General features: G+C 36.8%; 63 protein-coding genes, 1 pseudogene and 1 riboswitch (1 of these 65 running past the window's edge). Of the genes and pseudogenes, 17 read left to right on the top strand and 47 right to left on the bottom strand.

Annotation, left to right across the window (positions count from 1 at the left end):
• The 13 genes and pseudogenes from BMW36_RS14440 to BMW36_RS14380 all read right to left on the bottom strand — a co-directional run.
• Positions 1 to 190: the 5' portion of a metal-sensing transcriptional repressor gene (locus BMW36_RS14440; protein ID WP_089742342.1), read on the bottom strand. It extends 113 nt beyond the left edge of the window; the window shows 190 of its 303 coding nt (coding positions 1-190); its start codon is at positions 188 to 190; the stop codon falls past the left edge of the window.
• Between the two features lie 106 nt (positions 191 to 296).
• A complete protein-coding gene (locus BMW36_RS14435; protein ID WP_089742341.1) occupies positions 297 to 1,724 on the bottom strand; it encodes an MFS transporter in 1,428 nt (475 codons plus the stop codon).
• An 18-nt stretch (positions 1,725 to 1,742) separates the two neighbouring features.
• Positions 1,743 to 2,372 carry a nitrite reductase gene (locus BMW36_RS14430; protein WP_089742339.1) on the bottom strand — a complete coding sequence of 210 codons (630 nt, stop codon included), beginning with the start codon at positions 2,370 to 2,372 and terminating at the stop codon, positions 1,743 to 1,745.
• 92 nt (positions 2,373 to 2,464) lie between these two features.
• Positions 2,465 to 2,743, bottom strand: a complete 279-nt coding sequence (locus tag BMW36_RS14425) for a glutaredoxin family protein (RefSeq protein ID WP_089742336.1) — start codon at positions 2,741 to 2,743, stop codon at positions 2,465 to 2,467.
• Positions 2,744 to 2,763: 20 nt separating this feature from the next.
• Complete coding sequence (locus BMW36_RS14420; protein WP_089742334.1) at positions 2,764 to 3,438, bottom strand: hypothetical protein; 675 nt, start codon at positions 3,436 to 3,438, stop codon at positions 2,764 to 2,766.
• A gap of 138 nt (positions 3,439 to 3,576) precedes the next feature.
• Positions 3,577 to 3,783, bottom strand: a complete 207-nt coding sequence (copZ, locus tag BMW36_RS14415; RefSeq protein ID WP_089742331.1) for a copper chaperone CopZ — start codon at positions 3,781 to 3,783, stop codon at positions 3,577 to 3,579.
• A gap of 187 nt (positions 3,784 to 3,970) precedes the next feature.
• A complete protein-coding gene (locus tag BMW36_RS14410; protein ID WP_089742329.1) occupies positions 3,971 to 4,171 on the bottom strand; it encodes a hypothetical protein in 201 nt (66 codons plus the stop codon).
• Positions 4,172 to 4,260: 89 nt separating this feature from the next.
• Positions 4,261 to 5,112, bottom strand: a complete 852-nt coding sequence (locus tag BMW36_RS14405) for a PRD domain-containing protein (protein ID WP_089742327.1) — start codon at positions 5,110 to 5,112, stop codon at positions 4,261 to 4,263.
• A 161-nt stretch (positions 5,113 to 5,273) separates the two neighbouring features.
• Complete coding sequence (locus BMW36_RS14400; RefSeq protein WP_089742325.1) at positions 5,274 to 6,680, bottom strand: glycoside hydrolase family 1 protein; 1,407 nt, start codon at positions 6,678 to 6,680, stop codon at positions 5,274 to 5,276.
• Positions 6,681 to 6,740: 60 nt separating this feature from the next.
• On the bottom strand, positions 6,741 to 8,567 hold the full coding sequence (locus tag BMW36_RS14395) for a beta-glucoside-specific PTS transporter subunit IIABC (RefSeq protein WP_089742323.1): 1,827 nt from the start codon (positions 8,565 to 8,567) through the stop codon (positions 6,741 to 6,743).
• Positions 8,568 to 8,905: 338 nt separating this feature from the next.
• Positions 8,906 to 9,040, bottom strand: a pseudogene (locus BMW36_RS20630) (ATP-binding protein); the annotation flags it as partial.
• 378 nt (positions 9,041 to 9,418) lie between these two features.
• Positions 9,419 to 10,165: an SDR family NAD(P)-dependent oxidoreductase gene (locus BMW36_RS14385; protein WP_217640962.1), complete on the bottom strand. Its 747-nt coding sequence runs from the start codon at positions 10,163 to 10,165 to the stop codon at positions 9,419 to 9,421.
• 93 nt (positions 10,166 to 10,258) lie between these two features.
• Positions 10,259 to 10,672, bottom strand: a complete 414-nt coding sequence (locus BMW36_RS14380; protein WP_089742321.1) for an Lrp/AsnC family transcriptional regulator — start codon at positions 10,670 to 10,672, stop codon at positions 10,259 to 10,261.
• Positions 10,673 to 10,803: 131 nt separating this feature from the next.
• Between BMW36_RS14380 and BMW36_RS14375 the strand changes: the two genes are divergently transcribed.
• The 4 genes from BMW36_RS14375 to BMW36_RS14365 all read left to right on the top strand — a co-directional run bounded on the left by BMW36_RS14375 (position 10,804) and on the right by BMW36_RS14365 (position 12,405).
• A complete protein-coding gene (locus BMW36_RS14375) occupies positions 10,804 to 11,583 on the top strand; it encodes an MBL fold metallo-hydrolase (RefSeq protein ID WP_089742319.1) in 780 nt (259 codons plus the stop codon).
• A gap of 14 nt (positions 11,584 to 11,597) precedes the next feature.
• A complete protein-coding gene (locus BMW36_RS20625) occupies positions 11,598 to 11,750 on the top strand; it encodes a nuclear transport factor 2-like protein (RefSeq protein ID WP_245711698.1) in 153 nt (50 codons plus the stop codon).
• 41 nt (positions 11,751 to 11,791) lie between these two features.
• Positions 11,792 to 12,013 (top strand): ester cyclase, encoded by a 222-nt coding sequence (locus BMW36_RS20620; RefSeq protein WP_342707272.1) that lies wholly within the window; start codon positions 11,792 to 11,794, stop codon positions 12,011 to 12,013.
• Between the two features lie 119 nt (positions 12,014 to 12,132).
• Complete coding sequence (locus BMW36_RS14365; RefSeq protein WP_089742317.1) at positions 12,133 to 12,405, top strand: HPr family phosphocarrier protein; 273 nt, start codon at positions 12,133 to 12,135, stop codon at positions 12,403 to 12,405.
• A gap of 190 nt (positions 12,406 to 12,595) precedes the next feature.
• On the opposite strand, the gene BMW36_RS14360 is transcribed toward BMW36_RS14365, so the two are convergent.
• Positions 12,596 to 13,153 (bottom strand): recombinase family protein, encoded by a 558-nt coding sequence (locus tag BMW36_RS14360; RefSeq protein WP_175480477.1) that lies wholly within the window; start codon positions 13,151 to 13,153, stop codon positions 12,596 to 12,598.
• Between the two features lie 78 nt (positions 13,154 to 13,231).
• On the opposite strand from BMW36_RS14360, the gene BMW36_RS14355 reads away from it, so the two are divergent.
• From BMW36_RS14355 to BMW36_RS14345, 3 genes are all read left to right on the top strand, one after another.
• Positions 13,232 to 14,668 (top strand): SulP family inorganic anion transporter, encoded by a 1,437-nt coding sequence (locus BMW36_RS14355; RefSeq protein WP_089742314.1) that lies wholly within the window; start codon positions 13,232 to 13,234, stop codon positions 14,666 to 14,668.
• Positions 14,669 to 14,684: 16 nt separating this feature from the next.
• The gene (locus BMW36_RS14350) at positions 14,685 to 15,104 is read left to right on the top strand and encodes a universal stress protein (protein ID WP_089742312.1); all 420 of its coding nucleotides are present in this window, start codon (positions 14,685 to 14,687) and stop codon (positions 15,102 to 15,104) included.
• Between the two features lie 196 nt (positions 15,105 to 15,300).
• On the top strand, positions 15,301 to 16,047 hold the full coding sequence (locus BMW36_RS14345; protein WP_089742310.1) for a DUF4652 domain-containing protein: 747 nt from the start codon (positions 15,301 to 15,303) through the stop codon (positions 16,045 to 16,047).
• A gap of 68 nt (positions 16,048 to 16,115) precedes the next feature.
• On the opposite strand, the gene BMW36_RS14340 is transcribed toward BMW36_RS14345, so the two are convergent.
• Together BMW36_RS14340 and BMW36_RS14335 are read right to left on the bottom strand one after the other, a co-directional pair.
• Positions 16,116 to 16,856 carry an SDR family oxidoreductase gene (locus BMW36_RS14340; protein ID WP_089742308.1) on the bottom strand — a complete coding sequence of 247 codons (741 nt, stop codon included), beginning with the start codon at positions 16,854 to 16,856 and terminating at the stop codon, positions 16,116 to 16,118.
• A 22-nt stretch (positions 16,857 to 16,878) separates the two neighbouring features.
• Positions 16,879 to 17,148 carry an Atu4866 domain-containing protein gene (locus BMW36_RS14335; RefSeq protein ID WP_281243057.1) on the bottom strand — a complete coding sequence of 90 codons (270 nt, stop codon included), beginning with the start codon at positions 17,146 to 17,148 and terminating at the stop codon, positions 16,879 to 16,881.
• Positions 17,149 to 17,320: 172 nt separating this feature from the next.
• Between BMW36_RS14335 and BMW36_RS14330 the strand changes: the two genes are divergently transcribed.
• Complete coding sequence (locus BMW36_RS14330; RefSeq protein ID WP_089742306.1) at positions 17,321 to 18,241, top strand: AraC family transcriptional regulator; 921 nt, start codon at positions 17,321 to 17,323, stop codon at positions 18,239 to 18,241.
• Positions 18,242 to 18,460: 219 nt separating this feature from the next.
• Here the strand turns inward: BMW36_RS14330 and BMW36_RS14325 are convergent, their stop codons facing one another.
• From BMW36_RS14325 to BMW36_RS14270, 13 genes are all read right to left on the bottom strand, one after another.
• Positions 18,461 to 19,330, bottom strand: a complete 870-nt coding sequence (locus BMW36_RS14325) for an AraC family transcriptional regulator (RefSeq protein WP_089742304.1) — start codon at positions 19,328 to 19,330, stop codon at positions 18,461 to 18,463.
• A 213-nt stretch (positions 19,331 to 19,543) separates the two neighbouring features.
• Entirely contained in the window at positions 19,544 to 20,140 is a 597-nt protein-coding gene (locus BMW36_RS14320) for a hypothetical protein (protein ID WP_089742302.1), read from the bottom strand.
• The gene (locus BMW36_RS14315; RefSeq protein ID WP_089742300.1) at positions 20,137 to 20,607 is read right to left on the bottom strand and encodes a DUF5643 domain-containing protein; all 471 of its coding nucleotides are present in this window, start codon (positions 20,605 to 20,607) and stop codon (positions 20,137 to 20,139) included. The genes BMW36_RS14320 and BMW36_RS14315 overlap by 4 nt, the downstream gene beginning before the upstream one ends.
• Positions 20,608 to 20,674: 67 nt before the next feature.
• Positions 20,675 to 20,908: a hypothetical protein gene (locus tag BMW36_RS14310; RefSeq protein ID WP_089742299.1), complete on the bottom strand. Its 234-nt coding sequence runs from the start codon at positions 20,906 to 20,908 to the stop codon at positions 20,675 to 20,677.
• A 61-nt stretch (positions 20,909 to 20,969) separates the two neighbouring features.
• Positions 20,970 to 21,164: a hypothetical protein gene (locus BMW36_RS14305; RefSeq protein WP_089742297.1), complete on the bottom strand. Its 195-nt coding sequence runs from the start codon at positions 21,162 to 21,164 to the stop codon at positions 20,970 to 20,972.
• Between the two features lie 263 nt (positions 21,165 to 21,427).
• Positions 21,428 to 21,613, bottom strand: coding sequence for a hypothetical protein (locus BMW36_RS20615; RefSeq protein WP_245711697.1), 186 nt, complete (start codon positions 21,611 to 21,613; stop codon positions 21,428 to 21,430).
• A gap of 46 nt (positions 21,614 to 21,659) precedes the next feature.
• The gene (locus tag BMW36_RS20750) at positions 21,660 to 21,791 is read right to left on the bottom strand and encodes a hypothetical protein (protein ID WP_281243056.1); all 132 of its coding nucleotides are present in this window, start codon (positions 21,789 to 21,791) and stop codon (positions 21,660 to 21,662) included.
• 106 nt (positions 21,792 to 21,897) lie between these two features.
• Entirely contained in the window at positions 21,898 to 22,443 is a 546-nt protein-coding gene (locus BMW36_RS14295; protein ID WP_089742296.1) for a GNAT family N-acetyltransferase, read from the bottom strand.
• Positions 22,444 to 22,701: 258 nt separating this feature from the next.
• Entirely contained in the window at positions 22,702 to 24,012 is a 1,311-nt protein-coding gene (locus BMW36_RS14290; RefSeq protein WP_089742294.1) for an LLM class flavin-dependent oxidoreductase, read from the bottom strand.
• Positions 24,013 to 24,085: 73 nt separating this feature from the next.
• Positions 24,086 to 24,838 (bottom strand): 3-oxoacyl-ACP reductase, encoded by a 753-nt coding sequence (locus BMW36_RS14285; protein WP_089742409.1) that lies wholly within the window; start codon positions 24,836 to 24,838, stop codon positions 24,086 to 24,088.
• Positions 24,839 to 24,982: 144 nt separating this feature from the next.
• Positions 24,983 to 25,082, bottom strand: a riboswitch (TPP riboswitch).
• 142 nt (positions 25,083 to 25,224) lie between these two features.
• Positions 25,225 to 26,409, bottom strand: coding sequence for a winged helix-turn-helix domain-containing protein (locus BMW36_RS14280; RefSeq protein ID WP_089742292.1), 1,185 nt, complete (start codon positions 26,407 to 26,409; stop codon positions 25,225 to 25,227).
• Between the two features lie 98 nt (positions 26,410 to 26,507).
• Complete coding sequence (locus tag BMW36_RS14275) at positions 26,508 to 27,518, bottom strand: hypothetical protein (protein ID WP_089742290.1); 1,011 nt, start codon at positions 27,516 to 27,518, stop codon at positions 26,508 to 26,510.
• A 248-nt stretch (positions 27,519 to 27,766) separates the two neighbouring features.
• Complete coding sequence (locus BMW36_RS14270) at positions 27,767 to 28,570, bottom strand: helix-turn-helix transcriptional regulator (RefSeq protein ID WP_245711696.1); 804 nt, start codon at positions 28,568 to 28,570, stop codon at positions 27,767 to 27,769.
• Positions 28,571 to 28,802: 232 nt separating this feature from the next.
• Here BMW36_RS14270 and BMW36_RS14265 point away from each other — a divergent pair, with 232 nt between their 5' ends.
• Both BMW36_RS14265 and BMW36_RS14260 read left to right on the top strand, forming a co-directional pair.
• Positions 28,803 to 30,341 carry an MGH1-like glycoside hydrolase domain-containing protein gene (locus tag BMW36_RS14265; RefSeq protein WP_089742286.1) on the top strand — a complete coding sequence of 513 codons (1,539 nt, stop codon included), beginning with the start codon at positions 28,803 to 28,805 and terminating at the stop codon, positions 30,339 to 30,341.
• Between the two features lie 365 nt (positions 30,342 to 30,706).
• Positions 30,707 to 30,901, top strand: coding sequence for a YwbE family protein (locus tag BMW36_RS14260; protein WP_089742284.1), 195 nt, complete (start codon positions 30,707 to 30,709; stop codon positions 30,899 to 30,901).
• 139 nt (positions 30,902 to 31,040) lie between these two features.
• Here the strand turns inward: BMW36_RS14260 and BMW36_RS14255 are convergent, their stop codons facing one another.
• Complete coding sequence (locus tag BMW36_RS14255; RefSeq protein ID WP_089742282.1) at positions 31,041 to 31,940, bottom strand: LysR family transcriptional regulator; 900 nt, start codon at positions 31,938 to 31,940, stop codon at positions 31,041 to 31,043.
• Positions 31,941 to 32,102: 162 nt separating this feature from the next.
• Here BMW36_RS14255 and BMW36_RS14250 point away from each other — a divergent pair, with 162 nt between their 5' ends.
• From BMW36_RS14250 to BMW36_RS14230, 5 genes are all read left to right on the top strand, one after another.
• Complete coding sequence (locus BMW36_RS14250) at positions 32,103 to 33,035, top strand: carbohydrate ABC transporter permease (protein WP_245711695.1); 933 nt, start codon at positions 32,103 to 32,105, stop codon at positions 33,033 to 33,035.
• A complete protein-coding gene (locus BMW36_RS14245) occupies positions 33,035 to 33,871 on the top strand; it encodes a carbohydrate ABC transporter permease (RefSeq protein ID WP_089742280.1) in 837 nt (278 codons plus the stop codon). The genes BMW36_RS14250 and BMW36_RS14245 overlap by 1 nt, the downstream gene beginning before the upstream one ends.
• A gap of 17 nt (positions 33,872 to 33,888) precedes the next feature.
• Positions 33,889 to 35,202, top strand: a complete 1,314-nt coding sequence (locus tag BMW36_RS14240) for an ABC transporter substrate-binding protein (RefSeq protein ID WP_089742278.1) — start codon at positions 33,889 to 33,891, stop codon at positions 35,200 to 35,202.
• Positions 35,203 to 35,302: 100 nt separating this feature from the next.
• On the top strand, positions 35,303 to 35,995 hold the full coding sequence (locus BMW36_RS14235) for a 2-phosphosulfolactate phosphatase (protein WP_089742277.1): 693 nt from the start codon (positions 35,303 to 35,305) through the stop codon (positions 35,993 to 35,995).
• A 3-nt stretch (positions 35,996 to 35,998) separates the two neighbouring features.
• Complete coding sequence (locus tag BMW36_RS14230; RefSeq protein WP_089742275.1) at positions 35,999 to 37,339, top strand: alkaline phosphatase family protein; 1,341 nt, start codon at positions 35,999 to 36,001, stop codon at positions 37,337 to 37,339.
• A gap of 213 nt (positions 37,340 to 37,552) precedes the next feature.
• On the opposite strand, the gene BMW36_RS14225 is transcribed toward BMW36_RS14230, so the two are convergent.
• The 5 genes from BMW36_RS14225 to BMW36_RS14210 all read right to left on the bottom strand — a co-directional run bounded on the left by BMW36_RS14225 (position 37,553) and on the right by BMW36_RS14210 (position 42,089).
• A complete protein-coding gene (locus BMW36_RS14225) occupies positions 37,553 to 39,820 on the bottom strand; it encodes an ATP-dependent DNA helicase (protein ID WP_089742273.1) in 2,268 nt (755 codons plus the stop codon).
• Positions 39,821 to 39,956: 136 nt separating this feature from the next.
• Positions 39,957 to 40,268 carry a DUF3221 domain-containing protein gene (locus tag BMW36_RS14220; RefSeq protein ID WP_089742271.1) on the bottom strand — a complete coding sequence of 104 codons (312 nt, stop codon included), beginning with the start codon at positions 40,266 to 40,268 and terminating at the stop codon, positions 39,957 to 39,959.
• Between the two features lie 211 nt (positions 40,269 to 40,479).
• Complete coding sequence (locus BMW36_RS14215; protein WP_089742269.1) at positions 40,480 to 40,989, bottom strand: GNAT family N-acetyltransferase; 510 nt, start codon at positions 40,987 to 40,989, stop codon at positions 40,480 to 40,482.
• A 229-nt stretch (positions 40,990 to 41,218) separates the two neighbouring features.
• Positions 41,219 to 41,386, bottom strand: a complete 168-nt coding sequence (locus tag BMW36_RS20415; RefSeq protein ID WP_175480476.1) for a hypothetical protein — start codon at positions 41,384 to 41,386, stop codon at positions 41,219 to 41,221.
• A 280-nt stretch (positions 41,387 to 41,666) separates the two neighbouring features.
• Positions 41,667 to 42,089 (bottom strand): hypothetical protein, encoded by a 423-nt coding sequence (locus tag BMW36_RS14210; protein ID WP_139180325.1) that lies wholly within the window; start codon positions 42,087 to 42,089, stop codon positions 41,667 to 41,669.
• Between the two features lie 606 nt (positions 42,090 to 42,695).
• Here BMW36_RS14210 and BMW36_RS14205 point away from each other — a divergent pair.
• Positions 42,696 to 43,655 (top strand): aldolase catalytic domain-containing protein, encoded by a 960-nt coding sequence (locus BMW36_RS14205; protein ID WP_089742265.1) that lies wholly within the window; start codon positions 42,696 to 42,698, stop codon positions 43,653 to 43,655.
• A gap of 894 nt (positions 43,656 to 44,549) precedes the next feature.
• Here the strand turns inward: BMW36_RS14205 and BMW36_RS14200 are convergent.
• The 8 genes from BMW36_RS14200 to BMW36_RS14155 form a co-directional block, all read right to left on the bottom strand.
• Positions 44,550 to 45,812, bottom strand: coding sequence for an aminopeptidase (locus BMW36_RS14200; RefSeq protein ID WP_245711694.1), 1,263 nt, complete (start codon positions 45,810 to 45,812; stop codon positions 44,550 to 44,552).
• Positions 45,813 to 46,088: 276 nt separating this feature from the next.
• Positions 46,089 to 46,598: a YfiT family bacillithiol transferase gene (locus tag BMW36_RS14195; protein ID WP_089742261.1), complete on the bottom strand. Its 510-nt coding sequence runs from the start codon at positions 46,596 to 46,598 to the stop codon at positions 46,089 to 46,091.
• A gap of 690 nt (positions 46,599 to 47,288) precedes the next feature.
• Positions 47,289 to 49,289: an acyltransferase family protein gene (locus BMW36_RS14190; protein ID WP_089742258.1), complete on the bottom strand. Its 2,001-nt coding sequence runs from the start codon at positions 49,287 to 49,289 to the stop codon at positions 47,289 to 47,291.
• A 1,004-nt stretch (positions 49,290 to 50,293) separates the two neighbouring features.
• Entirely contained in the window at positions 50,294 to 50,953 is a 660-nt protein-coding gene (locus BMW36_RS14185) for an ABC transporter ATP-binding protein (protein ID WP_089742256.1), read from the bottom strand.
• 18 nt (positions 50,954 to 50,971) lie between these two features.
• On the bottom strand, positions 50,972 to 51,697 hold the full coding sequence (locus BMW36_RS14180) for a hypothetical protein (protein WP_089742254.1): 726 nt from the start codon (positions 51,695 to 51,697) through the stop codon (positions 50,972 to 50,974).
• Complete coding sequence (locus BMW36_RS14175) at positions 51,694 to 52,470, bottom strand: hypothetical protein (protein ID WP_089742252.1); 777 nt, start codon at positions 52,468 to 52,470, stop codon at positions 51,694 to 51,696. The genes BMW36_RS14180 and BMW36_RS14175 overlap by 4 nt, the downstream gene beginning before the upstream one ends.
• Entirely contained in the window at positions 52,467 to 53,282 is an 816-nt protein-coding gene (locus BMW36_RS14170; RefSeq protein ID WP_089742250.1) for a hypothetical protein, read from the bottom strand. The genes BMW36_RS14175 and BMW36_RS14170 overlap by 4 nt, the downstream gene beginning before the upstream one ends.
• Before the next feature lie 1,056 nt (positions 53,283 to 54,338).
• The gene (locus tag BMW36_RS14155; RefSeq protein WP_089742245.1) at positions 54,339 to 55,355 is read right to left on the bottom strand and encodes a zinc-binding alcohol dehydrogenase family protein; all 1,017 of its coding nucleotides are present in this window, start codon (positions 55,353 to 55,355) and stop codon (positions 54,339 to 54,341) included.
• Between the two features lie 153 nt (positions 55,356 to 55,508).
• Here BMW36_RS14155 and BMW36_RS14150 point away from each other — a divergent pair, with 153 nt between their 5' ends.
• Positions 55,509 to 55,874, top strand: a complete 366-nt coding sequence (locus BMW36_RS14150; RefSeq protein ID WP_089742243.1) for a winged helix-turn-helix transcriptional regulator — start codon at positions 55,509 to 55,511, stop codon at positions 55,872 to 55,874.
• A 130-nt stretch (positions 55,875 to 56,004) separates the two neighbouring features.
• Here the strand turns inward: BMW36_RS14150 and BMW36_RS14145 are convergent, their stop codons facing one another.
• The 4 genes from BMW36_RS14145 to BMW36_RS14125 all read right to left on the bottom strand — a co-directional run bounded on the left by BMW36_RS14145 (position 56,005) and on the right by BMW36_RS14125 (position 57,564).
• On the bottom strand, positions 56,005 to 56,274 hold the full coding sequence (locus BMW36_RS14145) for a DUF4190 domain-containing protein (RefSeq protein ID WP_089742241.1): 270 nt from the start codon (positions 56,272 to 56,274) through the stop codon (positions 56,005 to 56,007).
• 20 nt (positions 56,275 to 56,294) lie between these two features.
• Positions 56,295 to 56,483 (bottom strand): DUF6366 family protein, encoded by a 189-nt coding sequence (locus tag BMW36_RS14140; RefSeq protein WP_089742238.1) that lies wholly within the window; start codon positions 56,481 to 56,483, stop codon positions 56,295 to 56,297.
• Positions 56,484 to 56,535: 52 nt separating this feature from the next.
• Positions 56,536 to 56,844, bottom strand: a complete 309-nt coding sequence (locus BMW36_RS14135; protein WP_089742236.1) for a hypothetical protein — start codon at positions 56,842 to 56,844, stop codon at positions 56,536 to 56,538.
• 294 nt (positions 56,845 to 57,138) lie between these two features.
• A complete protein-coding gene (locus BMW36_RS14125) occupies positions 57,139 to 57,564 on the bottom strand; it encodes a GNAT family N-acetyltransferase (RefSeq protein WP_089742232.1) in 426 nt (141 codons plus the stop codon).
• Positions 57,565 to 57,671 lie beyond the last annotated feature (107 nt).

Below are 57,671 nucleotides of genomic sequence, written 5' to 3'. Positions count from 1 at the left end.
AACCAACATTTTTTAACGCGGATTGAATTGCACTGATTTGCACTAAAATATCAACACAATACCTGTCTTCTTCCACCATTTTCTGTATTCCGCGGACTTGTCCTTCTATACGTTTTAAACGATTTATTACTTTTTGCTTTTCATCCTGCGTTCTAGGTTTACTTGGGTGGTCATGTAAGAACTTATCCAAATAAATCACTTCCTTTTTTTATTATATTTATACTATACCCCCTTATGGTATTATTGTCAAATAAAAGAGAACTTTCGGCTCCATTCAATAAAAGTTCACAAGGGCATTATTCGTTTTTTCCAGCCTTTGTAGATCGTGTGAACAGAAGTGCAAGCACAAATCCAATCAATGCGATTATTCCTATCCAGAAAAATCCCTGCTGGAAGCCTGCATTCAAGGCACCTGTCTGTGATTCTGCTGTACTTGAAGCAGTAGTTGCACCGGCAATAGCCACTATTACAGCAAGACCTACCGCCGAGCCAATTTGGTAAAAAGTATTATATAAACCAGATGCAATACCTGACCTTCCTGATTCCACTTCTGATACGGATGCTGTTGTAGCAGGTAAATAGGCAAGGGCATTACCTAAAGATGCTATTAAGGAAGCAAGCAAGACATTTGTCCAGTAGTTTCCATCAACGCCGGCTGTTTGGGAAAATAAAATCCCCGCTGCTCCAAGCAAGACAAATCCCGTAACAAGTGTCTTCTTAATTCCGAACTTCTCCATTACTTTTTCCGCAATGGCAACCATGAAGATGGCCATAAAAATTGGCATTGGCAGCATCGCCATCGCTGCAATAAATGGAGAGAGCTGTAAAATCTGCTGCAAGTATAAAACAAGAATATATACGAGCGGGAACCATGAAGCTGCTATTAAGAAAACAGAAATATTTCCTATCGCAAGATTCGGTGTCTTAAAAATATTAAGTGGCATGAGCGGTTCTTTTGTTTTCGACTGTACGATGATAAATACGATGAACAATACAGCCCCTATTGATAATGGCAGAATGGTATTGATGGACTGCCAGCCACTATGCTCTGCTGTTACAATTCCATAAACAATGAGCATGGAAGAAATGGTCACTAATATTGCGCCAATATAATCGACACGGCCGGTTGCTTTACTTCCTGACTTTTGTAAAAGCTTTGGAGACAGGAGAAGCACAATGATACCAAGTGGAACATAGATCAATAATGTCCAGCGCCAGCCGACAAACTCTGTAATGATACCACCCATAACGATACCCAAAGCACCACCCGCTGCCCCGGACAGACCCCAGAATGCAAGGGCTTTGCCCATTTCTTTACTATTGGAAGAAAACAGGATCATAATAAGGGAAAGTGCAGCTGGCGCAATGAATGCAGATCCTAATCCTTGAACTGCCCTTGAGACGTTGAGACTCATTTCGCTCCAGGCTATTCCTGCAAATAAGGAAGAAATGATTAAAATGATAACACCAAAATTAAAGATGCGCCGGTTTCCGAATAAATCTGCTAACCTTCCGCCTAATAATAAGAATCCCCCAAAGAAAATAAGAAATGCACTCATTACCCATTGTAAATTTTCCTGACTGTAACCAAGTGTTTCTTTAATCGATGGCAGGGCAATCTGAATAATTGCCGAATCCATCATTACAAGGAAATTCGCAAAGCATAACAATGCCAGTGCTTTCCAGCGATTTGGATCTGGTTGTGAAATTGTATTTGTTGACATAATGATGTACCCCCAATATTACATTATTTTGTTTTCATTTAATTGATCGATATCAACTCTCTTGCAGAATTTATAAAATGCCTCTCGTTTCTTACCCATTTCGGCATATGCTGCAATAAGTTTATCTACTGTATCGTACAATTCTTCCGGTGTCAGACCTTCCTTCAGTAAATATCCAACTTCGGCATCTTTCCCCTTCGCTTTTCCCCCGATATATAAATTGTAACGGTCTTTGAATTTCATCACACCGATATCACTGAGCATAGGTTCACCGCAGCCTACCGCACAGCCTGTATAGGCCATCTTTAGTGTAAAAGGAACCGGCTTTCCAGCAAATCGCCGGTTTAATTCTTTTGCAATCGGCATCCCCTCTCGTTCTTCCCCTTTGCAAAAATTACATGTTCGCAAACTTTTGACAACATTCCCAACTGGGTAACAGGCCAGCCCAACGCTTTCCAGCTCCTCAATGATTTCGTCTTTTCTATGCTCAGGAATTTCCAGATATAGCTGTTGAAATGTGGTTAATTCCAGCTCATCCTCTTCATTCATGTATTTGGAGATGGTTACAAGCTGTTTGGCGTTCAGCTTTGCTCCAAATCCGATTCCCCCATTTACGGCGATCTTTATTTTTGGTACATCTGTCTCCATATTTGTTTCCCTTCCTTCTCATAACAATTTGATACTATACAGGGGGAGGGTATTATTTTGAATAAAAAAATAATCAGGTTATTCCATGCGACCTACCCAACATTTAGCAGTTTCATTATTTCATCCTTATTCCTCTCGAACCCTATCATACTTTTTGACTTTTTCTTTATACCCAAAAAGGATCGACGGGAAAATACAAGTGCTGGAACAATCCTGTTTCCTGTTAATTTTTTAAGATCTTCTTCTTTTGATGGTTGTTGTGCTAAATCATATTCCTTGTGTGGAATCTGATTCTTTTGCAGAAACTTCTTTAAGTCCTGGCAATCTGAACAGGTTGGTCTTGTGTAAACTTCCAGCTGATAGTTGTTCATCTCTAACCATACCTCCTTGTTTATTCTTTTACTTCAATGATAAATGGATAAACTTCTACGTTTTCACCAAACTTAAATTCGGCCCAGATTTTGTACATGCCCGGGGTTTGAAAATGTGCATTAAACGTTGTAGTTACTTCTGTTTCCGGATGTACATGAATATAATGTTCAACGTTCTCGTCAATAATAACCACATGACCTAGGGCACCGAGATATGGATCTGATTTTTCTCCCTGTGTATCAAAGACCAATGGAACTTCTTCCCCGACCATTGCGTCTACAGGATGTAAGGTCACTGTCTTGCCTCCACGTTCTTTCGTCCAGTTATCCTTTTCTCCGAGGCTTACTTTCCTTGTTTCCCCTGTTCCAACCTGAAGGGTATTTGGTTTTATCTGGTACTCCTTATTTTCTGGTGTAATGTCAACGAATGCCTGGTAGGTACCGTTGCTCAGCACCTGGTTTACTGAATAGAGTCCATGTTTCTCCTTTACTGGATGCAGATGATAATATTCCTCTAAGTCATTAGAAATAATGATAAAATGCATCTCTTTCTCATGTTGTACAGCAAGTTCTGGTGGAGCGCCATTATTATCTTCCAGCTTAATCATAATTTTTCCATTATCATAGGTTACATCTGTCTTAAGCTCTGATTTGGCATGATGATGGTGATGATGATTGTGTTCACCGTGATTCATTGTTTTTTCCTCCCTTTAATTATCTTTATTGATAACACATTGTTATATATAGATTGTGCTATATAGTGAGATTTTAATCAGCGAGGTTTTTATACCCCACTAAACTTACCGGGATGCTTCGTGTAGCTTTAGCACTTTCTAAACAACATCGTAACCTTGTTCTTCAATCGTCTCTTTAATCACTTGCAAATCCACTTTTTCTGAATCAAACGTTACGTCAACTTTCGCCTCATCCAAATGAACCTTTACTGCCTCCACACCGTTAAGTTCTCCAACGCTTCCTTCAACTGAACTTACACAATGTCCACAAGTCATACCTACTACATTAAGTGTTGTATTTGTCATTTTCATTGCCTCCCAATTTTTATTTCGTCTACATCATACCATACCCCCCTACTGTATTGTAAAGTTATAAAATCCTCACCAATTCTATTTTTTTGAATCAAAAAATCAGACAGAAATGAAATTCCGCCTGATTTTCTTGTTTTTCAGATATAAAATAATTCCCCTAAAAGTATCTTTTCTAAACAAATTAGCTCATATTAAGCAGTAACGAAACATCGTTTGTAGAACCGACAGAGATGATTTTCTTCTGTGATACATCAACAAGCTCCTTTAATTTCTCAGCAAGGTCAGAGCGTGTTACAATCACATCTGCATCATGAATGGACTGAATAACAATATCTTTGGAAGACTCCTGTACATCAATTGTATCAATTTCTGCCGTCGCCACCCGTCTTAATTCATCCAGATAGAAGGTACATGAGCTGAGCTTGCATTCAACAAAGAGGTAGTGTCTGTTTTTTTATTAGTATTATTGTTCTAATTAAGTTGGTTATAAGTTATTAATCGATGGATATGCACCGCAAGATAGGCCAATTCCTCATTCGGGATTGTTTTGTCATGAACTTGCTTTATATATTCTTTAATTTTAAATGCCCCATCCATCGCCTGAGGATACAAATTGGCTAATTGTTTAAACAGGACATTATCCTTATCATCTAACATCTCATCTTTATAAAAACGTTCAACAAAAAATTTAACATGGGTGATGTAACGAGTATAGTGAATGCTGTCCGTGTCTATATTGATATTGAAAGAATACCTTGTCAGGTTAACAATACTTCCGATCATCTTTGCATACTTCATACCATCTTTTGACTCTTTCTGTTGTTCACCTTGCGCGTTGATGATATGAAATGCAATATTTGCTGCTTCTTCAATCGGTAATTCAATATCGAATTTTCTATTCATTAGTTTGACAGCATGTACTCCAATATTAAATTCGTCCGGATAGTAATTTTTTATTTCCCAATATACTTTGTTGGTGATGTTAATATTTTTCTTATATCTTTCAACCGCAAAGTTCAAATGATCCATTAACATAAAATAGATACTGGAATTTAGTTTTGCCTGCAGATTTTCTTCAGCATACTTGACAATCTGCTGGGTCAGATCAACAAATTCAGCCGGAATAGAATCCAACAAGCCAATAAATTCTTTCACTTTTATATTATCAATCGGAAGAAACATCTGATCAGCTTGGTTTTCTTTTATGACATTTCCGGCTTTTTGTCCAAAACCGATTCCTTTGCCGAAAAGGATGAATTCTTTTTTTTGATCGTCTTCTGCCAATACAACGCTCGAATTTAAAACTTTTTTTATCCGTATCAACTATTATTCTCCTTTCCTTTGATAATATTTCTATCAGGATTACATGAACGAATGGAATGCTGACACAAAAATTCTGGAAAGAGAAAGTGTAGCTACTGGTATTTATTTCAATTACAAGTAACTACTCTATCTAAAGCTATTTAAGCTATGTTCATATTTCCTTACTCTAATACTTCACCATTTGATTCAATCACCTTTTTGTACCAGTAAAAAGAATCTTTCTTCATACGTTTAAAAGAACCATTACCATTATCATCTACATCAACATAAATAAAGCCATATCGTTTACTCATTTCACCAGTGCTCGCAGAAATAATATCAATTGGCCCCCAAGAAGTATATCCGATTAACGGAATGCCATCAATATCTATTGCCTTTTTCATTTCTCTTATATGTTCTTTTAAATAATCAATGCGATAAGAATCATGAATATCTCCGTTTTCATCAATTGTATCGATTGCCCCAAGTCCATTTTCTACAATCATCAATGGTAACTGATAACGGTCATATAGATAATTTAATGAATACCGAAGGCCTTTTGGATCGATTGCCCAACCCCAGTCACTTTTATCAAGAGAGGGGTTAGTATAACCTGTTTTTACTCCATTAAGCCCCTGGAAATCTAAACTTGTTTCCTTTCCTACCACATGTGTTAAATAGTAGCTGTAGGATAAAAAGTCAACTGTTCCATTCTTCAAATCTTCCAAATCACCAGCGTGTAAAGGCAGTTCAATTCCTTTCCGTTCAAATTCTTTTAATTTGTATGCTGGATAATAGCCGCGACACTGTACATCACAATAAAAGAGCATTTTGTGCATAAAGTCCATTGTCATTTGCATATCTTCCGGGTCAGGACTGTTTGGATAGGCAATATGCCCTGCATACATCATGCCAACTTTGTTTTGCGGATCAATTTCGTGAGCCATCTGGACAGTTTTGGCACTTGCTAATAATTGATGAAAAGCCGCTGTCATCGTATCTTGTTCATCATTCGATTCTATTCCACCAGCCATCCACGGCTTAGTAGACATGACATTAATTTCATTGAATGTAATCCAGTACTTGACCTTGCCTTTATACCGCTTTAACAAAGTTTCTGCATAATTCAAGAAAAAGTCAACTACTCTTCGATTTTGCCATGAATTATATTGTAAAAGACCTAGTGGTGTTTCAAAGTGTGAAATGGTTACTAATGGTTCTATTCCATACTGAAGACATGTATCAATCACATCATCATAGTGTTTCAATCCCAGCTCATTCGGTTCCGCTTCATGACCATTCGGGAATATACGTGTCCAGTTAATAGAAAATCTGTAGCATTTAAAGCCCATCTCGGCAAACAATGCAATATCTTCTTTAAAATGATGATAATGGTCGATTGCTTGATGGCTAGGGTAATATTTACTTTCATCAATTCTTTTTGTTATTTCACGCGGAACACCTTTCTCACCTGCTGTCATTACATCCGCAGTGCTTAATCCTTTTCCATCTTCTTTATAAGCACCTTCACATTGATTTGCCGCTGTCGCTCCACCCCATAAAAATCCCTCTGGAAATCCTTGTTTCATGTATATTTTCCTCCCTAATTCATTTCTTTATTATTTCATATTTTTAAAAATTGATTACGCTTATTTCTGATTTGTAATCACTATCATCGTAGTTGTGTCAAATCCTGCTTCCACAATTTTATCTGTTTCAAATGTTACTAATAAATCACCGGTTTTTACTTCGTCACCTTCTTTGACATGGGATTCGAAGTATTTACCGTCTAGCTGAACCGTATCAATTCCGATATGAAACAGTAATTCCACACCATCTTCTGTTTCCATACCTAATGCATGATTGGTATTGAATACCATTTTGATCGTTCCATCCGCTGGTGCCACTAATTGACCGGCATCTGGAATAACTGCAATTCCTTCCCCCATTGCCTTGCTCGAGAATACATCATCATTAACTTCTGTAATTGGAATAACTGCTCCACTTACAGGTTGGTACAGTTTGATTTTATTGTTGATTGTTATTTCATTATTTTGATCAGTAATTACCGATGTTTCACTCGTTTTATCGGCTTTTTCTGTTTCAACTAAATCTATATTTTCCTCTTTCCTATCTGTTGCTTTCCAAAAGAAGAATGTTAGCACAAATGATGTAATAAATGAAATTACTAACCCTATTAAAGCATAAATAATATTCATCCCATTATCTGGGTCAATGAACATTGAAATACTAGCAATACCAGGTGTTACTAAAGTGAAACCCGCTAAACCGAAGAAACCGACAAATAATCCGCCAATTAAGCTCGAAGTAATAACAGTTCCCAACACCCGTTTATTCTGCAAAGTAATACCATACAAAGCGGGCTCGGTAATCCCGAAAAATGCGGAGATCCCACCTGAAAGGGCTACTGATTTCTGTTGAGTATCTTTCGAACGCAGTGCTACTGCTAGTGAAGCACCACTTTCTGACATGTTATGCGCTAACAATGCCGGTAACATTAATGCTTCTTTACCAAGACTTGATAGTGATGAAACAGCATAAGGTGTAGTTGCTTTATGCATACCAGTTGCCACCATAAATGGTAAAGAAGTAGCAAGTAAACCTACAGCAACCCAGCCTACATTGTTAAATAGGAATAGAATTAGATTAGTAAACCATACACCTAGTGTAAAACCTATTGGCCCTAATACGATTAATGTAAACGGTACAGTTAATAATAGCGACATCATGGGAATAAAGAATACCCGAACAGCTTTTGGTGAGACCTTCGTAAAGAACTTCTCCATATAGGAATAGAAAATAACCCCTAAGATGGATGGAAACAGTTGTGATGAATAATTAACATTTGTTATATCAAACGTTAAGAAAGTAGCACCTTCACCCATTAATGTTGTCATATTTGGGAACAAAAGAATGCTCATTGCAGCAGCTGCTACGATTGGATTTACCTTCAGCTTATTGGCAACTGTAATAGCTACTAGTATCGGTAAAAAATAATAAACAGAATCACTAATATATCGTAAAATTAAATAGACATGATCTTGTTCACTCAATACATTAAGCGCAGTTAGTAAAAATAAGATAGACTTTAATATACCTGCCCCAGCCATAGCTGGAATCAATGGTTGAAATACGCTGACAATGAAGTCCAACACGGTAGCACCAATTTTGCGTTTTCCTTTTGGCTTTTCATTTGAATTGGCTGATCCAAAATTCCCCATTTTCATTAATTGTTCATAAACTTCTACTACATCACTTCCAATAACTACTTGTGTTTGTCCTCCTGATTTTACAATCTTCAGAACACCCTCAATTTTCATTAAGTCTTTTGTCTCTACTTTATTATCGTTATGAAGGGTGAAACGTAACCTTGTCGCACAATGTCCTAAATGAACAACATTGTCTTGTCCACCAACATATTGTAAGATAGCAGATGCTGTTTTTTGATAATCCATATGAATTCCCCTTTTCTGTCTAACTAGCATGTTCGACTGTAACTTACATTTAATATAAAAAAGGCAGAATCCAATAAAGCATTATAGTACTCCCAGTATAATACCAGGTACTATCTTGCTTTATGGATCCTGCCTGCATGACCAGTCACATGTCCAGTTATTATTTAATTAGCTTGTTCATATCATATTATAATATAAAATAAAATGCAAGGGGTTACACAAAATTTCTCATATAATCTTTTTCTGAAGGAAAATCTTCATCCACCCCTCATTCCACAACCATACAATAAAGACTCCTATCCATTTAAATCAGCTTAACTGCAAGGTAACACAAATCACTAGGTATGATTATTCCCTTCTGACTGGACTCCTATTTTTCCATTATGCTGTTCGATAATTCCCTTTGAGATAGCTAGTCCCAGCCCTGATCCGCCCAATTCTCTTGATCTGGAATGTTCCGTACGATAAAAACGTTAAAAATCTTTCTCTATCCGAATTGTTAGGCCAGCTCCTGTTATTTTAAACTTATAGTCCGAAATGAGAATGCTCCCCCTTTATTATAAGCGCCCCTGTACCCTCTTCTTAATAACGAATGGCATTGGCCTAGAGATTACTAAGAACCCGTGAAATACTTATTTGTATTACTACAGCAATCCTCGACTCTGCTCTTACCTGTTTCTTTTAGAATAAATGATAACAATAAGATATTTTATAAATACATAATTAGTTATTGAAAAAAGTAAATTGGAGAGTGATAAAATGTTAAATAACATACTTACCAATTAATATAATGGTGTATATCAAAGATCCTTTGATCAAGCAGCTAATTAAGATAACGAGTCATTTCTCTTTCATGGGAAGCTCAACTTGGTCATCCTACCGCCATCCACTGTATAGACCTGTCCTGTAATAAACCCAGCCTCACCAGCTGCGAGAAAAGCCACGAGCGCTGCCACTTCTTCAGGGGATCCCGTACGACCTACAGGGTGGATACGTGCGATGTCTCGTCGGAACGTCTCTGCATCAGCTATATTTTCGATCATATCGAGATTTAGATCGGTGTCAATCCAGCCGGGCGCCACCGCATTGCATCTTATTCCTTCATCGCCATGGTCCACTGCCACCGAACGAGTCAGCCCATGGAGCCCTGCCTTCGAGGCGCAGTAGGCTGCATGCCCGGGGTTTGCACCCAACCCTTCTACTGAGCCGGTGTTGACGATACTTCCGCACGTCTTGCGCAGGTAAGGCAACGCCGCGCGAATCAGCAGGAATGGGGCCGTCAGGTTAAGATTGAGGTTACGTTGCCAATCCTCGAGACTCATTTCTTCGATCTTAGCTTCCTGCATCATACCCGCATTGTTGATCAGCACATCAAGCTTCCCAGTGCGGCCGATAACTTCTTTAATAATCTGTTCGGGTGTATTCGGATTGGAGAAATCTGCCCCGATGGATTCAAATTCCTCATCTTCCCCGCGCTGCGCGGTGATCACAGTCGCTCCTTCATCGCGTAATCGGCGGGAAATGGCTCGTCCAATCCCAGAACGCCCACCTGTCACTAGCGCCACCTTGTTTTCAAAACGCTTTATTTGATTTGTCATAATAATTTATCTCCTTCATTAATAATCAATACCCTTATATACAGTGTCCCTTCAAAAATTGATACAGTGCACCCTTTAATGTTATTTTGTTCACTATTTATTATTAATAACAATTGATAATTTATAACTCACATATTTACTCAAACCTTCCAAAAATTCATCTAGTTTCTCATTTGAGGGGAATTTGCATTCTAGAAGGTAGCAACTCTCTCCACTAACTTTATAGTTATTTATCACATAGTCTTTTTGTTTCTTTATAAACGTTTGATAAGGTTGATGATTCGTATCCTTCATATAAATTTGTATAATTGCGTGAATTGTATAACCTATTTTTTCTTGATTAATTTTAATGGTGTACCCCTGAATAATCCCATTTCCCTCCAATTTCGCCACTCTAGCTGAAGTAGCTGGTCCAGTTAAATGGACTTTCTCGCCCAATTCTTTCATCTTAATCCGGCTATTTTTGGATAATTCGTCCAAGATAAGAAGATCCGTCCTATCTAACATTTTGTTAACTCCTTTCATAAATAAAGTAAAATGACCAAAAGACTTTATTTAATCTATGTATTCCTGTTCCAGTCTTAGTATAGAATATACATTGTTCAAATCAATTTTTAAAGAAAAGGAGTTTTTAATAGATGAATATTCAACTAATTCGAAACGCAACACTTGTCATTGAATATGCAGGAAAAAAGTTTTTAATCGACCCTATGTTAGCTGAAAAAGGGACTTTGCCTGCTTTTGGTCCAGAGGTAGGCTTACCTGATGCCCCGAGACAAGATCAGAAGAATCCATTGGTAGACTTGCCAATATCCATAGAAAATATCATTGAGGATATCGATGCGGTCATCGTCACTCATCTGCATCCTGACCATTGGGATATGGCAGCTATTGAGGCATTGCCAAAAGACATTAAACTATTTTCGCAGAATGAAGAAGATGCATCAGCAATAAGCGATGCTGGTTTCCAAAATGTAGAGATTTTACAAGAGAATACTGTTTTTGAAGAAATCCAATTGATTAAAACAAAAGGTGAGCACGGGAGAGGTGAAATTCTAAAAGCTGCTGGTCATGTATGTGGCGTTGTCTTTAAACACTCCTCAGAGAGTACATTATATGTTGCTGGAGATACAGTTTGGTATGATGCTGTTCAGGACGTAATTAACACACATAAGCCTGAAATTATTGTCGTAAATGCTGGAGATAATCAATTCAATATAGGTGGTTCTCTAGTAATGGGTAAAGACGATGTCTATGAAGTTTATAAGGCTGCTCCTAACGCAAAAATTATCTCCGCTCATATGGAATCTGTAAACCATTGGACTTTATCAAGAGAAGAATTGAAAAACTTTGCTGACGAAAAAGGAATCTCTTCTAATGTTTTAGTACCGGATGACGGAGAAGCATACACATTTTAGTTTAAGGGGGATTCATGGTGTCAGTTGAAGCTAACAAAGATTTAGTTCGCCATTTTTATGAAGCGATTGAACAAGAGAACTATGAGGCACTTAAAGATTTCTGCCATAAAGACTTTGTGTTTTACCCACAACTAGACACTCCTTTTCCTGGTGTGGAAGGTATTTAGAATCCGATAGGAAAAACTTTGATTCTTTTCCAGACTTCAAAATGCCAATCCACTCGATAATGGCTGATAGTGATCAAGTAGCTGTATATTTAATACTTGAAGGTACACATACTGGGATTCCGTTCCTTGGTGTTCCTGCAACAGGGAAGACTGTTAAATTCTCACTAATGATACTATTACGTATTGTTAACGGGAAGATCATAGAGAAAAGTTCTCATGTCGATGTAAATGACATTTTTCGACAGCTTACCTTCAATGCCTAAGTTAAAAGCTTTTCTTATTGTAAGACCCGCTATGTGTGTGGGTCTTGTAATAGGACATATTTTGGCTCCCTTTTTATATCAAGTAAATGAATTCCAAAGAAAAGTATAGGAGTAGAAAAATGATTACAAAACAGTATAAGGTAACTACAAGTTCCGGCTTTGCTCGTATAGCCACTTTATTAGTAACAGATGCTAGTAAGTTTACCTCTACCATTACTCTCAAATATAACGAAAAATCAGTTGAATTAACTAAGTCTCCTGATTCAATTATGGAAATTATGTCATTAGGAATTGATAAAGGCTCTGAAATTTGTCTTAAGGCTGAAGGAACTGATCAAATTCTAGCGTTAAAGACTATTAAAAACTGTTTAACGCAGCATATTCAAGAATAAAACACGGACAAATCATATCTATTTCTCTCATTTCACCTGTTCCCATTTGAATAATGTATTCTAAGTGAACTTATATTTTTAAACCTTCCCACTAAGCTGCCTCATTCTTTTTCCATCATTAACATTGCAACGGGGTGTTTTAAGGAATGAATTCAGTTTAAGGATAGAAAATAACCACAACAGGACAGGTTCACTGTCCTGTTTCAGATTCTAAATAACGATAAAGGGTAGACTTGCTTATTCCTGTTTGATTTTTAATATCTATCAGTTTACACCCATCATGGTACATAGAAATCGCCTTTTTCACATTATCATCTGACTTTTTAGGTCGACCTATTTGTTTCCCTTGTTTTTTCGCCTGATGCATACCATTGGTTGTTGATTGCTTTATTATTTCTGATTGAAAATCCAATATGAATACCATGATATCCTTCAGCTGAATGTTCAGTAACTGATCACTTCGAATTCCCTCCCGTAAAAAGTGTATTCTTACATTGTCCTTTTCACATACTTTTAATAATTCCATTAAATTATGAAAAGAATCAGCCAGAACAATCATTCTTTCCACTGTAATCGAATCACCAGGCTGCATTTTCATGAGTAATGATTCTAGTTGATGTCGCTTTTTAGGTGAGCCATGTTTTTCTTTAAAGATCATTTCACATCTATTATTAAGTAGTTTTAACTGAATTTCTGACTTGGTATCATTATATAATGGCCTCGTATAGCCAAAATTCATTGAATTCATTCCTTTCATTTTCCCAAAAAGGTTCCTTTTTGGTACGTTCGATGATACAATGTTTAAAGATATTAAGAGAAGGAGATTATTATGCAAAAAATAAAACAACAATGGTTTGGTAACATACGTAGCGACATCTTAGCAGGTATGGTAGTTGCTCTTGCTCTGATACCAGAAGCAATTGCTTTTTCTATTATAGCTGGTGTTGATCCAATGGTTGGATTATATGCCTCTTTTATTATTGCTGTTGTCATTGCTTTTGCAGGCGGGCGACCTGGAATGATTTCAGCGGCAACTGGTGCAATGGCTTTACTGATGGTTCCATTAGTCCGCGAACATGGACTTGATTATTTATTAGCAGCAACCATTTTAACTGGTATCATTCAGATTTTATTTGGGGTGTGCAAGGTTGCTAAAGTTATGAAGTTTATTCCAAATGCTGTAATGATTGGGTTTGTCAATGCATTAGCCATACTTATTTTCATGGCCCAATTGGAACATTTTATTGGTATTTCCACAATGACTTATGTGTTTGTTGCAGTAACTTTAGTTTTATTATACACTTTACCACGTTTCATTAAAGTAGTGCCAGCACCATTAATAGCAATTGTTGCATTAACAACAGTAGCTATATTTGGCGGGTTCGAATTAAAGACGGTAGGAAATCTTGGTACGATTACTCAATCGCTACCTTCATTTCTAATTCCGAATGTTCCATTTAATTTGGAAACATTACAGATAATCTTCCCTTACTCCTTATCTTTAGCAATTGTCGGGTTGCTGGAATCATTGCTCACCTCACAAATTGTAGATGATATGACAGGAACAGAAAGCAATAAAAACCGTGAAGCTAAAGGACAAGGGATTGCTAACTTCATTACAGGTTTTTTCGGAGGAATGGCGGGCTGTGCGATGATTGGACAGTCTGTGATTAATGTGAAATCTGGCGGTCGTGGACGATTATCTACTCTAGTTGCAGGGGTCTTCTTAATGTTCCTGATTATTGTACTGGGAGAATTAGTTGTTCAGATACCAATGCCGGTTTTAGTAGGTATTATGATTATGGTAAGTATCGGAACATTTGACTGGAGCTCATTTAAATATTTGTTAAAGGCTCCCCGTACAGACGCAGTTGTTATGTTAGCAACTGTTGGAATTGTCGTGTACACCCATGACCTATCAAAAGGCGTACTTATTGGGGTATTATTGAGTGCCATTTTCTTTGTTGTCAAAATATCCACAGTTAAAGTACATCAAGATGGCAATCGCTTTAAGGTTCATGGTCAACTTTTCTTTGCATCGACGGATGGATTTGTAGATTATTTTAAAAAAGCAGAGATTCAACAGAAAAGGATAAAAATTGATTTATCTCATACGAGAATATGGGATGATTCTGGTGTAGGTGCTTTAATAAAAGTGAAGGAACTATTGGAAGAAAAGAATATCAATGTGGAAATTATTGAAATGGATGCAATAAGCAAAGAGATAATGGATAAGCTGGATGGTTTTTCTTCATCACATTAATTAGGGAGGATTTGCTATGTATAAACATATTTTATTGGCTTCAGATGGATCAGAGAACGCTGTACGTGCGGCGAAAGAGTCCGTAAAGCTTGCTTCATATAATAAAGATTCGATAATAGAGGTGGTTTATGTAATTAATATCGATAAATCCAAATCAGATGTTCTTCATTCACATTCCACTGAAGAGATTGATATAGAACGTCGTAAAAAGAATTCTAAGGTTATTCAATTTTTGAATGAAGCAGATGTTAATTACAGAACAACTATTCTTCGTGGTAAGCCTGGGCCGGAAATCGTAAAATATGCAAATGAGCAAAATGTAGATATCGTAGTAATTGGCAGCCGAGGACTTAATACATTACAGGAAATGGTGTTAGGCAGTGTAAGTCATAAGGTAATGAAACGTGTTAACTGCCCCGCTATGATTGTGAAGTAAAAATGAATAAATTTTAATAAGCAAAGAAAAACCAAGACCAAAAACAGTGCTTTGATGCTTTTTCACTTTTACCCACTGCGCCATAAAGATGGCGATAACCAGAGTTGTCATCACAACTAATAACTTTCCCGATTGTTTTGAAGATGAAAAAGCATATAGTATAATATACAAAAATATAAAAAGGAGGTCATAAGAAATGAATAGATTGATAAAGTTTTCCATTCTTTCTACTTTGATTGCTTCAATAATTACTTTAACGGCATGTAGTGATAATGTTGAGAATTCATCAGAAAAACAAGTAGAAGACCAGGACACATCCGATCAACTGGAAACCGCACCTCAACAAGAAGACAAAACTGGATCGGATTCTAAAGAAGAACCCATTGAAAGTCCAACCAATCCACCAGCAGAAAGTTCTCAGAATGATGATATTTCTTATGCTCCTGATACAGTCCAAAAGGATGAATCTTTTCTAATGGTAGAAGATAAAGATAATTATGAACCTGTATTTCCAACAAAATGGGAAAGTTCTCCCGATGGAACAAAAGAGGTTTTGATTGATGGAAGAGGTCAATATGCTATAGAAGAAGGGATTGGAACGCTTGTTTTACATGATAAAGGAAAGGATACTTATCAATTGATTACATTGGCGAATAAAGAAAGCCAGGATACGATTAAAGCGGTCGAATGGATTGATAATAAACAATTGTTTATCATTGTTGGCATGTCATTTGGAATGGTATCAAAAGGCGGACAACTTTATGAAGTTTCACTAAAAGATTTTTCAGTCAAAAAAGTCTTTCCTAACCTAACGGAAAAAGAGGAAATTTCATCTATTGAAAATAATGGTGATGGTACCTTCACTTATGAGCTTCATACGTATGAAGACGATACCTATACTACAGGAACTACTGAAGAAAACCTTTTAACTCCTAATCCTTAATTTGCTTATTGAATGGCAAAAGCCACCAGTATTAACTGGTGGCTTTGCTCTGCGGCTGAAAGCCTCTACTACCCGGCACTTCTCGCGGGACGGATAACCAACTCATTCACATCCACTTCTTCCGGCTGTTCAATAGCATAAACAATCGAATTAGCGATCGCAGAAGCTGGAAGGGAGATCTTACGATAATCCTTCATCACTTGTCTTGCTTCATCATCTGTAATACTGTCAGCCAATTCGGATTCAGTAACACCTGGAGATATAAGCGTCACCCGTATATTACTATTTCCGGCTTCCAAGCGCAATCCTTCCGTAATTGCACGGACAGCATATTTTGTAGCACAGTAAACAGCAGCAGTTGGCGATACCTCATATGCGCCAATCGAAGCAATGTTAATAAACTGGCCAAATCCTTGCTCTTTCATAACGGGAAGACCTGCCGCAATGCCGTGAAGAACACCACGAATGTTCACATCGATCATTCGATTCCATTCCTCTATCTTTAATGCCTCTAAGGCAGAAAGAGGCATTATCCCTGCATTATTAACGATTACATCCACTTGACCATATTTTTCTTTCGCAAATTGGACAAATGCTTCCATTTGATCTCTATCCGTTACATCCAGTTTCAAGTACTCTACTTTTCCACCAGCCGAGCGAATTTCATTTGTTAAAACTTCTAATCTTTCCGTCCGCCTTGCTCCTATCACTACCTTTGCACCTTTTTCAGCTAGTAATCTTGCAGAACATTCACCAATACCACTGCTTGCACCTGTAATAACGACAACTTTTCCTTCAATATTGGACATCCAATCATCTCCTTTTCCCAGATTAATTTTTTTCTCGATATAGAATCATGCCAGCATGATAGAGAACATCATCACGAAATTCACCATCAGCAGTAAAACCAGTATCATCAACATAATAAATGTGATTTCCTTCCATCGAATATCTTCCTGTATAGGCACTTTCTTTCCTGCCCCGCGCCTCATCGTAACGACCATTTGGCAAAAGATTATGACGAATATATCCATCTTCTGTTACCCACATACCTACATAAGATTGATTTACTAACTTTTTTTGATTCTGATTTTCTTTCAAGATAATCCTCCTTTTTTTCTAACTGGTATTATTATGTAACAAAAGAAAACATAAGCGATAGACCAATCGTGGAGAATCATTGCCTATTTCTCCAGAAAATAAAAATACGAAACGAAACAGTGGAAAAAAATGCTATACTCTAATTAGTAAAATGAAAGAAGGAGGAGATCAGATGGAGACAATAGAATACGAGAATGAAACTATATGGAAGCAACAAACCGAATTAGTAAAACTGATTGAACAATTTGCCAAGGAAGACGGAGTTCACTCAACTGCTATTCCAGCATTACACCTTATTCGTGCTTCTAATGTATCAGAGCCAATCAGCATCATTCATGAACCCGCGTTATGTATCGTAGTTCAAGGCAAAAAGGTCGTGACGCTTGGACAGGAAAGTTATTATTATGATGTTTCCAAATACCTCGTCGTTTCGGTCGATTTACCTATTTCCGGACAAGTGATACAAGCATCATCCACGTCCCCTTACTTGTGCCTTCGCCTGGATTTTCAACCGAAACAGATATTTGATATACTTAGAGATTCCGGTTCATCTTTTCATAGTTCAAAGTCTTCCAAACGGGGATTATTTATAAGCGAAACGGATCACACCTTATTCGATGCCATCATGAGACTTGTTCGTCTCTTAGAAACACCAAAGGATATTCCCATCCTTTCCCCCCTGATTATTCGCGAAATTCTTTATCGCATTCTGAGCGGGGAACAAGGCGATGCTGTGAAACAGATTGCAATGATTGGCAGCAATGCACAGCGAGTCGCAAGTGTTATTGATATTATAAAACGTGACTATAATCAGCCACTTAAAATCGATACACTGGCCAAGTCTGTGAACATGAGTACATCTTCTTTGCATTATCACTTTAAAGAGGTGACAGCGATGAGTCCGTTGCAATATCAGAAGCAATTAAGATTACAGGAAGCCCGCCGAATGATGTTATCTGAATCAATGGACGCTGCAAATGCAGGATTCCAGGTAGGCTATGAAAGTCCTTCCCAGTTCAGTCGTGAATATGCCCGTCTATTTGGAGCACCTCCCATGCGCGATATCAAACGGTTTAAAATTCAGTCGATTTAATCATATCCTGTTTTCACCATGCTCGTTTAAAACAACTAGCGCATAAATGAGTTTGGTTCCTGGCTGTAACTATTGGGGATAAATGCGGAGTAATATAAATAACCCATCAACCAAGCTTGTTGACGGGTGTTAAATACAATTTTATAAAGTAAAGTTTTTGATCAGTTGACCCCAATGACCAAACTTGTCAGGATGCTTTCCTCTGAGATAGGATTACTCCTACTGTTTTTTTATAACGGCGACCCATAATTCGTTCATGTTCTCCACTGCCGGCAAATAGCATTCCATCGTGGGAGCATGGGCAAACTCATAATTGGATGCTGGGAGCCATTCTTTATACAGGCGCTGCCAAAAATCTACAATTTGTTCCGGAGGGCCGGGTACTTCGAATACGGCCCAAGTGGCTGCCTCCACTTCCCTGGATTCCATACCTTCTGGTGTTTCCTTGTCAGAACGAGCGGCTAGCATGTAATAAAATTGTTCTTTGTCACCATCCGATTCACTGTACCAGACGCCCATTATCCCTCTCGATTTTTTTTGTGTGTCATAAATATCCCATAACTGTTCTTTCACTTTCGCTTCTGCTGTGTCTTTTATCTGAAACATTCTGTCATAAACATCCTTGAGATTAAGAACCTCCTCTGTATAGATACGCTCCTTAACCCCTACAACCCTAAAACTACTCATTTCCTCAATCCGGTAGTTCATTTCCTCAACCCCCTGTATTGTAAGCTGGAAGATTAGTCTGGGATACACTTTCAATTTCGATCCTGCGTTACGAGCGGAAGTCGGTGTAATCCCATGCAACTGTTGGAACGCGCGGGTAAACGCTTCAGGAGAATCATAGCCATACTTTAGCGCAAGATCGATCACTTTTACATCACTGTTCTGCAAATCCATCGCCGCTAACGAAAGTCTGCGACGCCTAATGTACTCAGACAATGAAACCTCGGTAATAAAGGAGAACATCCGTTGAAAATGATATACAGAACAACAGGCGATTCTAGCGACCTCTTTGTAATTTATCTCACCCAGCATATTTTCTTCAATATAGTCAACAGCCGCATTCATTCTCGGTGCCCACTCCATACCTTTCACCTTCCTTCTTTTTTCATTTTATAGCATTGCAGGCGGCCTTACCTAGCATTTCATGCCCGATAATGTTAGACAGCATATTGATAGCTGGGTTAATTAATTTCGGTTGTAATACGAGGATTAAGTTTATTGGCACAAGAGTAATATCCTTTTACGAAAAAATGATTTCTTCGATATGCCAAAATAATCTAGTTCTTCATATTTGCCTCATCTTAGATCCTCCTCATAAATCACTTCCCCATCACTGCCCAATCCTCTTAGCGCAATACTAAGATAGTCATGCTCCATTTCGTTCCAGTAGAATAAAAACATGCGATGATCTACTAATGGATAAGTTAATGTAACAATATCTTCTGCCGGGACTTGTTTATCCCAACTATATCCTTCTGCCACATCCAGTTCCACCTTATAAATATCCGGGTTGGTAACAATACCATAGACCCGCATCAACATGAAGTCCTCATTAATGGAGGTACTACCCCAGGAATGAGAAATATCCTTGTCTTCTTCAATTTCCATCCCGGTAACACCGCTTCCAGGCCCCCAGAAAATACCGGCGTGTCTATTCACTAGTGTAGCTGAAAACCAGCTTTTATACTTTCCCAGAAAAATTTGAACATCATTCAGATCTACTTTTTCTACTACCTCGGATGGACCGTAATAAAGTGTCCGTTCAGATTTCTCAAATGCGGATTCTGGCGAAAGTTCATAATAATTATAGTAAGGGGAGTTTATCATCACAAGGATAATTAATAGAAATGCAATAGCCCATTCTATTACTGCTTTCATTTTTTCTCTATTCATTCTAAATCCCCCTGATCAACTGAAAACTCTGTTTGAAACTTCCGATCAAACCATTCGAAATCTAGTACAATTGTTTCTACATCTGTTTTCAAAGGTTCATAATGATTAATTCTGTACTGCCCCCATGTATGACCAGAAGCGGAACCGCTTGTCTTTCGATAGATATTTCCCTGTCTATCCGTTAAAATTAGTGCTGAATCGGGAAATGACCATCCATTTTCATTCGTATGTACTTCAAAGATTAAGGAAGTTTCCTGTGGTGCTAGTACGAGATGTTTGAACAAAATTTCATCATTTTCTAAATTAACCTTTTTATCTAAATCAATGAGGACTGCATCCCCGTTTTCCACTTCACTTTTAACACGCTCTGGCAGACCGTTCGTTAATCCGGAAAAAAATGAAATGATATTTGGTATAAGTGCAATTGCACAAACAATTATTATAAGGCGCCGGATCCATATTCCCATTTCAACCCCTCCAACTCTAGTAAGAATAGCCTAAATCCAGATGTTAAGTATATTTGAACAGAGTGTCCTAATCCGCATTTTTATTCTTCCTTAACTCATTTAGCTCGGGGATACGTTTATAAATATCTGACACCTTCTGAACAACTTCTAACTTTACCTTTTCCCCGCCATTTCCCGTCATTGCAGTATTCACAAACCCATAAATCAGTCTTAACAATGATTTAGCATCATCATCTGTCAGATCATTAACAGCATTGATCGTATTTTCAAATTCCTTAGTATCAGTAGTATCTTTCAACATAATCTCTCCTCTTGATTTTTTATTCCGCCAGGTCGGGACGCTATCTTTATTAAAAAGATAATTATTTCTTCTTCACAATATCAATAAGGTATTGAACTTGTGCAATTATATATGACAAAAGAAATACAATTGCTGCACCAACAGATAAAATTATTGTTTCTATATAGTTGCCACCACCAAAAAATCCATTACCCAAAGAAAAGATAATAAAGCTAATAACTAATGTACCAAAAAAGATATTAACATATTTCCCCATTTAGATACCTCCTCTTAAAAAACCCTGACCGTTAGTTGAATAAGGATCACTATCTATGTCTTAAAACTCAATCATCTAACTGTATTATTTCTCCATGTACTACACATGATTCCATTAAATCATCAAGTTTTTTGAATCAGGGTCAACAAAAAAAGACGCCTGCTCGTTCAAGACAAGCGCTTATAACTGAAAACCGATCTGAAATTCCTGTTGAAGATTATAAAAATCGGAAAGACACGCTACGTAGAATATGGACTATTTTTCTATTTACCTGGATTCACTCGAAGGATTGTTCCACTGGGATCGGATATCCAGAAACCCTCTGAGTTCTCGTGCACTTCAACTTCGTCTCTTCTACTCACGTTATTCTCATGTAAATATTCTGCTGCATTCTTTACATTCTCTGCCTGAATCTCCAACCAAACATCTTGTTGAGAATAATTGTCCATACAATCCAACCATAAGGTCGCATCACCGAACTGAAAGGCATGTGATTCAGAAATGAAGCCTAACTACGGTAACTTTATCACTTCCTTGTAAAAGTGAACCGTCTCGTTGTATTTTAAATTTAGGTATCTTTATCGCAATGTTATTTCCACCTTTGAATTCTTCCTTTGACATTTCCATCCAGTCTACCTCCTTTAACTTTTATGTTTATTATAATAGGCGCTAGCCTACGTGCATTGCCTTGTGTTCACTTTACTTGAATGGTTCTCATCTGCTTCTAAAAAATCTATTTATTATTCCAATCTTTTGCTAACATACCATATACGACATGGTCGACATAATGATCATATAACCACTCAGCTTGTCTAATACAACCTTCGTTAACAAATCCCAGCCTTTCAGGAATGGATCTGCTCTTCTTATTCTGTACAGCAGCTCTTATGTCGACTTTTTGAAGCCCCAAATCATGAAAAGCATAATCTGTCAGAGCCTTTACTACTCGTGTCATAATACCATTACCTTGATAATCCTCCCCTAACCAGTAACCTATATATGCTATGTTATTCGTCCAGTCAATTCTGTTATAGCCTGCCGTACCAACAATTTCTCCTTTATAGAGAATAAAAGTAGTAAGGCTTTCATTACCTGCAAAACTTTTTAAGGAAGACTTAATGAATCCTTTTGTATCTTCAATGCTTGTTGTCGAATCCAGCCATGGAAGCCATTCACGAAGATAATCTCTGGATCTGTCAGTTAGTTTGAACACCCTTTCAGCATCTTTTAACTCAACAAGCTTTAGTGATATCTCTTCATCAATTTTATATTCAAACATTTTTCTCTCCCCCATAAATAAATCATAATTATGCCGACTGTGTACGTTACGAGTTTCATAACCTTATGTTAACATAAATATCCATAAAAAAAGCTACGCGAAAAACAATCTATACCAACTAGGAGGAATCTTCCTTTTAAAAAAGCCGTATCCCTATTTCTAGATAGGATTACGGCAAATATATAATAATATTATTTTAAGGTTAAACTCTTATAGTCAGCAAATAAAGCTATCACTTTAATATATATAATCTGTTTATCAATATGTTAATCCTAAATGTTCACGGAAAGTATGGCCTTCATATTTTTTTCTGAAAATACCTCTTTTCTGTAATTCAGGAACAATTAGTTCAACAAAGTCTTCTAAACTGCCGGGTAGCGTAGGGGGCATAAGGTTAAAGCCATCAGCTACACCTGCTTCCATCCATACTTCCATCTGATCCACAATTTCTTCGGGTGTTCCTATCAGCGTGTGATGTCCACCACCCGCATTAAGATAACCTAATAGTTCTCTTACTGTAGGTTGTGTATCATTAATAATCTCTAATATTGTTTCGTAACGCCCAACTGGACCAGTAAATTCTTCTACTGGAGGTAGCTGAGGCACTTCTTTATCGATTTCCCAATTAAAACAGTCTTGTTGAGTAAAGAAGCTCAACTGTTTTAAAGCTGTTTCAATCGGTAGCTGCTCATCTAATGCTGCTTTTTTGGCTAAAGCTTCTTCTTTAGTATGCCCTACATATGTAACTAATCCTGGAAATACTTTAATATGTCTATTGCTGTTCTCACTTTGTTTAACTTGCTCATCTAATCTTTTTCGGAACTTTTTTGCCTGCTTTAAGTTCCACGATACGGAATAGACGGCATCGGCATATTTTGCGGCTAATGCAATGCCTTGTTTAGATGCGCCTGCTTGCATTGATACCGGTTTGCCTTGCGGACTTTTTGGCGTAGTCGATGGGCCATGCACTTTAAAATAGGTACCATCGTGATTAATCGGCTGAATGTTTGAAGGATTGATCAATTTTCCTTCTTCTCGATCATGTAAAAAATCATTACTGTCCCATGAAAGAAATAACTTATTCATTAATGCAGCGAATTCATCTGCCTTCTCATAGCGTTTATCATGAGAAGGCAGTCCTTCCATACTATGATTTAATGCTTCAAAATCAGTCATTGACGTAACAAGGTTCCAACCGACACGTCCTTTTGTAATATGGTCTAAACTCAATAGTTGTCTGGAAGCTGTGAAAGGATTAGAAAAAGTACTTGAAATAGTTGAAACCAATCCTACATGATTTGTCACTTGAGAAATAGCAGTTAAATTGACGATTGGATCGAACCAGAATGCTGGCATATTACTGGCATCTTTACCCGGAAATGATTGATTATCAGCAAAGAATACGGCGTCAAAGTAACCCCTTTCTGCTAACTGTGCTAAAGATTGATAATAAGAAATGTCTCCAATCCGTTCCACACTTGAGTCAGGCATTAACCAGGCAGCTTGATGATGTCCACAACCATACAGCAAAACACCTAAGTGAATTTGTTTTCCTTTTGTCTTCGTCATTTGCTTACACCTCAACATCCATCATTATTACTCGTCTGTTATACTCTTTTTTGAACTAATTAAATTTAAGCGGTTAGTTCATTGTCAAGCCGCCATCTACGGTAAAATTTTGACCTGTAATGCCGCCTGCGTTTTCCGAAGCTAGAAAAGCGACCATATTGGCTACATCTTGAGGAGTTGTCACCTTCTTCAATGGAGTTGATTGAGCAATTAAATCGAAAACATCTTTTGTTGTAACAGCACTGGCGTCAGTCGTTTTTAATAACCCACCTGATACTACATTCGCTTTTATACCATATTGTCCTAATTCTGAAGCGATATTACGTGTAAAACCTATTAATCCAGCTTTAGCTGTTGTATATTCGTGGTAAGGTACAACAGGATTTTGATATAGATTAGTACCTATACTTATGATACTTCCATTTTGTCGTTCAATAAATTGAGGTATAACGCTTTGTACAACATTAAATGCTGCTTTTAAAGTACCATCTAGTTGCTTTTGATAATCATCCCAAGTAAGTTCTGTGAAGCTTTTCTGTTTGTTTGGATCAAATTTGAAGTCTACTAATGCATTGTTCACTACAACATCTATTTGGCCAAAATATTCCGTTGCTTTTTTTATCATTGTATCTACTTCCTTACGATTTCTTACATCAGCCTGAATGGCAATAGCATTCTCTTCCCCAATCTCAGAAACAAGCTTCTCAGCAGCATCTTTGCTTTTAAAGTAATTGATTACCACTTGAAATCCTTGTTCTGCCAATGTCTTTGCAATAGTTGCTCCTAAACCTTTACTACTACCTGTTACTAATACTGTTCTAGTCATCATAATAAAACTCCTATATTTTAAATTTTGTTGAAACCAAATAATAAACTGATAGATAAAAAAAAATACGCAACCTTCCCCCTGGAAAGTTGCGTAAAACAAATAACTACATATGAAAATAAGGCACAATCGTTCCTTAAGTATGTAATAACGTTTACACTTTCCTACGCTAGTTTTAACTAGTTCAGGTTCAAAGGGTTTGAGGAATACTCATCTCAGTTAAATAACACCCCTAGTGCATATATTAAGTTATATTCACTGTATAGTTTTAGGAAAAAAATGTCAAGCGAAAATAGTAAATATATCGTATTCTATACCTTTGTTATTCTTAAATAACATAGCCTTATCGCTTAATATAGATGGGATAAGCTTTCTTTCAAAAAATTTCAATCAACAACGATCGTTTCACAGCTATTAAAAATCGCAAACTTTTTGAAGCAATTGTCCAAGGCTGTTTGCAATTGTTTGGTTTGCTTCACACCTTTCTCATACCAGATGTTCTTAACAACAAGTCTCTTCGCCTTTCTCTCTGCAATTACCTCGACTCGCCCGATGAAGGTTTCTCCGAATAATAGTGGCAACACATAATGGCCATATTGTCGTTTGGATGCTGGTGTATATATCTCCCATGTATAATCAAAGCCAAATAGTTCGTTGATTAGCTTTCTGTCCCAAATTAAATTATCCAATGGAGCGATTAATTCGCAGCGACATTCCCAAGTCGGATTTTGCAGGACCGTTTCTATTAGTGGCAAATCCTCCGCACAGCAGTAAAGCATATCCTTTATTTCTTCCACGGAGACAGCTGTAATCCGAGCTTCGTCCAGTAGCTGGCGAAAAACCTCTTTACGCTGCTCCGATTTCAGTCCCCATATGTTCAACCAGGCATGGGATGCGCGGTTCCATAAAAGGCCAACCGCACCAATTCGGCGGAGTACGCGCCACTTGTGATGGTCAAGCTGATCTGGCAGTGGATCCGGCACATTTAGCAAATGCGGCGGTATATATTTCTCGGCGATATCGTAGTATTTACGCGTGCCTTCTTTATGATGAATAATCAATTCGCCTGTTGAATACATTTGCTCCAATACCGAACGAGATGAGTTGTTGCCACCACTCCAGTGAATGGCTGATTGCCATGAGAAATCCCCATCCATTTTTATATCTTTTGAACTCAGGGCACCCCGCTGTTGAATAAGCGTATGAACTTCTTCTGTTAATGCCTGCATTTCAGGATAATTTTCTGCATGTTGCCGGGCAACCTCCCTGTATCTTTCAAAATACGGCCAGTCCTCGACAGGTATAATCGCAAGGTTCTTATCCGGATAATCAACCAACTTTCTATCTATGTACAGCAACTCATCAAGCAGTTTCTTGGAAAACCCGTTCATTCGTGACTGTAGCACAAGTTCAGCATTTTTTCCGCAAACATCTATGGGATCAAATTGAATACATCCAGCCTGCCGAACAAAATCTAATACACCCTGCTTTTCTGCAAATTTATATTCGCCCAGAAGTCCTTGTTTTAACAATAAGAATTGCCGTGCCTGGCGGTTCGTTAATTTGATCATATAGTACCCTCCTGCTTCAAAAGCATATGGATAAACAACGCCAATTATCACGCCATCTATTACATGCAGAGACAATGAATAACTAATACACAGCCCAATCACTCTTCAGTATTCGCTTTTTCTCCTCCTATATCGATAAGCAGTTCGGCTTCTTGATCATTCAGCTTTTCTTTTACATGCTCTCCTGTTATTTTTTCTCCACTATCGCCATAGTTGTTACGGATGGTTTCCCATGAGTATTTCGAAGGTGCAAAAATCAACCTAAACTTATGACTATCAAGTTCTTCCTCATAAGAATCTCTGTCTAAAACGGTAAAAAAACTCCCGTCCGGTTTAACGCTTGCCCATCCGTTTACTCCTGTTAGACTCCCTTCCGGACTTAGGAGTGTCAACATTAATTCACTACCCTCCAGCAAATTACTTTCACCTTTAATATATATCAATTGATCATCATATGTAACATTTGCATCCATTCTCACGTTAGGATCGCCATAGTCATCAGGTACCTGCCATTCAGGTGTTTCAATTTCTTTTGTAATTGCTTCACCATTTTTAACAGGTAAATAAACTTCCGTTAACGCTTGCTTTCTTACTTTTTCATCACTTTCATACAAGCTTATCATAGGGCCTTCTAGATTCTCCCCATATTCTCCGTAGAATTCTTTAGCAGAATCATTAATCGAATCCTCGGGTCTAAAGCGAATATTTACAAATAAACCATAATTATATTCTTCCGGCACCTTCGTTTCATACACAAATGTTCCATCCTGCTCTACAATTGCAGAACCCGAAACACCGATAAAACTGACCCCACCGAAAGCTTGAGGATAAACAAAAACATTCGAATCGGGAAGTAAATTTGTTTTTCCTTCTACCGTTAAAGTATGATCCTCGTATGTTACCTGGCCTTCCATTTCAATATGTACGGATGGAGCATTTTGTTTGTCCTCTGTATGAGACTCCTCTTCATCATTAGTTTTGTTTTCTTCTGTTTCATCCATTTCTTTTTCATCATCTGTTTTCACATGGTTCTGTGACTCATTTGAACAAGCGGACAGAAAAAATGTAATTCCCAGTAATAGAATAAGAAACAATTTAAAATTTCGCACAACACCTCTCCTTTCCCCTCTTATTAATATAAAATGAGACTAAATCTCTTTAATTGAAATTCATCACTAAACCACTATACATATTTTTAACTTAAATTACAAATATACCTAAAAATGAAAATTCTATATAAGGGAGCCTGTATCAAATTGAATATGCCTAATACCGGTAAAATTCTGCACTTATTATTTGATAAATCCCTGTTGATATGGTCAGATAATTACTTATAAATTTTAGTCTTAAACTTTTTTCACTTTACATACTGCTTCCGAAACTGCATTGGCGAGATTCCTTCTTGCTTCTTAAAGCAACTCGAAAAATACGGCGAGTGTTGAAATCCGACATACTCTGCAATACGAGTGACCGTCCAATCTGTCTTAACCAAAAGAAGTTTGGCTTGGTCCAGTCGATATTGATGAAGGTAGGCCATTGGAGTACAATGAAAAACTTCCTGCATACACCGTGTGATATAGTTTGAGTGAAAATGCAAAGCCTCGGATAAATCTCTGTTACTTATTCGTGAACGATAGTGTCTTTTGATATACGCCTCCGTCATCTCTGCAAGCTGTAAGGAAGGCGAAAGAACTTCTAATTCTTGCTTATTTTCTATAATTTTCAGCAAATCGACAAACAATTGTTGTTCCTGCCAGAACGCCTGACTTCGGTGTTCGGTAGAAAGTCTTATTAATCGTTGTATTAAAGCGTATACCTGCACTGCTTCATTCAGGTACTCGTATTTAGGTAGCATCATGTGATAGGAATCTGTTCTGCTCAACTTGGCCTTTTCTCTGAAATTGGAAACAGAGGATCGAGTGTCGCCCTCCTCCGGCCTGTATGCCTCTTTAAAATGCAGCCAATAAAAACAAGTCTCTTCATCACACGGTTTTACTGCATAATGATACTTATCCGGGCACAATATGAGTATTTGGCCCGAAGAAACCTCCCAGTGATGACCTTCTTCTCCTATATAAAGTTTACCGCTTTCAACTACCAGCAAATCGAAGACACCAATACGATTACGATCCGGATGCTGTTCTCCCGGTGAGTAGAACACTTTGCCGCATTCCAAATAATAAGGCAACGGTGGTGATAAGATGGAAAGGTATTAGTTGCACTGATTTAGATCATTCCTCTCTGTCCTAATATGATAGTGTGAAATTTTATAATAATTAGGTTGGATTCACTTATATTATCTACTTATTATAAACGTTATAATACTATTTTGTAAGGTTATTATTTTGATGTTTTTATGTTGATAGAATTCATAGAAAGGTGGAGATTATATCATGTTGCTAACTCCAGAAACTTTTAAAAAATATTTTGAGAAGTTTAACAGGCATGACGAAGAAACGGTTATCCAGCATGTGGATAATGCCACAGCCTGGGACTGGATCCGTGATCAGATTCCTCTATTCCATTGTCCTGATCCTCACCTGGAAGAGACTTATTATTTTCGCTGGTGGGTGTATCGAAAACATATTAAGCTAACTTCTGACGGATTCGTGATTACGGAGTTTCATCCTTCCGTATCCTGGGCAGGTAAGCATAACACGATCAACTGTGCTGCAGGGCATCATTTAAATGAAGGTCGCTGGATGCGAAACAGGCAAAACTTTTTAAAGGATTATATTTTGTTTTGGTTTAGAGGAGACGGAAATCTCCGCTCTTATAGCTGCTGGTTAGCCGACGCTGTTTGGAATTACTGTAAAGTAGATGGCGATTTCCAGCTAGCAATTGATTTACTGCCAGAAATGATCGACAACTACACAATTTTGGAAAAAAGTAATCGGAACGAAAGTGGCTTATTCTGGTCCATTGACGACCGCGATGCGATGGAGATTTCCATTAGCGGATCCGGTCTAAGACCAACTCTGAATTCGTATATGTACGCCGATGCCATGGCAATTGCTAATATTGCACTTCTTGCAGGAAAGGATGAGGTGAACAAAAGGTTTAAGGAAAAGGCAAATCAGTTAAAACAACTTGTCCAACAGCATCTGTGGGATGAGCAGGCACAGTTCTTCAAGGTCATCCCGCTGAAAAACGCAAATGACATAGTGAAAAATTGGGATTTTCAAAAGATGGACCCAACGTATAACGTACGGGAACAACTTGGATTTATCCCTTGGGCTTTCCACCTTCCAGACTCCGGGTACGAGCAAGCTTGGTCGCAATTAATGGATACGGAAGGTTTCTATGCTCCTTATGGTCCCACAACTGCAGAACAACGTCATTCTCGATTCATGTTTTCCTATGAACATGAATGTCTATGGAATGGACCGTCCTGGCCATTTGCCACATCTCAGACGTTAACAGCAATGGCAAACGTATTAAACGATTACGAACAGCAAGTGATTAACAATGAAGATTACTGGAACATATTAAGCACTTATGCGAAATGTCATTACCGCACAAACGCTGACGGAAAGTCGGTATCCTGGTTGGATGAAAATATTGACCCTTTTACAGGTGAATGGCTGTCCAGAAGGATATTAGAGGAATGGAATTGGCCTAAAAACAAAGGAGGCCGTGAACGTGGGAAGGATTACAACCATTCCACCTTTAATGACTTAATCATTACCGGACTTATCGGATTTCGTATAAAAGAAGATGGCAGCTTTGAGGTGAATCCACTTGTTCCTGAAGAATGGGAATATTTCTGTTTAGACCGTTTGTCTTTTCAGGATAAAGAAATCACCATCATCTATGATAAGTTCGGCCTTCAGTACAATATGGGGACAGGTTTAGCCGTTTATGTTGACGGAATAAAAGTTGCATGTTCGGAGGAATTAAGTCGTCTTGTTGTTATGAGCAGTAAGAAATAATACTAATAAGCCCTATTACCTTATCAGAATCAGCTCATCAATATGACGAAGACAGTTCTTTTTTTACTTCAAAATATTCTACTCTATATGAAAGAAATGCTAATAGCGCCAGGCAGCTCTCTTGGCAATTGTTCCTCCTTTTTTAAAACGTGGAACATTGTTACAATTACATCGAGATCAAGGTTTACATTGCAGTGTATACACTCCGGTTTAAGTATCACTTTCTTGAGAGAAGTTAAAGCGATTAATGAAATAAGATCATTCCATGTGGCGGAGCATTAATTTTAGTTTCATGAGGTCAACCTCATCCCTATATGCAGAATGGAAGATCTGATATAATAGACAAAAAGCGAAGGAGTATCATCATGACAGGAACAGAAAGAAAAAACATTAAAATAGGCGCAAAAGTGCAAGTGGTTCAAAAGCAGGATCAACGGTCCGGGAAATTAACAGAAGGTCATGTATTAAAAATACTTACCAAATCCGCCACACATCCTCATGGTATTAAAGTAAGACTAGAGAGTGGGATAGTAGGCAGAGTAAAAGAAATCGAAGACTAGTAAAAGCCTACCATCAACCAAATATATCTGAAAAGAAATTCACCTATTAGCTGTATAACAATTATACAACCAATTAAGTGAATTTTCTTTATTAGAGGGGGGCAGCAGACAATTCTTTTTCCAGCATAGGAGTAAACTATCACAGTCCCTGCCCCTCTGGCTCATTCTGAAAATAATCCACTAACAACTTAACAATTGGTGTTATTTGATGGTGACGATTATATACTATAAAAATGTTACGTTTTAATATAGAAGAATTTAACTCTTTATAAACAAGTTTCTTGTTATCTATCTCATCCTTAACTGACAAGCGCGAGAGTATAGATATACCTATATTGGACTGAACTGCTTTTTTAATTGCTTCTGTTGCGCCTAATTCAAGAAAAGCTTTCAATTCGATATCTTGCTCAACTGCCCATTCATCTATCATTATTCTGGAAGAAGAGTCTTTCTCTCTTAAAATCCAATTCTGATACTTAAAAATTTCCTTATTTATCAATTTATGGTGAGCCAATGGATGTCCAATCGGCATAACTAGTCCCAATTCATCTTCTATTAACGGCTTCACTATTATATCAGGATCTGTAATGTTACGATCAGCAACAAGTCCAAAATCCAATTCATAGTTTTTTAATTGGTGTAAGATAATAGGGGTATTTTTCACAATTGTTTTTATATGTACATTTGGATATTTTTCGTGTAATCCTGCTAATAAATCAACCAAATAATAGGTCGCCGCTGTATTACTTGCGCCAATTTTTACAGACCCCCTGCTATTCTCCCGATAATCGTACATTTGCTCACCGGCTTCTTCTAACCACATCACAATCCGTCTGGCATAACGATATAATGTTTTTCCAGCATCTGTTAGAAATACCCCTCCGGAATGCTGATGAAATAGAGTTACACTTGTTACTTCCTCCAATTTTTTCATATGAAAAGAAACGGTTGGCTGCTTAATCTTTAAGATCTGTGCAACAGTTGTCAGCCTTTTATGTTTCTCTATTAATACCAATATCTTCAATTGCTGAATATTCATTCGGATCAACTCCTGTTTCTATAGATATTATCTATAGAATAACAAGAAATTATGAAATGATATTTAATGTATTGTTAACAACTAGTTAATTTTCCCTCAACAATGGATTGATAGAGTTAGTGTAGTAAGAAAAAACATAATAAGAGAGGGGGAAATTTGAAAATGGAGAATAGCCAAAGGATACCTAAAAAAAAAGCACTAGTAACTAGTAAAAGTAAATTAAAACCTAATGTGATGGAAAAATTTATACCATATCTGTTCATCTTACCTGCCATGTCATTCTTAGTTATATTTGTGCTACTCCCATTATTAATGTCTTTTTTCCTAAGCTTAACAGATTGGAATTTAATCTCGAGCAGCTTCAGTTGGAAAGGTTTCGATAACTACATAAGATTATTCACTGACAAGACTTTTTGGCAAGTGGTTGGTAATACCCTTATTTACGGTTTTATCTCGGTAACGATTACAGTAATACTAGCTACACTACTCGCAACAATGCTGGATAAGAAAATACGAGGAATTAATTTTCTGAAAGGGTTAATTTTCTTACCCTACATTACACCAATGGTAGCAGTAAGTGTTGTTTGGATTTGGATGTTTGATCAACATTTTGGCCTCATCAACTGGTTTTTGGGCTTGTTCGGAATCGACCAGGTACCATGGTTAACGCAATCCGGTTGGGCTATGGCGGCAATTATCATCATGAAAATTTGGAAAGTAGTTGGATATTACACGATTATCTTGATTGCAGGATTGCAAAATATTCCAAATGATTTTTACGAAGCAGCACGAACAGACGGTGCAAATGAAAGACAGATCTTCTTTAAGATTACACTACCTTTACTATCACCAAGTCTATTATTTGTCATGATTGTGGCAATAATCGCCTCCTTTCAAGACTTTGACCAAATCTATATGATGACTCAAGGTGGGCCAGCAGATAGTACGAACATGCTGATCTATTACTTATACCAATTTGGGTTTCAATTTTTTGAAGCTGGATACGCATCCTCAGTTGCTGTTATGCTGTTCATCACTTTATTTTTTATCACATGGTTACAAACACACTTTTCAAAGAAATGGGTGCATTATTAATGAAAACTCAATTGCTAATCAAGCAGAATACTATCCTGATCATTTTAATAGTAACTGCTTTGGTCATGATTGGTCCTTTTATTTGGATGATTAGTACCTCCTTAAAGGCATTTGATGAGGTTTTTGCTTATCCACCACATTTTATACCAGACTCCTGGAACTGGGAAAACTTTAATAATGCCTGGAATAGTGAACCATTCGGCAGATACTTTTTCAATAGTATTTTCACTACCGTTGTAATCGTTGTATTGCAGGTTATTACTTCGATCCTGGCAGCCTATGCTTTTGCAAGGTTAACTTTTAAAGGCAAAAATCTATTATTTCTTACTGTTTTAGCGACGATGATGATTCCGATACAAGTCACGTTTATTCCAAACTTTTTAATTCTTAGCAAATTCGGTTGGTTAAATTCCTACCTGGCACTGATTGTTCCCTTTAGTACGAATGCGTTTGGAATATTTTTAATAAAACAAGCCTTCAGTCAAGTGCCAACTGAATTAGAAGAGGCCGCTAAGCTAGACGGGGCTAAACATTTTCATATCATACGATACATTATGGTTCCATTATCAACTGCAGCAATTGTTACGTTTGTCCTGTTTAGTGTCATTTGGCATTATAATGATTTTTTCTGGCCGCTAATTGCAACAAATAACCCAGAACTTCGCACACTTCAAGTTGGTATTTCAAGCATGATTTCCAGTGAAGGTGGTGCACAAGGAACACAGTGGAATTTAATTATGGCAGCAGCAACATTTGTACTTTTGCCATTAATCATTTTATTCATCTTTATGCAGAAGTACATCGTTAAAGGCGTTGCCAAAACCGGATTAAAATAAAAAAGGAGAGTGAAATAATGAAAAGAGTAAAGCTTCTTGTCATTTGCAGTTGTTTATTATTCTTATTGACAGCATGTAATAGTGATTCTTCTGCTAAAGAGCCGAATGAATCAAGCGAATCCAATCAACCTGTTGAAATAGAATTCTGGTATGGGTTAGGTGGACAAGTGGAAGAAGTGATTTTAAATCAAGTAGACCGTTTCAATGAATCACATGATAACATACATGTAAATGCAGTTTTTCAGGATAGCTATGATGTTACATCTCAAAAACTGCAAGCAGCAATTATAAGTGGTGAACTACCCGATCTTGTTCAGTTGAATACACGTGCTTGGCCTGTTTTCGGTTACAATGAGACACTTCTTGATTTAAATAAATACATTGAGGAAGATGAAGACATTAATTTTGACGATTTCAATAAAGGTTTGCTGGTGAATACGTCTCTAGATGGGAAGCAATACACACTACCCTATAATCGTAGTACACCTATCTTATATTATAACAAAGCTATCATGAAAGAACTTGGAGAGGATCCGGAAAATCCTGTTGAAACATGGGATGATTTAGTAAGGATTGCTGAAAAAGCATCCATTATTAATGATGAAAAAGTAGAACGATTTGGCTTTTCTGCAAGCATGTCTGGTTGGTATTTCTATTCCTTAGCATGGTCAAATGGCGGAAAAATTCTAGGAGATGACTTATCGACAGTTCTATTTGACTCTCCTGAAGCAGCAGAAGGTGTAGCTCTCTGGGAAGAAATGATTGATAACCAATTGATGATGCCCCCAGTTGGCGGGACAAGTACAAGTGGATCTAGTGCTGGTGAATCACTATCGCAAAGCTTTTTTAACGGAACAACAGCTATGACAATTGCTAGTACAGGTAGCCTTGGGAAGTTTAGTAACAACGTTGACTTTGATCTGGGTACATCCTTTTTACCAAGATTTGATGAGTATGCTGTAGCTACAGGTGGAGCCAACTTAGCAATTATCAACAACAAGTCAAAAGAAAGGCAAGACGCTGCTTGGGAGTTTATTAAATTCATGACCTCTACGGATGAATCTATTTATTTCTCAAAAGAAACAGGATATTTACCAATTCGCCTATCTGCACAAGCATCAGATGAATTGCAAATATATTATGAAGAACATCCAATCTACACCAAAGCTATCGATCAGTTGGAATATGCAAGAGAAGTCCCAAAGTCTGAACATACGCTTCGTATTGAATCTGAAGTAAATAAAGCAATGGAAAAAGCCGTAACAAGTGATCTGACTGCACAGGAAGCATTAACTGAAGCGGCAGATGTTATACGAAAACTCGTACAATAAAGTAAAACTATGATCAGTGGGTTTCAATCCCCACTGATCATAATAAAACATTTCCAATCAAACGGTAAATAAGAAGACAAAAACAGAAAGGATTTTAGAAATGGATATACAAATCGCACACGGTTTAGATGGAGCAAAAAATGCGAAAGGACTAGTTGTTATTATTGATGTATTTCGTGCATTTTCTGTATCTTGTTATGTTGCTAATAATAGTCCAAGTGAAATAATTACAGTTGGAGCCATCGAAGAAGCATACCATTTAAAAAATTCCCATTCCAATACGATTTTAATCGGAGAAAGAGAAAGCATCATTCTACCTGGATTTGATTATGGCAACTCCCCATCACAAATCCTTGACGTTGATTTTAAAGATGCAATTATTGTGCATACGACAAGCTCTGGTACCCAAGGAATTGTCCGTGCACAGAAAGCAGATGAAGTGATAACAGGAAGTTTTGTGAATGCACTAGCCATCGTCAATTATATTCAAAAGAAAAAACCAGAAAGCGTTACATTAGTATGTATGGGATGGGGAGGCACAGAACCAGCTGATGAAGATATTTTATGTGGAGATTACATAAAACAGTCTCTCTTAGGGAAGAAAACAAATTTTGAAAAGATAGTAGACTATTTAAAAAACGAAAGTACCACCATCAACTTCCTTGATAAAGCAGAGGCAAAAGATGAAGCAATGAGGGATTTTGAATTATGTCTAGATCTAAATCGATTTGACTTTGTACTAAGAGCGGTTAAAGAAAAAAATGATCGAATTTTTTTAAGAAAGGTTGTATAAACCATGGATTCTTCACACAGACGTGTCCTAATAATCGGAGCAGATGGGTTACGGCCAGATCTCATCAACAACCAGCTGATGCCCACTCTTACGAAACTGATTAAAAACGGAACAAGATTTCGGCATTTCAAAAGTGCTTATCCTTCTGAGACACGAGTAAGTATGTCTACTCTGACAACGGGAGTATACCCAGGAAAGCATGGCATTGTCGCAAACCGGATGTACATACCTTGTTTCAATGACGGCTTTGTCCAAACTGGCAATGATCAACATCTGTTAGAATACACTGCAACAACACAAGAATCAATATTGTTAGCTCCTACACTCGGTGATCGTTTACACCGTTATCATACAAAAATGTCAGTAGCTGCTTCCAGCTCACCTGGTGCATCTCTACTGTGGAATATAAATTTTCCTGAGCATATTCTCAATCCAACTTCTGATTACGAACAAACGACTTTACCTGATATCATAGAGAAGTATGGAGAATTGGAGGAAGAAGCACATGTAGGGACAAAAATTGAGCGATCGATTTGGGCTACAGATGTATTTATCGCCGAACACTTACCAGATAGAGATAACCAAGTGATGGTACTTTGGCTTGCTGAACCTGATTTCAGCCAACATTTCTATGGATTAGGATCTCCTGAAGCAAACCTGGCATTACAAACGATCGATCAATGCCTCGCAAAAGTGTTGCAAGCCATTGAGGAACTTGAAATAAACGAGGAAATTGATCTCTTATTTTTAAGTGACCATGGTCATTCTAACGTGGAAGCAATCGGCTCTTTAGAAGATAAGTTAAAGGAAGCATGTGAGAAGTTGCAAATAAATCATCACTACATTGTAACAGGAAATTATATTTACTTAAAAAAAGACGCTATTTTCAGTAATAAAGATTTCCAACTGCTTATCCAATGGTTTCAAGAACAGAATTGGTGTGATGCCGTATATACTAACAAACAAGTAGACAAAAAATCACAGACCGCACCGATTGAATCGATACTAGGACCTGTCACACATAATCGGACTCCCGACATGATCATTAATCCTAAATGGACCGACGAGCGTAATGTGTTCGGTGTAGCAGGGACAACACAAACATTAACCAACTCAACTAATCTACGTTCAAATCACGGGACCCTCTCCCCTTATGACAGGTATGCTGTATGTATAGGATATGGTCCTCGCTTCGACAAAGGGGCGACTGTAGACACAGATTGCAATCTTGTTGATATCGCGCCAACCGTTTTTGATCTGTTGGGTTTAGATGAGGAAGGTTTTGATGGTCGATCACTACTCACGGAACTTAAATTGTACAAATATAGCGGTGTATATCGCTAGTAAAACTGATTATTAAATAAATTTTTACTGCATAGTATCGTTGTACTGTGCAGTAATATAAATAAGAGAGCTTGTTAAATTAACGCCCCGTTGAAGAAGAACAGAGACGCTTATTAATCAACCGCACCCTATTCTCAGATAAGGAAGCACGAAGCATCTAACAAATTCGCCTTAAGCCTCACTCTCGATTGAGGAAAAGCACATTCTCCTTTCTTAAGCATTACCACCAACTCTATAATGCTGCCATTCATAAGGGAGTAATGCCTGATACTTCTTCTGTAAAAATCGATCATCGATTAAGGCGATTACGCCAGTATCAGAATCTGAACGAATAAGTCGTCCACCAGCTTGCAATACTTTATTCATTCCCGGATATACATAAGCATAATCAAAGCCATTTTTTCCAACTGATTGGAAGTAATCTTTTATAATGTTTCTTTCAAAACCAATTTGCGGCATGCCGACCCCAACTACGATAACACCTTGTAACCTGTCACCTTTTAAGTCCACACCTTCAGAAAAAATTCCACCGAGTACAGCAAAACCTACCAATCTTTCGGCACGATCAGACTTAAACTCTGCGAGAAAGTCTTCTCTTTCTGCTTCTGCCATTCCTGCATCCTGAATAATAGTAGAAACATCGGGATAAGACTCGGTAAATTGTTCATACGCATTTCTCATATACTGATAAGACGGGAAGAAGATTAAGAAATTTCCGTCCTTCTTATCGATGACATCTTTGAAAAAGTGGATCATAGGCTCCATTGTCTTTTCTCTATCGCGATATCTCGTCGATAAGGCTTGAATGATAACCTCTGTGTTCTCTCTCGCAAAAGGGGATGGAATCGAGATAACATAATCAGCAGATTGTCCGCCAAGTAAATCTTTATAATAATCTGCAGGTATTAACGTTGCTGAAAAGAACACTCTCGACCTAAACCCTTTCCCCATTTTAAGAATTTGCTCTGACGGGTCAAGACAAAATAACTTCAACCTCACTTCACTCTTATGAATTTCAACATACGTCATAAACTGCTCATTGTATAATTTAGCAATTTTGTCAAAAGTTTGAGCAGCAAAATACGTTTCCAGTAACAATTCATGGTCCATCCTTAACAGTTCGATTTCTGCTTCCATGATGAAAGTTTCTAGCAATTCTACTAGTTCTTCATCTAAGTCTTTTCGCAAATATTCTTCAGACTTCCTAACTTGTAATAAATGGTCATTGATAGCTTTAGCCTCTTTCGCAAGCCGGCTATTGTTAAATTCTCTTTTCAGCTGCAAAAAGTTTGATTTATTAATCGCAGCAGAATACATTTCTCTCGCACGATCTACTAAGTTATGCGCCTCATCCACTAATATAGCTGTTTTCTTTTTCTGATCTTCCATCAATCGCTTCAATGATACTCTCGGGTCAAAAATATAATTATAATCACAAATGACAGCATCCACTGCATAAGCAAGTTCAAGCGAAAATTCAAAAGGGCAGACCAGATGTTTTCTGGCGTAACGTTCAATTACGTTTCTCCCTATCATCTTCTCTTGTTCCAAAATATCAATAACCGCCCCATTTAACCGGTCATAAAAACCATCCGCAAAAGCACATTTCTCACTTGTACAAATCGTTTCCTCTTGAAAACAAATTTTATCCTTGGCAGTTATAGTCAGAACTTTAATATCGAGACCTTGATCAATCAATAGTTGAAATGCTTCTTCCGCAGCGGTTCTTGTGATTGTCTTTGCAGTTATGTAAAATATCTTTTCCAGTTTTCCTTCGCCAATTGCTTTGACAGCAGGAAAAATAGTAGAAATGGTTTTTCCAATCCCAGTCGAGGCACTAGCAAATAATGTTTTCTTATCATCAATGGTTTTATATACGGCACCTGCAAGTTTGCGTTGACCTTCACGATAGGTTTCAAACGGAAATGCCAGTGTCTTACTCGACTTATTTCGCTTGTGTTTATGCTTTATCTTCACCCTTAAAAATGAAGCATATTCCTCAATGACTCCATACACGAAGCTTTTCATTTCCTCATATGTCATCACACGGCGAAATTGTTTCTGTTCCATCGATTTCACCTGTACATACGTAAGTTGAATCGTCACTTCCGGTAAATGATTGTCTCCGGCATAAATATAACCATAAAAAATAACCTGTGCCCAGTGGACTGGATAAGTATCTTCCTCAACATCATCCAATAAATGAACAGTGGACTTTATTTCATCTATTGTCACAGATTCTTCGTCTTTCAGTAATCCATCACAACGTCCATCCACTCGAACAAGGAAATCTTCATAAGGAATTTCTGCTTCCACAAACACTTCCTTCTGATCTTGATCCCGATAGTTTTTCTGGATTAATTGATGGATTCTAGTTCCTTCCGTCATCGCACGAGTCGTACGGAAGCCAGACTCAATACTGCCACTGCGAAAAACAAATTCTACTAAATTTCTTACTGAGATTTTCACTACGTTTGTCATCATATCACCTAAAATAATTATCAGCGTCGATGGATTAATAGTCAAATTTTTAAACTGCTATGTTTTAAATAAGCAACAGGAGCTGTGAGATTAACAGTCCCTTGTTCAACTAACGCCACCGTTAGTGCAATACTGTCTATTTAATAAATTCTATTTTTGAAGCTGTTGCCTGCATTGGATTAGAGTCAAGAGGTTCGCTACTATACCAAGTTTTCACTCTGTCACCAATATCTAGTTCATTACGGTTTTTTCCTTTAAAGATTGTTTCGCTCGTATATTTTAGGTCCACATTAAAACCTTTACCTTGAATTAAAAATGAGTCATCATCGATTTCTAAAATTTCTCCAGTAACTCCTTCAATGTTCAATGTTTCCTTATCAGATGAATAACCAATAACAAATAATAAAACCATTAAAGAAATTATACTCAGTAAAATTTTAGACTGCATAATACCCTCCTTTGTTAAACAATCCTGCCACTTTACTTTAATAAGCAATAGGAGGTGCCAAATCGACAATTCCTTGTTCAGCTAAAGCTCCCTTTAGTGGAATAAGCCTATTATTCACAACGACTAAATACTCTATTAAATTCACCATCTATTATTAGTTGTTTAATCACTCACCAGTTTGTTCATTTTTCTCAAGAGAGAGTAAAAATGCTTATACTATTCGAGAATAGTAAGCTACATCGGCAACTCTGCCGTGTAAATGCGATTCAGGCAACACCGCTACCAAAGTAAATCCGAGTTTTTCAATTAACTTTTTTGACTTCATATTTTTATTGTCTATTGTAGCAGATAGGCGTTTAAGATTTAATGTGCTTTTACTATGCTCAATGACCGCAGAAACCGCTTCATACGCAAAACCGCCTCCCCAATGCTCCCTCATGAAGCGATAACCAATTTCGCCAAGATAACCTTCTGCTATTACTGGAATCATTACATCACCTATGAATTCATCAGTATCTTTTAATGCGACAGTCCATTTTGTTTCAGTACGATTCCTAACCATTTCTAACATTGAGTGTTCATCACGAGGGGGATTAATTCCAAGAAATTCTCTTACTTCATCATTGTTAAACATTCTAAGCATATTGGGAATGTCTTTTTCCGCTCTCGGACGTAAAACCAATCGTTCTGTTTGAATTTTCGGTGCTTCTTTTTTTGCCATGATTTATTCCAGCCTTTCGTACATTATATAAATAATCTATCAAAGTGAACGGTATCGAACTCATTGTTTGTTATCTCCTTATGAAATTTATAATATAATTCGATACCGATTATTTAGATTCCTTCTTCAAGTAATCTGCCACGTTACTTTAATAAGCAATAAGAGTTGCCAAATGAACAACTCCTTATACCACTAAAGCCATCCGTTAGTGAAATAAGCAGTAAATGTCTTATTCAAATTGTGCGTGACTTACATCTTGATAGAGTATATTATCACTGACAATCGAATAACTACCTGCATAACCAAAATGAATACCTTTTTCCCCTAACCCGATATCATAATTTCTATTATTTGTATGAATGGTAATAAGATACTCGATAGAGGGGATATCATTCATTTTTTTTAATTCCATCTCGTTTGGATTATTTGTTATCTTTTGAAGTAATTGTTTATCTTTTATAGTTACCTCTGTATTATTTTTTTTATTTTCAATGGTAATCTCCTTAATCTCCTCAGATTCATCAATCTTCTGATATTACATTTTCATAAGATGTATGCTTCATTTGGTTATAGGTTAAGAAAATTCCTACCCCAAAAAAAAATAGTGTTATAAAAATAATTGTTTTCTTCTTCAAGAAAGTAACCCCCTTTATAAAAAAATTCTTATTAAAACATCATTACTTTTTTGTAACTTCATTTAGCATATTGAATGCATTTGCCAATTTATTATTGTTTTCTTCGCTACCTTCTACATAAAAGATTAACACGTTTTGACCAGTAAAAGTTTTATATGGTTCTAACGAAGCAGCAACAGTTTTTTCTTCAAAATCAATCTTTCCTTTTTCACTTCCATCATCAGTGGAAAAGATATAAATAGATAGTGTAGATCCTTCAATAAAATAAGCTTCTGCTGAAACACCATTCAATACTTGAATAAATACATTTCCACTAGGTAAATCAGCTTCTTCCAATTCTAACCCTCGCTCTGTTATAACTTTTTTAACATCTTCTAAAGTAATATCGGGAGCTGTTATTGTGTCTTCTACAATATCGTGTTTACTGCAATCAACGAGTATAGAATTAATCATTACATAAAACAATATTTTTTAGCACATAATTGCCTCTTATCTATTTAACGAGCTGATAAATTAAAGTTACATCTTCCACATCACTGCCACGTTTCTTTATTAACTCTATGCTAACATAATATTCCAAAAGAAATCATTAAAAAAAGAAGGACAATCATATTCGATTTTTGGCTTCTGTAACTCTTGCTAACCGTTAGCTTAATAAAACTTCCATATATAATTCCGCACTCAAAATACCAATAAAGATTAAAAGACCAATTATTAACACAATGCCGTTAACGATTAAAGACACAATTCCCAATAAACCAAATACCCCTCCCAATACACAGGCTTCATTTAAATCCCAATAAAACTATTGTTTATTGTTGATAACTTTGCTATAGTATTCTTAATATTTTTAAAGGATTGATTTCGATGAAAACAACTTCAAGCCACAGAAACATTTCATTTTTTTATTATTACTATAACTAAAACTTTGCTATTACTGATAAATTTATCGTAAATAGGAAAGTTTTTTCTCATGAAAACATGTAGGTAGATCATCTTCTTCACTACATGTTTTTTATTTTTTTGGTGATTCCACTAAGTGTTGCAATTAAATCTTTGGAGGGATAAATGATGGTAAAAAGTAATGGAGCAAGTATGTTAGATTGTACAATAAGAGATGGTGGATTGGTTAATAATTGGGATTTTAGTGTGGAATTTGTGCGGGAGCTTTATGCTTCTTTAAGCAAAGCAGGCGTGGATTATATGGAAATCGGCTATAAAAACTCACCGAAGCTCCTTCCAAGTGAAGGTGTCGGACCATGGAGATTCTGTGATGAAAAATTATTAAAAGAGACGATTCCAGAAAAAAATTTTACAAAGCTATCAGCAATTGTGGATATTGGCCGTGTCGATGAAGATGACATCTTACCTTGTGAAGAAAGTCATATTGATTTAATAAGGGTGGCTTGTTATCTAAAGGATGTCAATAAAGCAATTGCGTTAGTAGAAAAATTTCATTCTATGGGGTATGAAACAAGCGTGAATATCATGGCAGTATCTAATGCGTTAGAGCCTGATCTTATTGAAGCCTTAGAAAAATTAAATGAAAGTAACGTTGATATTATTTATGTAGTCGATTCTTTTGGCAGCTTGTATAACCGTGACATTAAATACTTGGTGGAAAAATTCAAAATGCATGCCCCTAAGAAAAAATTAGGAATCCATGCGCACAATAACCTGCAATTAGCATTTTCCAATACTGTCTTAGCTGCTGAAAACGGCGTTCAATTTTTAGACAGCTCCGTGTATGGGATGGGACGTGCTGCTGGTAATTGCCCAACTGAATTAGTACTTGGCTACTTAGATGATCCGCAATATGATATCGCTCCTGTTTTAGATGTATTAGAAAAATTGTTTATCCCACTTAGGGAAGAAGTAGAATGGGGTTACCTCATTCCTTATACGATTACTGGTTTACTTAACGAGCATCCAAGAACAGCCATGGCACTTAGAAAATCAGAAAACAAGGATGAATACCGTAAATTTTATGATCAGTTTACATCTGTAGAGACAATGCCTACAGAAAAATAAAGACAACAGGACAATGAGCAACTAGCTTATTGTCCTGTTTTGATTCTATTTACAGAAAAGTTGGACCAGGTATGCTCACGGATCATTACTCCCAAATCTCTGCCCATGCGGACGGATCTAGCGTTTCATTCCCAATTGAATTCTTGCTATTACTGTTTTCTGTATGAATGGATACAAATACGGTTCCCATTCATGTAAAGGGTTATCAAAAATATCATCATAAAAAGGTTGTCAATCTGAAAGCTGTCAAGTTTTCCCGTCGGTTTCCTGATGCAGACTATCCCGTGGGAAGTCTGGTTTCTGACGTTATTCCATAAGATAACCATAAAAAAATTTATCTTTAATCATCCTCTTGCTTTTACTGTCTAAATTTCCTCTGGGGACAGTTTGAATGAAGAACGAGAACGCCCCCGTATTTATTTAAGTATATCGGGCATGTAGACTCCTAGAGCTGCCTCATTTTCCATGGGATAACTTATTGGAAAATGATATAATAAGAGATAGCAATAGAGAGTTTATAGGGTGGTAGTCACTCCCTCCTTTGAGGATGAAAGGGGGTGACGCTTATGACTGTTTTTTGAGAGTTTAGTACTCATGATTAGCTTCGCTAGTCTTGTAGTATTATTTTAAAAGACAGTAATAAGTAAAGACCACCCAAATTAAGTAATAAACTTAATTAAGGTGGCACAAGCTAAAAACCATTTAGTGACTGCCACTCAATAGGCAATCTATTGTAGGACTGGAAGATGTTACAGCATCTTTCAGTCTTTTTAACTTATGAAGATCATACTTCTATTATACCAAATATTTTTGAAAAATAAACTGATTCACTTAAATAAAAAATACTGTAAAGAATTTATGGAACAATTGGCTACTTTCTAGTGTTACAAAAAACTAAATTAAATTTCTGTGCACCATGTGTGCACCATTGGGGAGCAGAACATCAGCTCCACCTTCTTTAATGCCCGTTACTTTCATGTCTTCGCTGCCAAATGTCACATTGACTAACAATAGTGAAGTATTGAGACACGCTACCTTCAGCTCTTCCTCAGATTGGTCACTGCCATTTTGAAGATTAGAAGGAGAAGCATTTCCGATTCCAATATGACAGGCTGTATTTTCATCAAACAAGGTATTGTAAAAAAGAGTATTTGTCTGAGCAAGCGGAGATTTATTAGAAACCAAGGCAATTTCACCTAGATAATGGGAACCTTCGTCTATTTCGATTAGATTTTGTAACACTTCCTGTCCCTTTGCGGCATAATAGTCCGTAATCCGTCCATCTTTAAAAATCAGGTAAAAATCATCGATGACACTTCCCCCATAGATCAGAGGTTTCGTACCTATCAATTTTCCATTCACCTTATTTTTATGGGGAGCTGTGAATATTTCTTCTGTAGGTATGTTCGGAAAGAAAGGTACTCCATTTTTATCTTTGACACCCCCACCGATATAGAGATGATTTTCAGGTAGACCAACGAATAAATCTGTTCCACAGCTATTTGTAAAATGGAGGGATTCAAATTGGCTCTCATTCAGGAATTTTTTTCGAGACTCGAAGGCTCTATTGTGACTCTTCCAATCTTTTACAGGATTTTCCCCATCTGCCCGACACCCTTTTAGAATTAACTTCCATAATGATTGAACAGCTTCTTCTTTACTTAGGTTGGGAAATACTTTCATTGCCCATGCAACGTACGGAACAGTCAGAAGACACCAGCGCACCTCATGGGATCTGATTTTCGCATGATAATCCCTCAATTTGGTACGGTTTGCTTTTTGGAAACGACTTATCCTTTCTGTGGAAACCTCCTTAAAAACATCTAAGTTTTCAGAAATAATATGGATGTAAGCAGCACCTGCATCGTCCCACTCCTTAAAACGGGCAGCCTGCCAATCAGGAAAGTGATCGATGACACTATCTGCTGCATGTAAGTAAAATTCTTTGGCAGACTGTTCATCTGTCCAATCTATAAATACATTTGAAGCTCCTGCCTCGTAGGCTACTGTTTGGATTAGACGTGCAAAGGCAGCATTTTGTATATCACTATGAATAATCAATAATTGGTCTTTTTGCAGATTTACACCAGCTCTCACAGCAAGTTCTGCATACTTTCTTAACTGTGATTCACTTATATATTCATATATTTCTTTCATGATTTGCTGTCTCCCCTGTGATGATCTTGTATAATTTTACTACAAAATCCTGACCTATAAACTAACATTCCCGGTTAATTTTCAACATGTTCACAATCAAATCGGATGATACAGAGTATTTGTTCTTATCTCCATTAATTTTGAAAATACTTTATGAACAATATTGGGCTATTCCGCACGAAATTCCACATTACTGGTCAAAATGTGAAAAAGCGTATCTGCTTCCTGTAGATACGCCACAATTTTTTATATACAACTTTTGTTATTATTATTCTATTATTTTGATAATGCAATTTTTATTTGTGCTAAGTGATGCTCTTCGTGCCAGGATAATTTTGCTATTTTCGTTGCAACTGTTATCCTACCGTTTATCTGGTGAGTAAAAGACCGATCTAATTGTTCTTCTGTTAAACTATTTCCTAAAGATACAATGCGCTCATTTATACCTTCTAACATTTTAATCGAACTTTCTACAGGAAGCTTTGTATCCGGTTGAATAGCCCACTTTTCTTCATCGAATTCAGGCACTGTTGGATTCTCATCTGTTAAAGCGAGCTTCACACGTTGATACATATTCAACTGAGAATCTGCAATGTGATGAACAAGTTGACGAACTGACCAGCTTCCTTCTCGATACGTGCTGCTTAATTCCTCATCACTAAGAGAGTCGACAGTTTCTCTTAATCGAATCGTGTAAGTTTCGATTTCTTTTAGCCATTCTTGAATATTTTCTAATGTTACTTTATCAGGAACTTCTAGTTTCCCAATTGGGTATCTTACATCCATTTTCAATCCCCTTTTCCCTTATATTAGCATTAATGTTTAATTATATCACTTCTTCAAACAACATCGTCAGGAAAAAGATTATTCAAATAAGTGGAATAATTGCTGAATATGTCAATTCCAGCAAATAAGGCAATCATATTTGTACCGCGCAGTAGTTTTTATTAATTTTGTTTCTTCTTCAGTCATAATACGAAATAAGAGCTACCATTCCCGAGGTTTCTCACAGTTACAATCATAGCAGGTGAACATACATTCGAAGAACATATTATCTTTCTAGTCGCTACTTTAAACCCATCTGTGAAAAATTTGTTGCTTTGCTACTATAGCTCGGACTTTCTGTAATAAATATCAAAAGTTATCAATCATTGTTAATTCCTCAGCTCATAGATTTTTTGCAGAGTACGGATGTTGTGCGTTCTTTCATCATCGGCTTCTTGAAGATTTCTCTCTCCACTCCGTCCATATACCACTCTACAAGTCTATACCAGATCATAAATATAATCATCTCATAAACACAGTTATTTGATATATGTGAAATATCCGCATATTCCGAAAAGCCCTTGTAATACGCAGGGATACATCTTTATCGTGTCGAAAAGTGATATTGTGTCATTTGTTCAGCCGTTTTTTCATAACTCATAAAACCCTTCTTTCAAGTCTCATTTCTCGTCAGCCATTTCCCACAGGGCGTTACCTGTAAAAATGATTCAGAGCTCTTGTTAGTTCTTCTCCTAAAAATGGTGTTAATGTTTCCGCATACGTTTTTGTTAAATGAGAATCATCCTGATATACTAGTACATTCCCTATAACAGGTTTGCAGATTTCTTTCTCGCAGAATTTGCCCGTTAAATCAGCATAATAAATATTATCTATATCAAGTTTTTTAATGTTTTTAGTTAAATCCTCCAGATCATTTTTTAATTCACACTCATTTGCGTTCACACCATTTTTTTCGACACATGTCGGAATGTCAAAATCCGCTCTAGGATTATCTTTAATAGCAAAAATATTGATATCATTATCATCTAACGTTTCCCATTGATCGACATAACCTTTTGGTATTCCCTTCCATTCCGTAGCATCAGCAGTGGTAAAAACCAAGTCCGGCTCTTTAGCGATTAATTCTTTCATTACTCCATCATTCCACTCTGCGCATGTCTGTTGATCGAGTTTAGTTGTCAATAAATAAGATTCACTCGAGAACCGGCATGCGCTTCTCGTATAGTTTAGTATCTTTATATTATTCTCATTAGCGTAATTTTCAAGGGGAGCTAACCAATGAGCACTATGAGAACCGCCAACTAAGGCAATTGTATAATCAGGAGTATCCACTTCACCATATTCGCACATGATGACTTCTGACTTTTCCATTTCCTGATGGCATCCGTCTTTATAACTCTCCGGAAAATCATACTTTGCATTTGCAGTTTTCGGTATAAAGGGTTCATCTGAATGAAACTCTACATCTGATACCATCACATATGCTCCCGGATGATCGGTGTTACTTATTTCCACTTTAACAGCTTCAGATTGAATATCTTTCAAGTACCATGTCCAAGATCCTGTAAGTATGATTACGGGAAATGCAATCACAAATAATATTAATGCCAGTTTTGCTTTGGAATTTATTTTCTTCTTTCTAATTGGTTTTTCAAATAAAATCGTAGTTAAAAATGAACTGATTGCTGCCAATACCATAATTAATAATCCATGAAAAACCGGAATACTCTCACTATCAAAGATATTGTAATAGATAACTAAGAGAGGCCAATGCCACAAATAAAAGCCGTAAGATATACTACCAAATTTCACTAGAGGCTTTGCACTCAGTAACCGATGCACTCCGAATCTCCCGCCACTCTCACCGGCTACCAATATCAAGACAGCTGCCATGACAGGCCACAGAGCAGCATACCCGGGAAACATGGTTCCAACTTGTAAGATCAGACCACAACTGATTAGACCAAACAAACCCAGCCAACCAATAACCCAATTCGTAACTTTATTGAAAGTAATTTTTACTATGATTAGAGAAAGAATACTTCCAGTTGCAAATTCCCAAACCCTGGCAAATGTATCAAAGTAAGCCCAAGGCTGATTGATAGCTGTTATATAAATGGAATAGCTTAAAGATAATAGAAACATAACAATTATTGTAGGGAACAATAATTTTTTTAGTGGAATTCCAGACTTTTTAGCAAGTACTGATAAAGCTATTAATACAATGGTCCAAATAATATAGAACTGGAATTGTGTTCCCATTGCCCAAAAGTGCTGTACTGGGCTGACGACATTATTCTGCGCTAAATAATCGACAGAATTACTGGCTAGTTGCCAATTCTCCATATATAACATGGAAGCCCATACTTCCTCTATAATCACGTCCCATTGTGTTTGGGGTAAAAAATAAAAACCAGAGATGACAACAAAGATCAATACTGAAAAAGCTACAGGAAACAATCTCTTCCCTAACCTGAGAAGAAATTCTATGCCGTCGACTTTTCCCTTTTTTTCATACATGTTTAAAAGAGATGTGGTGATTAAAAATCCAGAAACAACAAAGAATATATCGACTCCACCAGAAATATTCCCAAACCAGATATGGTAAACAGCAACAAGTATGGCAGCTACTGAGCGTAATCCTTCAATTTCTGGTCGGAATTTTCTTTTCATCTTCGTAGAAGAGTTCATAAATACCTCCAATTTGACACTATTTAAATACTTAATAAACATGAGCGAGGGGATATATATTTTATAACAATACCTATTAATAAAAACTGCTTTAATTCACTTTTAACAGGAAATCTACTCCCTGCTCTCTCTGGATTTCCTTTTAAGCTTGAAGCTTAACAAAATATTGCTTAAAACACCAACTGGATATATGGTGATCTTTTACTTAAGTGATAAAATTCCTCTTAAGTTTTACTTTTTCTCCTTGTGCCTTCCATTCGGGCCAAGGATCGCCATAATCTCACCCTTGTTCACTAAAAAGGAAATATCCTTATGAATTGTTGTATAGTGTTTAAGTAAATTTCCAACACTATTTTACACATAAATACAACTATTTGAAAGCATAATTTCAGATATACTACCATCACCCTATAAATATCACATTGGTGACTTATTGAGATAGAAACAAGAGGAATATTCATAGTGAACCTCTCAAAATAACATGAAGACAACACTGCATTTTTAGGTATTTATCAGAAAAATTATATGATATATCTAAGCGCTTACTATGATAAAGAGGTTTATTTATTGAAACAGTATTTTTTTTAAAAGTCTTCAGTTTAGCCATTCTATTCCTCACATTCATTCTTTATCGTTATTTGCTGAAGAGGATACGACAGAAGATATCGACATTGAAAAATACGCAGAAAGCATGCAGCCCGGCTGGAATCTTGGTAATACATATGACGCAGTTGGTGAAGATGAAACTAATTAAATCTTCCCAAATTTCTATTTTTCTTTTCTTACTAATTGTAAAACTGAAAGACCAAGAAAGTTTGTTGTTGGCGGCAGTGTGAATTGTTTTAATACATGATGTAAGCTATGGCTTTAAACAATTTAATGTAGCAACAATGATTAATTCGACTTTCCTTTGCTTTACCGCACGTAAAAATTGTCATAATCCTTTTATAACAAGGATTATGACAAAATTTTACAGCATCCACCTTCATGACTTTTTCAATATACTAATTACTAGAATCCACTAACTCCACCACTTTCTCCAATTTCTGCTGATTGATCCGGTATACTTCGTCACACAACAGATCAATATCTTCCTGATTGTGGCTTGTTAAAATGATAGTCTTACCCTGACTCTTGAAATCCAGCAGTAATTGACGAATATTCGAAACACTGTCTTGATCCAGCGCATTAAACGGCTCATCCAGTATAAGAACTTCCTTATTTTCCATGATTGCCTGAGCAAGGGATAATTTCTGCTTCATACCTAGTGAGTAATTTCTCACTTTTTGTTTCGCATCAGGATCTAAACCAACTGTTTGCAACGCCTGGCGAATTTCCTGATCAGATATGATATTTTGAATGATCGCTAACCTTTTCAGATTCTCGAATCCAGTTATATTGTCTAGATAGCCAGGCCGGTCAATAATTATCCCGATATTTTTAGGAAAATTTGCTCCTTTTTCCTGATAGTCAGGGTGGATCAGTACCTCCCCACTGTCCGGACGAATAAAACCACAAATCAGTTTAAATAATACCGATTTTCCAGAGCCATTGGGTCCGACAATTCCGTAAATCCTCCCCTTCTCAAATTGTACATGTATCCCCTGGAATATGGTCAGTCCTTTAAACGCCTTCGTGACGTTACTTACTTCAATAATTGCCATCATACCCACTCCTCTTTACTAGAATATTATTTCTCTTTTTCGAAATAAATAAAATATGATAAGGATCTCCACTAAAAGCCAACAAACTAAAATACCTGTAATCCTTAACGCAGGATAGGTCTCCAGCAAACCAAAACTGTTTAATCCGGATGGAAACCATTGCAGGTAGCCAATCTTCAAACTCCCCATTAACAACAGCCCTCCAATAACAGCAAGCACATACGCACTTTGTTTTAAAGTCCAAGTGAAAATAAACAGAATCAGAAGATAGTTAACAAGTTGTAAAAACCCATTCAGAAAAAAATGAACAAGTAACTTTTGTACAGATAGCGATGATTCTATTGTTAGCTCTAAGTCAAACGTCTTCCCTTCCAACCAGCCAATCCCTATGGTTAATCCAAATAAAGCCAGTAAAAGCAAGAAAACAGCGGCTAACGAATACTTCAAGTGTGCCCAAAACCATTGATAAAGGGAGCGCTCGCGAATTAGTAAATAGTAAATCCGTTCATTAAGCATCTTTGTCAATTTGTTTTGATAAAAATAAGCAAAGCCGAGAAATACAATTGAGAGGTAGATGTAGAAATTTAAAGAGAACCCACCAGTAGAAACCCCGTAAAAATTAATATAAAGCTTGTCCCACACTGTACTTTGCTCTGTTGCAACTACTTGATCTAATGTAATCATATGGAGGAACACTAAAAATCCATAAAATATATATTGGTAAATTTCCTTAATCCTTCTCATATTTCATTTCTCTTTCTAGCAAAATAGCTGGTTACCAGACATAAAGCGTTTACTCCCATTAGGATACCAATTACAGGCACGAATGAACTGAAAGTCTGGTAAGCATAATGAATAAACATATAAGTTGTAACTTGCAGCCATCCAATTGTAAAAACTTTGAACGAAATAAGAGCAAATAAATAGATACAAATCGCTAATACAGCTAGTGTTTTGTTAGTTGGCATGAATAGATAAAATGTCGCGATAACGAAGTAAACAGTTATCAGGAACAATATATAAACAATTATTTGCAACAGAAAAGCAATTAATGGCTGTCCAGTCATCTGCTGCATGGTATAAACAATACGATTAAACCCCACATCTTCTCGGCTGTATTCACTCCACCCCATCTCCCATTGGAGCGATCCCGAAACAAGAAAATTTATTACGCTATACAGAAGAATAAAGATAACAATAATGGAACTCGCATTTCCAGTTGTATACAATAGCCATTTCCAGTAACTCCCTATACGAATATGTACGGTATAATCCCAGTCATTCATTACGTTCCTGCAGGACAGGAAAAGCCATAAAGGCAAAATAAAATACAAATGAAACAAAGGATCTCCAAACAATGGCAATATAACATCCCATGCATTCATGCCTACCTGAATGGAAATACCGCCCGCCCCCAATTCCTGTCTCTTAATCCATCCGGAGACAAAGGCAAAATTAATAAAGAACAACCATTTCCATGTCAGTATTTCGCCAACCAGTTTGTGCCAATAATTCATTGGAAAGCATCCCATTTGTAAAATCGTTTCTTTATAACAATTAACATAATGACAGATAAAAGAACCAGAATGGTAAAAGGGACAAATGCTGTCCATATCGGCTGCTGAATATATCCATAAGGAAACAAAGAATTAGTGAAAGTATAATTTCTAGTACTAGGGAAAGAACTAATAATATAGGATCCTATTAAATATACTAATGTAGGTATTGACAATGCAATAAATCGATTAGAAATAAGCGCAAGGCATAAGAATCCAATTGTAGCAAATAATGCGGCATTTAAACCCAGCCATAAACTGTATAGAACAGCGTACGTCCATAGACCGTACTCCAGTAATTGGGTAAAGGTGTGTCGAGTATAAGTATCTTCTATGATAGTCTCTTCATTTAAACCGTAACTTTCCGGGTCCATATGTTCAGCCAAATCAAAAGCTGGCACAACATAATGAGCGAAGATAAATAAAACAATGATATAACCGAATACAGAAAAAAGTACCAGCAGGAAATTAGTCCAGAACTTAATAGAAAAAAGGCGACTTATTTCTATTCGGGTTCTCGTGTATATGATAAATCGATCCTTTAATTCATTTGCGAAAGAAGGTGCATATATCAAAGTAGCTAAGAGCGGTAAAATTAATGGAAAGACCCCTTCCAGCATAAAAGTAAATACATCCAGATTATCTCTAAATTGATAGCTTCCCTGAATGATGAAGAAATATGTAAAATGTATAGCAATTAATAACAGCCAGCCAAGCATTACTTTGATCGACAGCTTTGATTGAATTTCCTTTTTGATAGAATAACCTTGCATGCTCATTCACCCTTTTTTATAGACTGATAAGTTTATACAAATAAATGGTATCGTTTTTTGTTATATTTGTAAACTTTTTCCTGGGAGTTTTTGTGATGAAAGTTAATAAGAAGTGATTTTAAGGTTAAAGTGGCGGGGGATGATTTATAAAAGGAGAGAAAGCGCGACAAAATGGGGCCATTACTGCATTCAAACCTACAAAATCTGCATTGGACGAAGCAAGAACTGAAAAAAGTATCGCTTTCGACTATGCGAATACAAACAAAAAGTTCAAAATGGAACTCTCGGGCAGATTATGCTCACATTGCTGGTTTTATTTGCTACTATGTTAAAGATTTAAATACTGGCGATGAGTATTTATCACACACTGAAGCAATAACACGTTAGTAAATAAAGGATGTGTTGTTAATACAACACATCCTTTATAAAATTTCTAGATATCTAAGAAAATAGAAAGTAATAAGGAACAAGAAAATAACTTCAATGAAAAAGAGGGACTTATTATTATTTTTAAAATTATAAATAATCAATACAATAGTTAAGATAAAAACAATTGAAAAGACTAAGTATAAAATCCATGAAAATAATGGACCTACTACCATTGTTAAGAATCCCGCAACTAGTAATAAAAGTACCTTTAATAATAACAATATACTTGCAATTCTTTCAGTCATAGTGTTACACCCCATTATACAGTAGTATTTTAATACTTCGTTACCCTTATATTCACACAAATAGTTGAGTTCTGCAAAAAAAGGTGGGGGGAATGTAGCATAATTATGAAATTATACGAAGGACTTCAGCTACTTGAACGGGATCAGCACTAATAGGAACTTCTACTGGGTAATCAGTTACATGAATAAAATTAGGACTGCTTTTTATAGTTGGTGAACTTATTGTAACATGTACTGGAAGCACATTATTTTACGCTTAATAGTACTATGAGTACCACTTATATGTCGTTCCATTTCTCAGAGGGAAGAAAATGATCCTACCAGTCTCTCCCCTGCCGTTTTCACCCTAAAAAACTACAATTTCCCTGGGATTGTCACAAAACTAAAAATCCTCTAATACAACCTTCCCAATCATTTTTCCCGTTTCCACCATTGCATGTGCTTTCCGTAAGTTCTCTGCATTAATCGGGGAGATGGATTCTTTTAAAGTGGTACGAACCTTCCCATCATCAATGAACTGGCTAAGCTTTGTTAAAAGTTCATACTGTTTGATCATATCTGGTGTATGGTACATAGAACGGGTGAACATGAACTCCCATACAAATGTTACACTTTTACTTTTTAATACATTGAGATCGAGAGGTTTACGATTTTCTACTATTGAGCAAATTTTCCCTTGTGGTGCAATCACCTCACCCATGCTCTCCCAATGTTGATCCGTGTTATTAAGACAGAAAATATAATCAACCTGACTAAAGCCAAATTTCTGTATTTGCGGAAGAAAGGAATGATGATGATTGATTACAGAATCTGCTCCTAGTTCTTTCACCCATCTTTCACTTTCCTCTCTGGAAGCTGTCGCAATGACTGTCAGGCCGGCTAGTTTTGCTAATTGAATCGCTATTGACCCAACACCACCTGCTCCCCCAATAATAAGAATTGTTTTCTTCTCATTTTCATTTTCATCGAACTCAATTTCTAATCGATCAAATAGTCCTTCCCATGCTGTAATAGCAGTTAAAGGCATTGCAGCTGCCTCTGCAAAAGATAGTGATTTCGGCTTCTTCCCTACAATTCTTTCATCAACTAAATGGTATTCACTGTAAGTACCAGGTCTTGTGATACTTCCTGAATAATAAACTTCATCACCAGGCTTGAATAAGGTACAATCAGACCCTGCTTCTTCCACTACTCCGCAAGCATCCCATCCGAGAATCTTTGGTGTTATTTCCTGTTTACCTTTCGGCGCGCGCACTTTCACATCCACAGGGTTTATAGAAATTGCCTTAATCTTTACAAGCAAATCCCTTTTCTCAGCTACAGGCTTTTCAAGATTCACATCAATCAAACTTTCCTCATGATCAATGGGTAAGTATTTGTACAATCCTATTGCCTTCATTTCCATCTCCTCCATCTATATAATTGAATTTCATCTTCATTATAAAAAGAAACAGTTAATTTGGTAAGTAGGCACATTCTTGTAACTTAGTACCAATTGTGTTATTTATAATAAGTATGATGACAATTTTTAAGCAATGGGGTGTGTTAATCAATGAGAAATAGAAAAAGCGGATATGGATGCCCGGAAGGATGTCCGGTTGAAGGCACTCTCGATGTGATAGGCGGGAAATGGAAAGGTGTTATATTATTTCATCTGATCGATGGAGAAAAGAGATTTAGCCAACTGAGAAAATTAATGCCTGGTGTTACCCAACGGATGTTGACACTCCAGTTAAGGGAATTAGAAGAGGATGGTATCATTCAACGCTATGTATATGCCGAAGTTCCACCAAAAGTAGAATATTCGATGACCGAGTTTGGGAGAACCCTTGAGCCAATCATTCTTTTAATGAAGGAATGGGGAGAGAATTATAAAAAATTGGTTAATAAAAAAGAACAAGAAAACTCAATCAATTAATTATTGTATTTTTCTAAACTTAAAACTTGAGGCTGCCGAGAGCATGGATTTCAAAAGTACTCCTGCAAAATTTATCAAGCATCCCACCATCCATGCCTAAACCGCCTTAGCAGAACCCCTTATTGGTATTTTAAAAGAAGATAAAAATTGAGATAATGATCAAAATTATCGGTAGTATGATGCCAATAATGCTGCATATAATCCCGGCAATTGCTACTTTTCTTCCCCCGTCTTTTCCATTGCGGATCTCCTGCAGTCCAAATATACCAATAATCAATCCAACAATACCTACAATCGCTCCAAGCCCTGAAAAAATAATAATCAAAATGGAAATAATACCCAAAATTAAGGAAGCAATTGCTTTCCCGTTTGTCACAGAGTTGTTCGTAGTTTCATTCATTTACTTACCCCTTTTTCCACTTATTTGAATAATTGATAAATAATAAACGCTAGAATAATAATTACAATAATGATTAACGTACCTCTCCACCCCAGCCCGCCAACCAGGTCTTGCAATCCGCTCCCATGCACACTGCTGGAGGGATGCTTTAACTCTTCCTGTCGCATTCTCTCTCTTCTGTTTTCTGGAGATTCCTTCTCTGGACCCATCATATCCCTCCTTACATTTCATATACGAATCAACATTGGAAACGTTTCACTTTCAGCCTGCAGAAAACATTAGCCACTTAACAAAGGTTCCCCAAATCATATAAAACGGCGGGAAAAAGACTATCGTAATTATCATATTTCCGTAAAAGCCAAGCCTTTCCACTTTTTTAAACAAAGAGCTTAGGTGCCCATCTGTACCTAATTTCCAGAATCGGCCTGCTACACTAAGGATAAACCCTGTAAAACCGAGCCCGTAAAAAACAAAAAGTTCCGATCCGTATATTCTCCAATTTAACAGAATACTAACAATAGCAATCAGAAAGAAAGCCGCACCAGTCCAAGCAAAAATCTTTCCCAACATATAACTCCTCCAAGATAGATCTGTTTGTCCGCGTCTAGTTATACATCAAACTCACAATCATTGCGAATATAAAAATAATACCCAAGCCGCTAAACAATATATACCCAATAATCCTAATTGGCCGAGGCAGCTTGCCACCAGATCTTGCAGAAAGTCCCTGGTGATTTTTCATGTGGCCCACTGCGTCATTGAATGGTTCCTCGGAGTTATGGTATTGTTGATTAATAACTCTCACTCCTTTTTCTTCCATCCTAACATAATTTCCTGTTTGACTTCACATCATATTGGATATTTTTATTTTAAATCTTTTTTCAAGTAATAATGTGTATGCTCTCTGCCCACATTATCAATACTTCCAAACACTTCATAACCATGTTTCTTGTAAAAATCCAGTGCCTGAAAGCTCAATGTATCCAGCTTGATAAAATCGCAGCTTTTCTCTCTTGCAATGCGTTCAATTTCCAATAACAATTGGTTGCCATATCCCTTGTTTCTAAGTTTCTCATCGATAAATAATTGATATACCTCTAACCAATTCCAGCAAACTGCACCAATTAAGCCTCCGTAAACTTCTCCCAGTTCATCCTTAATAAATAAGCCGATATCTTCATATCTACCGCCTAAATCTTCCGGAAAATGTTTTAAATTATATTGAAACAGGCCATCATTAACAAATTGCTTAGCTTTCTTATCCAGTTCATTGACAATGTGAAATCCCATAACATCTCTCTATTCAAATTTATTTTTTATTTTTAAAATAGATATCTATTATTCTGTGAAAACCGCTTCACGACTAAATCTGTTCCTTTGCTTCCTATGATTTCGTC

Origin of the sequence: Gracilibacillus ureilyticus, assembly GCF_900111195.1 — a bacterium.
Lineage (GTDB): Bacteria > Bacillota > Bacilli > Bacillales > Amphibacillaceae > Gracilibacillus > Gracilibacillus ureilyticus.
Note: the sequence above shows the minus strand (reverse complement) of the source record. Positions and strands in the feature narration are given on the sequence as shown.

Bases quoted from the DNA above. Each gene is read 5' to 3' on its own strand.
- BMW36_RS14435 (WP_089742341.1), bottom strand. From the start codon at position 1,724: ATGTCAACAAATACAATTTCACAACCAGATCCAAATCGCTGGAAAGCA.
- BMW36_RS14430 (WP_089742339.1), bottom strand. From the start codon at position 2,372: ATGGAGACAGATGTACCAAAAATAAAGATCGCCGTAAATGGGGGAATC.
- BMW36_RS14425 (WP_089742336.1), bottom strand. From the start codon at position 2,743: ATGAACAACTATCAGCTGGAAGTTTACACAAGACCAACCTGTTCAGAT.
- BMW36_RS14420 (WP_089742334.1), bottom strand. From the start codon at position 3,438: ATGAATCACGGTGAACACAATCATCATCACCATCATCATGCCAAATCA.
- copZ (WP_089742331.1), bottom strand. From the start codon at position 3,783: ATGACAAATACAACACTTAATGTAGTAGGTATGACTTGTGGACATTGT.
- BMW36_RS14400 (WP_089742325.1), bottom strand. From the start codon at position 6,680: ATGAAACAAGGATTTCCAGAGGGATTTTTATGGGGTGGAGCGACAGCG.
- BMW36_RS14395 (WP_089742323.1), bottom strand. From the start codon at position 8,567: ATGGATTATCAAAAAACAGCATCTGCTATCTTACAATATGTTGGTGGA.
- BMW36_RS14385 (WP_217640962.1), bottom strand. From the start codon at position 10,165: ATGACAAATCAAATAAAGCGTTTTGAAAACAAGGTGGCGCTAGTGACA.
- BMW36_RS14380 (WP_089742321.1), bottom strand. From the start codon at position 10,672: ATGTTAGATAGGACGGATCTTCTTATCTTGGACGAATTATCCAAAAAT.
- BMW36_RS14375 (WP_089742319.1), top strand. From the start codon at position 10,804: ATGAATATTCAACTAATTCGAAACGCAACACTTGTCATTGAATATGCA.
- BMW36_RS20625 (WP_245711698.1), top strand. From the start codon at position 11,598: ATGGTGTCAGTTGAAGCTAACAAAGATTTAGTTCGCCATTTTTATGAA.
- BMW36_RS20620 (WP_342707272.1), top strand. From the start codon at position 11,792: ATGCCAATCCACTCGATAATGGCTGATAGTGATCAAGTAGCTGTATAT.
- BMW36_RS14365 (WP_089742317.1), top strand. From the start codon at position 12,133: ATGATTACAAAACAGTATAAGGTAACTACAAGTTCCGGCTTTGCTCGT.
- BMW36_RS14360 (WP_175480477.1), bottom strand. From the start codon at position 13,153: ATGAATTCAATGAATTTTGGCTATACGAGGCCATTATATAATGATACC.
- BMW36_RS14350 (WP_089742312.1), top strand. From the start codon at position 14,685: ATGTATAAACATATTTTATTGGCTTCAGATGGATCAGAGAACGCTGTA.
- BMW36_RS14345 (WP_089742310.1), top strand. From the start codon at position 15,301: ATGAATAGATTGATAAAGTTTTCCATTCTTTCTACTTTGATTGCTTCA.
- BMW36_RS14340 (WP_089742308.1), bottom strand. From the start codon at position 16,856: ATGTCCAATATTGAAGGAAAAGTTGTCGTTATTACAGGTGCAAGCAGT.
- BMW36_RS14330 (WP_089742306.1), top strand. From the start codon at position 17,321: ATGGAGACAATAGAATACGAGAATGAAACTATATGGAAGCAACAAACC.
- BMW36_RS14325 (WP_089742304.1), bottom strand. From the start codon at position 19,330: ATGGAGTGGGCACCGAGAATGAATGCGGCTGTTGACTATATTGAAGAA.
- BMW36_RS14320 (WP_089742302.1), bottom strand. From the start codon at position 20,140: ATGAATAGAGAAAAAATGAAAGCAGTAATAGAATGGGCTATTGCATTT.
- BMW36_RS14315 (WP_089742300.1), bottom strand. From the start codon at position 20,607: ATGGGAATATGGATCCGGCGCCTTATAATAATTGTTTGTGCAATTGCA.
- BMW36_RS14310 (WP_089742299.1), bottom strand. From the start codon at position 20,908: ATGTTGAAAGATACTACTGATACTAAGGAATTTGAAAATACGATCAAT.
- BMW36_RS14305 (WP_089742297.1), bottom strand. From the start codon at position 21,164: ATGGGGAAATATGTTAATATCTTTTTTGGTACATTAGTTATTAGCTTT.
- BMW36_RS20615 (WP_245711697.1), bottom strand. From the start codon at position 21,613: ATGGACAATTATTCTCAACAAGATGTTTGGTTGGAGATTCAGGCAGAG.
- BMW36_RS20750 (WP_281243056.1), bottom strand. From the start codon at position 21,791: ATGGAAATGTCAAAGGAAGAATTCAAAGGTGGAAATAACATTGCGATA.
- BMW36_RS14295 (WP_089742296.1), bottom strand. From the start codon at position 22,443: ATGTTTGAATATAAAATTGATGAAGAGATATCACTAAAGCTTGTTGAG.
- BMW36_RS14290 (WP_089742294.1), bottom strand. From the start codon at position 24,012: ATGACGAAGACAAAAGGAAAACAAATTCACTTAGGTGTTTTGCTGTAT.
- BMW36_RS14285 (WP_089742409.1), bottom strand. From the start codon at position 24,838: ATGACTAGAACAGTATTAGTAACAGGTAGTAGTAAAGGTTTAGGAGCA.
- BMW36_RS14280 (WP_089742292.1), bottom strand. From the start codon at position 26,409: ATGATCAAATTAACGAACCGCCAGGCACGGCAATTCTTATTGTTAAAA.
- BMW36_RS14265 (WP_089742286.1), top strand. From the start codon at position 28,803: ATGTTGCTAACTCCAGAAACTTTTAAAAAATATTTTGAGAAGTTTAAC.
- BMW36_RS14260 (WP_089742284.1), top strand. From the start codon at position 30,707: ATGACAGGAACAGAAAGAAAAAACATTAAAATAGGCGCAAAAGTGCAA.
- BMW36_RS14255 (WP_089742282.1), bottom strand. From the start codon at position 31,940: ATGAATATTCAGCAATTGAAGATATTGGTATTAATAGAGAAACATAAA.
- BMW36_RS14250 (WP_245711695.1), top strand. From the start codon at position 32,103: ATGGAGAATAGCCAAAGGATACCTAAAAAAAAAGCACTAGTAACTAGT.
- BMW36_RS14245 (WP_089742280.1), top strand. From the start codon at position 33,035: ATGAAAACTCAATTGCTAATCAAGCAGAATACTATCCTGATCATTTTA.
- BMW36_RS14240 (WP_089742278.1), top strand. From the start codon at position 33,889: ATGAAAAGAGTAAAGCTTCTTGTCATTTGCAGTTGTTTATTATTCTTA.
- BMW36_RS14235 (WP_089742277.1), top strand. From the start codon at position 35,303: ATGGATATACAAATCGCACACGGTTTAGATGGAGCAAAAAATGCGAAA.
- BMW36_RS14230 (WP_089742275.1), top strand. From the start codon at position 35,999: ATGGATTCTTCACACAGACGTGTCCTAATAATCGGAGCAGATGGGTTA.
- BMW36_RS14225 (WP_089742273.1), bottom strand. From the start codon at position 39,820: ATGACAAACGTAGTGAAAATCTCAGTAAGAAATTTAGTAGAATTTGTT.
- BMW36_RS14220 (WP_089742271.1), bottom strand. From the start codon at position 40,268: ATGCAGTCTAAAATTTTACTGAGTATAATTTCTTTAATGGTTTTATTA.
- BMW36_RS14215 (WP_089742269.1), bottom strand. From the start codon at position 40,989: ATGGCAAAAAAAGAAGCACCGAAAATTCAAACAGAACGATTGGTTTTA.
- BMW36_RS20415 (WP_175480476.1), bottom strand. From the start codon at position 41,386: ATGAATGATATCCCCTCTATCGAGTATCTTATTACCATTCATACAAAT.
- BMW36_RS14205 (WP_089742265.1), top strand. From the start codon at position 42,696: ATGGTAAAAAGTAATGGAGCAAGTATGTTAGATTGTACAATAAGAGAT.
- BMW36_RS14200 (WP_245711694.1), bottom strand. From the start codon at position 45,812: ATGAAAGAAATATATGAATATATAAGTGAATCACAGTTAAGAAAGTAT.
- BMW36_RS14195 (WP_089742261.1), bottom strand. From the start codon at position 46,598: ATGGATGTAAGATACCCAATTGGGAAACTAGAAGTTCCTGATAAAGTA.
- BMW36_RS14190 (WP_089742258.1), bottom strand. From the start codon at position 49,289: ATGAACTCTTCTACGAAGATGAAAAGAAAATTCCGACCAGAAATTGAA.
- BMW36_RS14185 (WP_089742256.1), bottom strand. From the start codon at position 50,953: ATGGCAATTATTGAAGTAAGTAACGTCACGAAGGCGTTTAAAGGACTG.
- BMW36_RS14180 (WP_089742254.1), bottom strand. From the start codon at position 51,697: ATGAGAAGGATTAAGGAAATTTACCAATATATATTTTATGGATTTTTA.
- BMW36_RS14175 (WP_089742252.1), bottom strand. From the start codon at position 52,470: ATGAATTATTGGCACAAACTGGTTGGCGAAATACTGACATGGAAATGG.
- BMW36_RS14170 (WP_089742250.1), bottom strand. From the start codon at position 53,282: ATGCAAGGTTATTCTATCAAAAAGGAAATTCAATCAAAGCTGTCGATC.
- BMW36_RS14155 (WP_089742245.1), bottom strand. From the start codon at position 55,355: ATGAAGGCAATAGGATTGTACAAATACTTACCCATTGATCATGAGGAA.
- BMW36_RS14150 (WP_089742243.1), top strand. From the start codon at position 55,509: ATGAGAAATAGAAAAAGCGGATATGGATGCCCGGAAGGATGTCCGGTT.
- BMW36_RS14145 (WP_089742241.1), bottom strand. From the start codon at position 56,274: ATGAATGAAACTACGAACAACTCTGTGACAAACGGGAAAGCAATTGCT.
- BMW36_RS14140 (WP_089742238.1), bottom strand. From the start codon at position 56,483: ATGGGTCCAGAGAAGGAATCTCCAGAAAACAGAAGAGAGAGAATGCGA.
- BMW36_RS14135 (WP_089742236.1), bottom strand. From the start codon at position 56,844: ATGTTGGGAAAGATTTTTGCTTGGACTGGTGCGGCTTTCTTTCTGATT.
- BMW36_RS14125 (WP_089742232.1), bottom strand. From the start codon at position 57,564: ATGGGATTTCACATTGTCAATGAACTGGATAAGAAAGCTAAGCAATTT.